Origin of the sequence: Polynucleobacter sp. UK-Kesae-W10, assembly GCF_018881575.1 — a bacterium.
Lineage (GTDB): Bacteria > Pseudomonadota > Gammaproteobacteria > Burkholderiales > Burkholderiaceae > Polynucleobacter.
Genome location: NZ_JACVQB010000002.1, coordinates 228,810 through 286,480 on the forward strand (window position 1 = coordinate 228,810; position 57,671 = coordinate 286,480).

Genomic DNA, 57,671 nt, shown 5'->3' on the forward strand with positions numbered 1-57,671 from the left:
TGGTAGGCGCTATGATTATTTGCGTGTCAACATTCTGCGTGCTCAAGCAGATGACTTCATTGCTAAAGGCCAAAACCATGAGGCCATTGCTACATTGTTGCAGGCACTGAAGTTAGAGCCGCAAAACCCGTGGTTGCGCTTCAAGTTAGCGGGCCTCTATGAGAGCGGGGGTGAAGTGGACAAAGGCCTAAGTCTCATGAAAGAGGGTCTCAGACAGGCCCCCAATGATCCAGAGATGATCAATGCCAATGTCTTATTTCTATTAAATGCCGATAAAACCGAAGAGGCGCTTAGCTTCATGCGTCAGGCACTGGCAAGGCCTGGTAATGCAAATGCGTCATTGCGCTTGAGTTATGCGGATGTATTAAATCGCTTGGATCGAGATGAAGAACTCAAGAGTGTTTTACTTGTTCTCCAAAAAAGTAAATTATCGGGTGATGACAAGATTAAATACCTGCGCATTCAACTGGATTACGATATTCGTCAGGCCCTGAAAAATGGTGACGATCAACAAGCGATTGCGTTAATAAAACGCGCGTTGGAATTAGATAAAGACGATGTCTGGTTGCGTCTGGATCTGGCTCGGCTATATGCCAAAACCAACCAGCCTAAGCTTGGTAGTGCCTTATTTACGCAGTATCTTCAAGCTCACCCAAAAAATATTGAAGCTTTGTACGCTGATGCGCTGTATTTGTCGGGTCTAGAACAAAACCAAGCCGCCTTAGAAGTGTTAGACCAGATTCCATCGGCTGAGCGAACCCCAAAGATTTCCCGTTTTCAAAGAAGCGTCTGGACAGATTTGCAGGTCACCCAGGTCAAAGCGCTTTATGGTCAGGGCAAGCAAGCAAAAGCCATTGCTAAGCTGGAGGATGTTCAAGCGGAGGTAAGTCCCAACCCTGATTTGCTGGCCTTGGTGGCTAGCACTTGGGCGACTATTGATCAACAAGCACGGGGCGATGCTTTATTTCAGAGTATTCAAGCGCAAAATCCAACCCTATCGATTGATTGGCATTTACGCTATGCCAATTACTTGTTAAATCATGATCAAGAGATAGCTTTTAAACAAGAGATGGCTTCTCTAGCTGGGCAGAAGTTAAGTCCAGCCCAAAAGCAGGATTATGCAGATCTTCAGCAGGCAGCGCAATTGCAAGCCATCGGTTTAACAATTCGTTCTGGTGATATTGCTCAAGCCAAAAAAATGCTGGCACCTCTAATGACTGCAGCGCCAGCGAATTACAAGATGATGTATTTGGATAGTCAAATCCTCAGAAGGGAAGGCTATTTGGACAAGGCGATCGATGTAGAGCAGCGCGCCTTATCTCAGGCGCCTGTGCCGCTTGCCAACAAACAAAGCCTTTCAACTTTGAAGTCCACCGACACCACAGCAGCGGTTTCTGTTTATCAAATTCAAGCGCCTGTCTTGCAGCCCTCAGCCGCCTCATCTGGAAGCGCCTATCAATACAAACAGATGGCCGATATGCTCGATATGCGAACGAACTGGGTTGATGGAGCGGTCGATTACCTATCCTTAAACGGAACCCGAGGGCAGTCTTACTATCGCGCTTCTGAAATTCCACTGGAATGGAAAATGCCACTGCGTTCAGATGAGCGAGTTACTTTCCGTGCTGACCAGGTCAATATCAATGCAGGCGCAATTGATGCTGGCAATGCTTATCAGGTAAGCACCTTTGGAACTTTGGCGACGGTATGTCAAAACAATAGCCCTGGAACTGGCAAATGCCCTGGGGGCTTTTCAAATCAATCTGCTGCAGGCACAGCATTGAATATTGGCTATGAGAAGCAAAACTTCAAAGCTGATGTGGGTACAACTCCAGTGGGTTTCTTAACCCAGAATTGGATTGGCGGACTAAAGCAAAAGTTTGATCTTGGGCCGGTTGGTCTTTCGGTAGAGCTCGCTCGTCGTCCAATGACCAGCACCTTACTCTCGTATGCCGGCACGCGCGATCCGGTCACTGGCTCTATTTGGGGCGGCATGGTGGCAACTGGAGGTACGCTAGGCCTCAGTCTTGATCAAGGTGGCACCCTAGGCGGATGGACTTATTACCGGGCCCGCAGTTTGACGGGGACTAATGTACAAAGTAATAGTGACAATCAGTTTATGGCTGGCTTGAATTGGCGCATCATTAATGAAACCGATCGCCAACTGTCGAGCGGTCTTACGGGAATGCTTTGGGGCTTTAAGCAAAATGCTGGCGAGTTTACGTATGGGCAGGGCGGTTATTACAGTCCACAAAGTTATCGCGCAGTTACTTTGCCCCTCAATTATTCTCAACGCTTTACTCGCTTCTCCTATGTTTTGGGTGGATCTGTTTCAAGCAACTGGTCTCGTACGGATGCAGCTCCATACTTCCCAACAAATAGCTCCTACCAGGCTGCTGCAGGCAATCCTTACTACTCAGCAAGCTCTGGTCCAGGTAGTGCGTATTCCCTGTTGGCTGCTTGGGAGTACCAGGTATCACCCTCTGTATTTGTAGGCAACCGCCTCAAGCTTGAGCGTTCACCGTACTACGCGCCTAATAGCTTTGTGCTCTACGTCCGGATTGCGTTAGATGATACTGCGCCACATCCTGTGCCGTTACAAACCCAACCCGTCATTCCGACATCTCACTTTTGATGAATGGACCGACCATGATCAAGCGCTTTTCTATCTTCAGTCTGTTGTGGATTTTTACTACCGCGATGAGTGTCGTATCTTTTGCACAAATACCGGAGCAAGCCCCACGTTTTGATCCTTACATGCCTGGCGAATTAAATGAGCGTGCACTCTATGCATTGCAGATGCAAGATACGAGTACAGCTTTGATTTTGCTAGAGAGGGCTTATCGTTTAAATCCCAATAGCCCAGATATCAAAGCCAATTTAGATATCGTTCGGCAGATCGCCAAAGAGAAAACAGCGGTTGAGGTCCGCGGTGAGGTGATTCACCTAGATGCTATTGGAAATCCAATTCAGGAGAACCAGGCAAGCAATGTTCCGGGAATCTGGCCGGAGCCTAGGCCTTAATTAAGGACTAGTTTTCGGTATCGAACAAGTTCCAGTTGATATCGTTCGAACGGAAGTAGTAAGACGCTCCAAATTTCATGATTACCGAATCTTCATTCTCGGCTACAAAGCGCGTACTCGGCAGATTTTTGGAATAAAACTCAGGGTCTATGCTGCCGGCAGTAAAAGGTGACTTAGCCACAAAGCGGGACAACATCTCTGAAGCGGCTAGATAGCTAGTGGGTTGCTCAATGATCTTGGTTTTGGCTGGAGCATCCGATTTGCCTGTAAATAGAACGCCAACAGGAATATTGGTGACATTTGGGCTTGGAATTTCTCGCATACCTACAATCTCATTCTTGTTGCGACGAATTGCTGCGCCATGCTCAGGAATAAACACAATCACGACTTGGCGACCAGAGCTATTCACCTTGCTATAAAAGCGATCCACATCCTCGAGTAATTTATGTAGGCGACGAGAATAGGTTTCCACGCTATTCTCCAAACGTCCATCTAAAGCGCGATTGCCATCATGCAAGCTAATGGTGTTGTAGAAGAGGGCAACCCGATCTTGGCGACTCTTCATGCGGGCATCCCACCAGTTTGATAGCACTGCATAGTCATCGTAGACTTGCGAGCCGTCAAAGCCTTTTAAATAAGGGGCAGATTTTGTATTGTCAAACAATGGGGCAGTCATGCCACCATCATGGCGAATTTCCTGGAGTAGATCGCCATACTTGCCATCGTGATTGAGCGCCAACTGCGTATCAAAGCCGGCAGCTTGTAAATTATTAAACAGTAGCGAGCCTTCTATAGGCCGCTTATAGAGATCTCGTTGATCTTGTTGACCATGACTAGCTCTTAGTAGCCGAATAATGGAGGGCCCACTGTAGGAGGATGCCGAGTTAAAGCTGGTAAAGAGGTAATGAAAGCGCTTAAAGAGAGGGTTCTCTTCCTCTTTGACATATTTCAGATCATCCCAGGCCAATGAGCAAACATTGATCACTAGAATATCGAAAGGAGCACCACTCGCTTTTTGCGAGCGATTAAATGTGGTGCGAGCAATTTCATCGATAAAAAAACCATCCAGGGATTCGGTAAGCTCATCATCGCTTGGGGCACCAATCACTTGACCTGAGGCATCGTAAGAATAGATATTGACATTCTGCTTGAAGGGAAGCAGCGTACTCATAATCGCAAGAACGGCAATCGTGCTCATGCGAATTTTTTTTGAAACCAGATAGTAAATAATAAAACTCAGAACCAGTGCGCCCACAACTTGAAGGTTTACGATCCGCGTAAAGAGTTCTAGATAGTAGTCAAAGCTAAAGTCAGCTAGCTGACTAATTTTGGGGATGACATTGCGTAGTGGGGGTAGCTGGCTGTCAAAGTAAAACAGCACCAAGCCAACTGGGATGGCTACCCAGCGACGAATTTTCAAGAGCGTGGGGTTGGCATTGGAAAAGATTAAGGCAATCGCAAAGGCGGCATTCACAAAGAAGTGAAAATTAATATAGCCTGTATAAAACAGGATTGCCTTGATGATGAAGTAAAAGCCCCATAAGCCCATATTATTTTTTCAGATCTTCTAAGGTAGATTGGGTAAATAGGGAGAGCATTGAGGAGTAATAGCCCTGATTTGGATCATATTCAGAAAGTGGAACTGACCCTAACTTGGGGAAGGAGATACTGAGATTGGCGATATCGTGAAAGCCCATGGATGCATTGTACGTTCCCATGCTGCCATTCTGAAGGTCTACCCATGATGGCATCACAGCTGCATCTTGAAATTGCTTCCAAAAGACTTGAAAGGGCTTCATGTTTTCGGTTGTAGCCTCTTGCCCCCAGATGAGATAGAGGGGAATGCGCACGGCATCGTAACCAAAGCGATCGTCATCGGTCAGAGAGAGGGCATTATCTTTCAGCAAAAGCCAGTTAGGTGGTAAATGCCATTGACCATATTGAGCCTCGGTGATTAACTGTAAGCCAGTAGCTTTTAGATCCGCCCACTCAGGAGCGGGATCCAAAATAGCGAGTTCATGAATGGCCGGAAAGACCCAATAAGAAAGATTGAGTTTTAATCCATCTGGCTTTTCAAAGCCCATCTCGCCGGGAAGAATCACGATACCTTTAGCAGTTTTACGTAATAGCTTTTGTCTAATCGATTGGCTAATGCGGATTGCCTCATACAAATAGCTTGGTTCATTCCAGCGCGTATAGGCTTTTGATAGGGCCCAGGCAATGAACAGATCGCCATCACTGGCGTTATTCCTATCCTTAACGCCAGTGTCTGGTGACCAGCTCCAAGCAAAGAGCTTGTCTTCGCGCACCTGTAGATTGTGCTGCGTCCAATTCCAGAGCCGTCGAAAAGTGTTGGGATCATTATTTTGTACTGCTAGCAGCATCGCCATGCCTTGACCTTCGGTATGGCTAATCCCATTTTGGGCTTGATCTACTAAACGACCTTCGCTGATAAAAGTGCTCTTAAACAGATCCCAATCTTGAGGCAAAGCAAAAGCACTGCGACTGGTGAGAATGAGTGCAATAGAGAAAACCCAGAAAGCGGGTCGGATGCGGAGAGGGTAGAACCAAGTCATAAATTAGGGTAAATAAGGAGGGTTCACTAAACACTGGACTTGGGTTATTGAGTGGATATCCCGATAAGCTTATTATGTAGTATTCGCCATTAAATAGCTTACCTTTTTCGATGATGGAATGCAGTTAGCCAATCAAACCTTCTACTTAGCAATATTCATTGTCCTGGTCGGGCTGATGGCCCGTTTTTTAGCCACCAAGGATGATGATCGCACTCAGTTTAAGGTGCTGTACTGGCCAGTTGGCCTGAGTTTCTTGGCCTTATCCATGCTGTCATTCTTCCTAGTTCCATGGGGGGGTAAATTTGTCTTGGCGGCTGCCAATATCCTATTGATCGCAGGAATGATCAATATTTCTTTGCTCTTTAGCTTTTGGAATCAATCCAATACCAAAACGACGGTTGTGCTGGCTTGCGTGACATTACTAGCCACTGCGTTTGGCTATATTCATCTTCAACATTTCGGCACCACGATAGAGCGCATTCATTTAATGAATAGCGTCTTAGGCGCATTATGTATTTGGCAAATAGTTTCACTGGCGCAATTATTAAAAAAAGATAATGCTTATCAAATCAAGTTGCTGCTTGGCGTAGTCATCTTTCAGCTGGGAACACGGATTGTTAGATCCGCTTTTTTATTTTCTGATCCAACTGTCACTTTACAAACCCTATATCAAGAAGATGGCATCGGTTTTGCGTTGAGAGTGGCTTCGATTCTTGCAATGGTCACCATCTGCATTCTGATAACCAACTACTATCTGGAAAAGCTCTGGCACGAATACCGCAAAAGCTCTTACGCCATTCAGGATGGGATGCTCAATAGCTTAAATGCGCTATCAATGGTGCGGGATAACGAAACTGGCAACCATATTCTGCGTACGAAAAACTATGTTCGGGCCTTGGCTGAGAGACTAAGGCATAGCGGGGTCTACCGAGAGGTACTTAGCGAAAAGGCGATTGAGGATCTTGTCAAAGCGGCGCCCTTGCATGACATTGGCAAAGTGGGCATACCCGATACGATTCTCAGAAAACCAGGCCCATTGACTGAAGAAGAGTGGCACATCATGAAAACCCATGCATCGCTGGGTAAAGATGTGCTTAATGCTGCCAAGCTCAAGGATGCCAAGCATACTCACGTATTGGATGTTGCCATTAGCATCGCTGGTTGCCATCATGAAAATTGGGATGGCAGTGGTTATCCACTGGGTCTGAAGGGCGAAGAGATTCCCTTGGCGGCACAACTCATGTCTTTAGCCGATACCTACGATGCACTGGTAACAGAACGGGTCTATAAGAAGCAGTGGACACATGAAGAAGCGTGTGACGAAATTTGCCGTCTAAAAGGCAAGCGTTTTGATCCTCGAATTGTTGAAGCTTTTTTGCAGGAAAAAGATCATTTCTTGCAGATTTCAGAAATGTACGGTGATTAAATGCCTATCAGTTTTGAGCCCAGCTCTAATGTCAGGCGAAATTCGCGCATCATTATTGGTGCTTCGATTGTTCTGGCCTTTATTTTCGTCATAAATGCAGTAATTTCGGGTTACTTGCTGCGACGAAATACGATCGAAGATCGCGCTGATCAGCTTGCCACCTTGACATTGATATTGGCTGAGCACACTTCACAGGTAATTTTGTCTGCTAATACAGTTTTAAATAGTATTGATGATTTGGTGTATGCGGCAAAAATTGAGGATGAAAAAAGTTATCGCAAGTTCACCTCTAATAAAAATCAATTTGAGTTACTAGAGGAAAAAACAAAATCCAACTCCATCTTGGACGTCACTACTTTTGTCGCTAATGATGGCAAAGTACTTAACTTTTCTCGCTCTTATCCAGCTCCTGAAATTAATCTAGCAGATCGCGATTATTTTATCTATCTTAAAAGTCACAATAGCCTAGAAACTTACTATAGCGCCCCCGTCCAAAACAAAGGAAATGGAAAGTGGGTTTTTTATTTAGCCCGGCGCGTGAATGGCGCGCATGATGAGTTTCTCGGTTTAATTTTGGTGGGCGTTTCGGTTGAGGTCTTTTCCTCTTTATATGAAAGGCTAGGGTCAAGCTTGGGCGATGGATCAGCGATTACGCTATACCGTGAGGATAAAACGCTCTTAACTCGCTGGCCACTAGTGGAGAAACTCATTGGCCGAGTGAATAACAATAATCTCATAGAGGAATCGCTGGCCGCTGCAAGCAAGGGCAATGGGGTGATCTTTGCTTCCCGCACTGGTTTTACCCGTCAAAATACTGAGCCTGTTGAAAGGATGATCTCTTACAGAAAGGTAGCGGGTTATCCATTTATCGTTGGAGCGGTAGTCCCCGAGACTTTGTACTTGGCCAATTGGCATAAAAATGCGACTGGTGGCTTAATTGCCACCATCTTGAGCATCATCATTCTCTTTGTGGGCACCTACTTCTTGCTCAAGACGTATCGACGAAATGCTGAAAACCAATATCGTGCTCACCATGATGTTTTAACAAAGCTTCCCAATAGAACACTCTTTTCAGACCGACTGTCGCATGCTCTGGCTGCATGCAAACGCAATCAATCACAATTGGCTCTCCTGTTTATAGATTTGGATAATCTGAAAACCATTAATGATGTCAACGGACATCATGCCGGCGATGCTGTACTAACAGAGGTTGCTTCTAGAATGCGGGCGTGCTTGCGTGACACCGACACTGTTGCTCGACTTGGCGGTGATGAATTTATTGTCTTGCTGCCCGGTGTTGGTGAGGAGAAGACGGCCATGATGATCGCAGAGAAAATTCGTAGTGCCTTGGCAGCGCCTATCATGGCGGATGGTGGGTTGGTATCTACCAGCGCCAGTATTGGTGTTGCTATTTATCCAGATCATGGTTTAAATGAATCTGATCTCATGAATAATGCCGATGTTGCGATGTATGAAGCAAAATCGAATGGACGTAATGCGATCCAAATCTTCGGTGAAGGCGTGGTCAAGTCTATTTTTAAGGATATTAGCTAAAACAAGCTTTTATTACAAAAGCCTGTGGTCATGAAACAATAGGGGTATGAATAGCCCCTCAGTAGCGCAAACCCCTGAAATTGAAATTACGTCCGATTACCAGGAGGTCATTGAGGCCATTGAGCGCCATGATCCCTATATCTTCGTCAGTGGAAAAGCGGGTACCGGTAAAACTACCCTGATTGGCTATTTGCGCGAAACCATTCCCGGTAATGTGGTCGTAGTTGCCCCAACCGGTGTTGCTGCGCTCCAGGTAAAGGGTGTCACCATCCACTCTTTCTTCAGGCTGCCGCCACGCTTGATCTTCCCTGAGGAGGACATCAAGCCGCTGCGGGATAAGCGACTGTATAAAGATATTCGTCTGCTCATCATTGATGAAATCTCTATGGTTCGCGCAGATGTGGTTGATGCCATGGATCTATTCTTGCGTGAGAATGGCCCTCAAAAAGGCAAGCCCTTTGGTGGTATTCAGGTGATGTTTGTGGGGGATCTCTTTCAATTGCCCCCAGTTGTTTCTAGTGGCGATATGCAAGTGCTTGCAGATCGCGGTTACGAAGGGCCTTATTTTTTCTGCGCAATGGCATTACATCGCAAAGATGTCACGATGGTAGAGCTTTCTAAGATCTTTCGTCAAAAAGATGCGCATTTCGCAAGCCTGCTAAACCGCATTCGCATCAATCAGGATGTAGACGAAGCCATCGACACCCTTAATGCTGAGTGCTATCGTAAGGATGAACAAGTTGATGAACAAACTATTACATTGACTACAACCAATGCGCGCGCTGATCAGATTAATGGTGCAGGGCTGCGCGCTATTACAGCAGAAGGTAAGGTCTACTCAGGAAAAACTACGGGCAAGTTCAATATCGATGAGCGAAATTTGCCATCTCCTAATAACTTGGTATTAAAAGTCGGCGCAAAGGTCATGTTTACTGCGACTGATCCTGGCTTTCCCAAGCGCTGGGTCAATGGCACGATTGGCGTTGTCCGAGAAATGCTCCCAGATAAGATCAAAGTCATGGTGCAAGACGGGCCTTACTCCAATACAGTGGAAGTCACTGAGCATCAGTGGGAGTCGTATCGCTACGACCATGACATGATGTCTGGAAAAATTTCCCCCAGCATTATTGGCACCTATGTCCAGATTCCATTGATGCTTGCCTGGGCCGTCACCATTCATAAGAGTCAGGGCAAAACACTCGACAAGGTCAAGGTAGACCTATCATCTGGTGCGTTTGCTTCAGGGCAAGTTTATGTTGCGCTAAGTCGCTGCAAAACGATTGAAGGCATTTCTCTTCAAAGGCCGATTGAACCCAGAGATGTTAGCTGTGATCAAGAGATCAAGCGCTTCTATTTAAATTGCTTGCCAAACTCAAAGTAATCTAAAAACCAGCCGCCAATCCATCGCGACGATGATCACTTCCAGCGATGTAAGCAGAGCCAGCATTTTCAGTGAGTCTTGCAATTGCCTGCGCGCTACCAAAGTCAAGGCTATTAGCAGGTTGGACAACCACTTCATGACCCATAGCCCTTAGGCCATCCACTACGCTTTGAGGCATCGCTGCTTCAACAGTAAGCTTGCCCAGATCATCAATACGCCAACGTGGAGCATCAGAACAGGCTTGTGGATTGAGATACTCATCAACAAAGCGCATCACAAACTGAATATGACCTTGAGGTTGCATATTGCCACCCATGACGCCAAATGCCATAGCAGGCTTGCCATCCTTGGTTAAGAAAGCTGGCAGGATGGTATGGAAAGGGCGTTTACCGGGTGCTACTTCATTGGGGTGTCCAGCACTAAGACTGAAGCTCATGCCGCGATTGTGGAAAGCAATGCCACCGGGAGCGACTACCCCAGATCCAAAGCCCTTGAAGTTCGATTGAATGTAGGAAATCATCATGCCCGATTCATCGGCCGCACATAAATAGACAGTGCCGCCTGAATGAGGATCGCCAGGGCCATAGCTACCTGCCTTCGCGTGATCAATCAATGCAGCGCGGCCCGCTAAGTAATCCCGGTCGAGTAGGTTCGATGCAGGAACTTGCATGGAGTGCGCATCCGAGACGTAAGCATAGGCATCCGCAAAGGCTAAACGCATCGCTTCAATCTGTAAGTGAATTCGCTGCGCTGAATTGGCTGGATATTGTTTGACATTGGCAGCTTGCAAAATACCTAGCGCCATCTGTGCAGCAATGCCAGAGCCATTTGGGGGAATCTCTAAAAGAGAGTAATCACCATAATCAAATGCCAAAGGCTCAACCCAATCTGGTTGATTATCGGCAAAGTCTTGCATCGTAAAACAGCCGCCTGTGGCTTGAGCAAAGTCGACCATACTTTGGGCGAGGGCGCCTTTATAAAAAGACTCACCTTTAGTAGCAGCGATTTCTTGTAAGGTTTTTGCTTGTGCAGGATAGCGCCAAATTTGACCGGCTTGAGGTGCTTTCCCATCCATTAAAAATGACTCACTAAATCCTGGTTGATTTTTAAGAATCGGGATGGCCTCACGCCATTGACGTGCAATGACTGGAGAAACCGGGAAGCCATTTTCCGCATAGTCGATAGCACGCTTAAATAGTTGAGCAAATGGCAACTTACCAAACTTGCGAGAGAGCTCAATCCAACCCGCCACCATGCCTGGCACAGTCACAGTATTCCAGCCAATCAGATCCATCGCTTTTTTGCCTGCGAAGTATTCAGGCGTCCAGGCTGCGGGTGCACGACCAGAGGCATTGAGCCCATGAATTTTTTTACCATCCCACAATATCGCAAAGCCGTCACCACCAAGTCCATTCATGGTGGGCTCAACGACCGTCAACGTAATCGCAGTGGCCAGTGCAGCATCAACGGCATTGCCACCATTTTGCAGGGCCTCGATACCAGCTTGTGTCGCTAAGGGTTGGGAGCTCGCTACGGTATTTCTAGCAAGAACAGGCGCGCGGCCACCACCAAATGGGGGAGAAATTAACATGGCTTAAATAAGATAATGTGTTTAATCGACTTTGACATTGGCAGACTTTACTACCTTCTCCCATTTGCTCGCTTCGCTAGCGGTAATCTCTGCTAATTTCTCGGAGTTCGCAAATTGCGGGTGAATACCTTGCGCAGCCATCCGAGCCTTAAAGTCTGGATTAGTCAAAATCTTGCGAATCTCATGCTCTAACTTACTCACAATGGCTGGGGAAGTTCCCTTGGGCGCATAAACCGCATAGAAGTTCTCAACATCAAATTGCTTCATACCATCTTGTCCGAGTGTAGGCACATTGGGCATCAGTGGTGAGCGTTCAGCTGCCGCAATAGCAATTGGGCGCAGTTTGCTGCTTTGAATGTGGGGTAGAGAAGCGGTCACGCTATCGAACATCATTAGGGTATTGCCTGCAATTAAATCTGGCAGGGCAAAGCTACTGCCTTTATAGGGAATATGGGTGCCAGTAGCACCGATTCGTTGCATGAACAGGGTCGACTCTAGATGAGAAAGGCTGCCATTGCCTTGTGAGGCGTAATTAAAGTCACCCTTTTTGGATTTGATGAAGGCAATGAGCTCTGGCAGGTTTTTTGCTGGAACACTTGGGTTCACCACAATTAAATGCGGAATGGTGCCAATCAGAGCGACAGGTACAAAATCTTTTTGTAAGTCAGCGGGGGGATTCTTAAACAAAGCAGAAGAAATGGATTGATTGGTGAGTGCGCTAATGTGAATGGTGTAGCCATCTGGTGCAGCTTTAGCAGCTGCTTGCAGACCAATCATGCCGCCAGCACCGGGTTTGTTTTCTACCACGATAGACTGGCCAAGTAACTCTGCAAGGGGAGCAGTCACGCTACGGGCAAAGATGTCGGTAGAGCCGCCTGCCGGAAAGGAGACTATTGCCACCAGTGGTTTCTTGGGCCAATCCCCCTCGGGGGCTGCAAAAGCCGATCCAATCATACTAAGGAGGGTGCAAATACTGAGAAATAAGGATTTTTGAATAGTCATCTCAAGGTCTGTCCGGTCAACAAGGTCAATGGGTTATATAGTATTGGATATTACAAAAGCAGTTCATAAAACAAATTGAGAGACAGATGACAGCTTCGAATCAGACGCCAGCCGCTATTGATATGTCAGCCTATTGGTTGCCATTCACACCAAATCGCTATTTTCATCAACACCCGAAGATCATGCAGTCTGCTAAGGGAGCTTACTACTATGATGACCATGGTCGTAAGTTGTTTGATGGTCTTTCTGGTCTTTGGTGCTCACCCTTGGGGCATGCTGATCCACGTATTGGTGCAGCCATCTCCAAACAGTTTGAAACAATGGATTATTGCCCGGCTTTTCAGATGGCAAGCGAGGCTACATTTAGTTTGGCAACGCGCATTGCCAAGATGGCGCCAGCAGGATTGGGCAAAGTATTTTTTACCAACTCTGGATCAGAGGCGGTGGATACTGCACTAAAGATGGCGATTGCTTATCACCGGGTGATGGGCAACGCTTCGCGCATCCGAATGATTGGTCGTGATCGCGCCTATCACGGTGTCGGTATGGGCGGTATTTCGGTTGGCGGCATGGTGGCCAATCGCAAAGCCTTTACCAGCATGATGATGCCTGGTGTTGATCATTTACCGCACACCTTAAATCTTTCTCAAATGGCTTTTTCAAAAGGGCAGCCTACTTGGGGTGCGCACTTAGCAGATGAGCTAGAGAAGATTGTTGCTTTACATGATGCCAACACGATTGCCGCAGTCATTCTCGAGCCGGTACAAGGATCTACCGGTGTGATCGTTCCGCCACAAGGTTATTTGCAAAAAATTCGTGAGATCTGCACTAAGCACGGCATCTTATTGATCTTTGATGAGGTCATTACCGGCTTTGGTCGCTTAGGCGCTAATTTTGGGGCCGATCGATTTGGCGTAGTACCCGACATGATTACCTTTGCAAAAGCGATTACCAATGGGGTCATTCCTTTGGGCGGCGTGATTGTGCGAGACGATATCTATGACAGCATCATTTCGAATGGCGGCCAAGAGCAGGCGATTGAATTCTTTCACGGCTATACCTATTCGGGCCACCCCATTCCTACCGCTGCAGGTCATGCCGTACTCGATATTTTTGAGTCCGATGATTTAGTGAACCGGGCTAGAGCGCTTGAGCCTGTTCTCGCAGATGGTCTGCATGCCTTAAAGGGCAAATCTGGAATATTGGATATTCGTAACTTTGGCTTATCCGGCGCTGTAGAGCTCGAGCCTGTTGCTGGTAAACCTGGCCTCAGGGCGTTGAAGGTCTTGGAGGCGTGTATCGAGAGAGGCGCCTTAGTGCGTGTGGCAGGAGATGTGATTGCAGTAGGGCCTCCATTTATCTCTGAGCCAAAAGAAGTGGAATTCCTGTGCAGCGTGTTGGGTGATGCAGTTGACGCTGCAATGAAAATCCACGCATAAGACATCTCTATTGAACCCAATACAAAATTAATCATCCATTGGAAGAAACATGACTTCACAAAGAACCGTATTTAATCAGCGCCTTATACAACCCGGACTGATTGTTGCTCCTGGTGTTTATGAAATGGTTTCATTGCGCTTGGCTGATCGCATGAACTTTGATGCACTCTATATGACAGGCTATGGCACCGTTGCTTCTTTGTTAGGCCTGCCTGATGCTGGCTTGGCAACCTATACCGAGATGGTAGGCAGGGTGACACAAATGGCTGGTATGGCAAAGACTCCCTTGATCGCTGATGGTGATACTGGCTACGGTGGCTTATTAAATGTACGCCATACGATCCGAGGCTACGAAGCCGCCGGCGCGGTAGCTATTCAGCTAGAAGATCAAGAGTTTCCTAAGAAATGCGGTCACACGCCTGGGCGAAGAGTGATTCCGTTGGAGGATATGGTCAAAAAAATTGAGGTAGCAGTGGCATCACGCACTGACCCGAATTTCAAGATCATCGCCAGAACCGATGCGCGAACTACTTTGGGGTTAGATGAGGCGCTACGACGTGGTGAAGCCTATGCCAAGGCGGGCGCGGACATCCTCTTTATTGAATCCCCTGAAAATGAAGCGGAGATGAAACGGATTGGCGAAGCCTTCCCCAATCATCCGCTGATTGCCAATATGGTAGAGAAGGGGAGAACGCCGGTATTGTCTAAGCTTGAGCTAGAGCAGTTGGGCTACAAGATTGCGATCTTCCCAGTAACTGCATTGTTGGCTTCGGTTCAAGCGATGACCAAAGTGTATGAACACTTTAAAGAATCGGGTTCATCGATTCAAAACCCAGTCGATTTATATGACTTTGGTGATCTATCTAAGTTAATGGGTTTTGAAGATGTGTGGGAATTTGAAAAGCGTTTTGTTGAAACGAAGTAAAGCTAGAACAACTCTATCTACTAAATCAAGGTTCGCTATGAAATTGCAACGTTACCTATCCTCAGCTGCCTTTGTATTGGCAGCCTGCGTTCCATTGTTGGGATTTGCGCAATCCAATTATCCTAATCGCCCAATACGTTTAATCATCCCCTTTACGCCTGGTGGCGTTACAGATACATCGGGTCGATTTATTGCTGAACAACTTTCCTTAAAGTTGGGGCAACAAGTCGTTGCGGAAAACAAGCCGGGCGCCTCTGGAAATATTGGCACTCAAATGGTGGCTACTGCTGAGCCCGACGGATACACCTTGTTGTTAGGTTATGCGGGTACCTTATCGATTAACCCATCTTTATTTGATAAGGTCCCCTTCGATAGTGTGAAAGACTTTGCACCCATCGGAAAAATTGGTGACGCTATTTTGATCTTGGTGGCAAACAATGATTTTCAAGGGAAGACCTTGGCAGAGGTGATTGCAATTTCTAAAAAAGATCCCAACGGATTGTCTTATGGCACATCGGGTTCTGGTGGAACACCTCATATTGCGGGTGAATTGTTTAAGCAAAAAGCAGGCGCAAATTTAGTTCATGTTCCCTATAAAGGTGGTGGCCAAGCTTTGCTGGATCTCTTGGGTGGCAATGTACCCCTCGTCTATACCGCTGTTGCGGGTGCGAATCAGTATGTCGCTACAGGACGGATACGCGCCATAGCAGTGTCTAGCGCTAGAAGGAGTCCCAGCATGCCAGACGTGCCAACTTTTATTGAAAGTGGCGTGAAAGATTTTGTGATTGATGATTGGGTCGGTTTGTTGGCGCCAGCAAAAACCCCTAAGCCCATTATCGACAAACTCAATAAAGCCTTAAATGAGATTTTGAATTCTCCGGAAGGTAAAGCCAAGCTGTTAGCGATGGGTATTTTTCCATCACCTGGCACTCCAGAAAAATTTGGCGAGCAAATTAAATCTGATTTGGTACGCTTTGCCCCAATTGTGAAATCAGTCCAAACGAAATCAGAATAACGGGGCACCTGCGTATCAGGCAACTAATTGAATAAGTGGTAGATGATCGGAATTGCAACTGCGCTAATCACGCCGTTCATTCCCATGGCTAAGCTGGCGTAGGTGCCGGCTTCAGGGTGGATGCTAAACGCACGTGACGTGCCGATACCATGCGCGCCAATACCAATGGCAAAGCCGCGTTGCCACCACGCTTTCATTCCTAAAGCATTGAGGACAAAGGGGGCCAAAATCGCTCCCAAAATGCCGGTGCTCACTGCAAAGATAGCGGTAAGGGTGGGCGAGACGCCAATGCGTTCTGCAATACCCATTGCAATCGGTGCGGTGACCGATTTCGGGTACATCGCTCCAGTGATGCTGTTATCGGCACCTAGCAGCTTGGCAATTTCCACCGCGCTCACAATCGACACGAGGCCGCCAGTGCAAAGCGAGGCTAGCAAAGGAAGCGATCTGCCTTTGAGGCTGCTAAGACCGCGATAAATCGGAATGGCCAAGGAAACAGTGGCCGAACCCAGCAAGAAGTGGATGAACTGAGCGCCTTCGAAGTAGCTTGAGTAAGGCATATCAATACCCTGAATGGTCGTTGCCACAATTAAGATGGCAATGGCTACTGGGTTGGCCAGGGGATTTTGCTTGGAGTGCTTATAAATCGTGAGGCCAATTTGATAGGCCGCCAAAGTGATGAAGAGCGCAAATAGTGGGCTGCCCGAGAGATAGACCCAAATCTCGACGATGGAATGTTTTTCACTCATCGCGGACCTCCTTGCTCAGGAAGCGCACCACCAATGCGCTTGAGCCAATTGTCAGAATGACGCTGGCTACCAGTGCAGAGATGATCGCCAAGGCATTGGCTTTAAGTTGGGGTAAAAACAGCACCACCCCTACTGCCGCCGGGACAAACAGTAGGCCAAAGTATTGACTGAACCCATCGGCTACTGCAGCTAGCTCAGCATTAATTCCTTTGCGAATAACAAGCCATAGCACCAAAAGTACTAGCCCAATCACTGGGCCAGGAAGGGTCGGTAAGAGGAACTTGGAGATGATTTCCCCAAGACTCTGAAATAAAAGGATTTGAACAAGGCCGAAAATCATGTTCCGATCTTACAGGCTCTCATTTATGCTGCATAGCAATAATTCATTTCTTCAGTAAGATAAACACACGAAAACCAAAGGGTTTTTAGAGCAGACCTTTTGGAATATAAAAATACGCGAATGCGTTGCAACTAGAACAGAGACGAATAGGAGACCACTCATGGCTGAGTTAAATGTCAATGGTAAGAAATACAAAGTAGATGTTGATCCTGATACCCCATTGTTGTGGGTGATTCGTGAACAAATCGGCTTAACAGGTACCAAGTATGGTTGTGGCGTAGGTCAGTGTGGCGCCTGTACGGTGCTCTTCGAGGGCCAAGCAATGCGCAGTTGTTCATTGCCAGTTGCAGCTGCTGAAGGTAAAAAAATTGAAACCATTGAGAGCTTAGAAAAGAGTGGTCAACTCTCTAAGGTACAAAAAGCATGGGTCGACAATCAAGTGCCCCAGTGTGGCTATTGCCAATCTGGCATGGTGATGGCAACAACCGCTTTGTTGCGCAACAATCCAAAGCCAACGGATGCTCAGATCGATGAATCGATCACCAATATTTGCCGTTGCGGCACATTCCAACAAGTGCGTGCAGCGATTCATGCTGCTGCCAAGGCTTAAGGAGGAAACGATGACTACTACTACTATTAACACCTCCCGCCGTCATTTTGTTGTTGGCTCCACAGCGATCGCTACCGGCTTAGCGATTGGCTTTGATTTTGTCTTCATGGCCGAAGCCAATGCAGCCATGGGTACTGGCACTACTTCAATGACCCCTTTGTCCACACCTGAAATCGGTGTGTGGGTTGTAGTAAAGCCCAATGATGATGTCGTTGTTCGTATCGTGCGCTCCGAAATGGGCCAAGGCACGATTACCGGTTTAGCACAAATGGTTGCCGAAGAATTAGAGTGCGACTGGAAAAAAGTAAGCTATGAGTATCCATCTCCAGCAGAAAGCTTGAAGCGTAAGCAAGCTTGGGGAAGTTATTCCACTGGCGGCAGTCGCGGTATTCGTACGTCAGAACAATATGTTCGTAAAGGTGGCGCAGCTGCGCGCATGATGTTGATTCAGGCAGCGGCCGATCAATGGAATGTGCCAGCCGCAGAGTGCGTTGCAGCCAATAGCGTCATTACCCACACACCTTCTGGTCGCAAAACTACATTCGGTAAGGTTTCTGTAGCGGCATCACAGTTAGCGGTTCCAACGGAAGTGCCATTAAAGGATCCAAAAGCATGGAAATTGATCGGTAAGCCAGTCAATCGCATTGATGGTGTTTCAGACAAGGTTACTGGCCGTCAGGTGTATGCAATTGATTTAAAGATGCCCGGCATGTTGGTAGCTAACATCAAAGAGTCCCCGGTCTTTGGTGGCAAAGTGAAAAGCTATGACGCTGCTAAAGCGCAAAGTATGAAGGGTGTGAAGAAAGTTGTTCAAGTGGGCGACTCTGCAGTTGCAGTTGTAGCAGAAACGTTCTGGCAAGCGAAGACTGCCTTAGATCAAGTTAACATCGTTTGGGATAACGGTGCAAATGGCAATGTATCTAGTGCATCGATCAAGAAAATGTTAGAAGAGGGCCTCACTGCAAATGATGCTTTCGTGCACAACACCAATGGTGATGTGAATTCCGCTCTTTCTAGCGCTTCTAAGAAAATTGAAGCTACTTACTTCTATCCATTCTTGAATCACGCAACTCTAGAACCACAAACGGCTACTGCAAAGTGGACTGCCGATTCTTGTGAGGCTTGGGTTCCTACTCAAGACGGTGAGGCGTCATTGGCAGCTGTGATTGCAGCCTCTGGTTTACCTGCTGAAAAATGTAATGTGTACAAGGTTAATCTCGGTGGCGGCTTCGGTCGTCGTGGTGCATTCCAGGATTACACAACGCAAGCGGTCAATATTGCTAAGCAAATGCCTGGTACTCCGATCAAATTGATCTGGACTCGCGAAGAGGATATGACTCAGGGCCGCTATCACCCCGTCATGATGTGTAAGATGACTGCTGCAATTGATGACAAGAAGAACGTAACCGGCATCAATATGCGTTTATCTGGTCAGTCTATTTTGGCTGCGGTGCGTCCAGCGGTTGTAGCAGCGAATAAAGGTAAGGATCCTCTGACTTTCCAAGGTCTTGAATCAAGTGGTGAGCATGGCATTACTTACAGCTTCCCGAATTTGACGATTGATCATGCGATGCGTAATACGCATGTCCCGCCAGGATTCTGGCGCGGCGTAAACGTAAACCAAAACGCGATCTTTATTGAAACTTTTATGGATGAGCTGGCAGAGGCAACTGGCATGGATGCTGTGGAGTTCCGTCGCAAGCATATGCAAGAGTATCCACGTGCTGTAGCGGTCTTAAATGCTGTCGCGGATGGTATCGGTTGGACTAAGCCTGCAGCACCAGGCGTTTATCGTGGTGTAGCACAGATGCGTTCATTTGGCAGTTATGTTGCTGCTGCTTGTGAGTTATCAGTTACCAATGGTACTGATGTGAAGATTCATCGTATTGTTGCTGCCACTGATCCAGGCTACGCCGTGAATCCAGCGCAAATTAATCGCCAAGTATCTGGTTCGTTTGTGTATGGTTTATCTGCTCTCTTCGAGGAAGAAATTACCCTTGAAAATGGTGCAGTTGTGCAGAAGAACTTTGATACCTTCAACTCTATTCGCTTGGCGCAAATGCCTAAGGTGGAGACCATCATTATTGAGGGTGGTGGCAAAGAGTGGGGTGGTGTTGGTGAGCCAACGATTGCTGTAGCAGCGCCAGCGGTGCTCAATGCAATCTATCGCGCCACTGGCAAACGCTACCGCACAGTACCTTTGAAGAATAGCGGCATTAAGCTGGTCTAAACATCAAAGTATTGTGAAGCGTCGATGATGAAAAAGGGGTGCGTACTAGCAAGCGTCTTGCTAGTCGCCCTCAATTTCAATTTAGTGTTTGCGCAAACGATTGTTGGTGGCGTTATCAATGAGCCGTTAACGGCAACCCCTGGGGATCCAGTGCGCGGTCGTTCTATCGTTGCCAGTCGTCAAACCGGTTTATGCCTTCTCTGTCATAGCGGGCCATTTCCGGAGGAGCGCTTTCAAGGAAATTTGGCTCCTGAGCTCAGCGCAAGTGTTGCCCAGTATTCGGCTCCACAATTGCGCGCCAGAATAGTCGATGCCAGCTACTTTAATCCGAATACCATCATGCCAGCGTATTACCGTACCGATCATTTGCAGCGAGTGGCACCAAAGTTTGCGGGCCAAACAATTTTGACTGGTCAAGAAATTGAAGATGTGGTGTCCTTCTTGTTAACTTTAAAAAAACAGGCTCAATAATGAATTTAGACTTTTCTTTTCAGCCTAATCGTCGACGTTGGCTCGGACGCTTACAAAAGCTAAGCCTCTTAGTAATTGGTACATGGTTTAGCCCTCTGACGGTATTTGCTAAAAAAGAAGATGCGACTAAAGCAATTCAAGACATCTCTGGTGGTAAAGCAGTGCAAGAGGGTAGGGTTTCTATAGTGATTCCCCCGTTAGTGGAGAACGGTAATCTCGTGGTGTTAAAGGTGAGTGTTGAGAGCCCGATGACGGTCACTAACTACGTCAAAGCAATCCACGTCATTGCAGAAGGCAATCCACTGCCTAATATTTTTACCGCCTATCTCACTCCTCGCTCTGGGACCTCCAGTATTACTACGCGTGTTCGTTTGGCTGATAGTCAGACTGTCTGGGCTATTGCGCAAATGAATGATGGTAGTTTTTGGAGTGGCCATGCTGAAACCTTGGTAACCCTTTCTGCCTGCACGGAGTTGGTATGAGTAAAACGTCGCGAACCTCGATTACGATGCCCGCCAGCGCAAAGAAGGGCGCTATTATTGAAATTCGTGCGATTGCTCAGCACGATATGGAGTCTGGATTTCGCTACACAGAGAGTGGTAAGCCCATTGCCCGTGACATCATTCGCACCTTTGCCTGTACCTATAACGATATTGAAGTGTTTAAGATGGATTTCTACCCGGGTATGGGTGCCAATCCTTTAGTCATTTTCACAACTATCGCCACAGAAACGGGCACGCTCGAATTTAAGTGGTCAGGGGATGATGGTTATGAGGCCATCAATCAGGCACACATCACCGTTTCATGAAAAGGGTGTTGATTCCTTTGCTGATTAGCGCTGCCGGCTTTGTAATGGCAGCCGATAACCCAGCTAAACAAAAGCTTCAATCGAGTTACGAGCTGATGACTCTGGAAAATAAGGCGATGCAAGATGATTCTAGTCTTAATCCAGCCATGTTCTGGGTGGTAGATGGTGAAGCTGCCTGGAATGAAAAAACGGGAACGCAGAATCAATCGTGCGCCGGATGCCATGGAGATGTTCAAAAATCCATGCGTGGGGTAGCCAGCCAATTTCCCAAAATTATCCACGGCAAGTTGCAAACCCTGGAAGGGCAAATCAATCAATGTCGTACCAAGGCCCAGGGTGCCAATGCACTTGCTTATGAAAGTAAGCTACTGTTATCTTTAACGGCCTTAGTAGCTAATCAGTCGAAGGGAATGCCTATTGCTGTTAAAGAAACTGCTAGCAATAAGGTAGATCTACAAAAAGGGCGGCAATCTTTTTATGAGCGTATGGGTCAACTCAATTTATCTTGCGCTCAGTGTCATGAAGATCGTGCTGGTCTTAAGTTGGGGGGCAGCCCCATCCCGCAGGGGCATCCCAATGCCTACCCCATCTATCGACTGGAATGGCAAACTCTTGGCTCACTGCAGCGACGTTTGCGCAACTGCATGAGTGGCGTCAGGGCGCAGCAGTATGAATATGGTTCGCCAGAGATGGCGCAACTTGAACTATTTTTGGCTTGGAGAGCGCGCGGTCTGCCCCTGGAGTCCCCAGGGGTCAGGCCTTAGAAAACAATCGCTTAGTCAGAGAAGACGACTGAGGTCGTGCCGTTAATTAAGACACGGTCATGCAGGTAATAACGGAGTGCGCGAGATAAGACGGTGCGCTCTAAATCACGCCCTTTGCGTACAAGATCTTCCGGTGTATCGCCATGAGTTACGCGGGTAACGTCTTGCTCAATAATTGGACCTTCATCCAAGTCGCTAGTGACAAAGTGGGAAGTGGCGCCAATCAATTTAATACCGCGAGCATGGGCTTGATGGTATGGCTTAGCACCCTTAAAGCTTGGCAGGAAAGAGTGATGTACGTTAATGCAGCGGCCCGATAACTTGGTGGATAGATCATCCGACAAGATTTGCATATAGCGCGCCAAGATCACCATATCGACTTTAGAGTCAGCAATAATTTCCAGCAACTTGGATTCCTGTGCAGGCTTGGTTTCTGGAGTAACCGGTAAATGATAGAAAGGAATGTCAGCAAAATCGATGCTGGCATAAACCTCACGTGGATGATTTGAAACAATACCGCAAATAATCATTGGCAATTCACCGATACGCCAGCGGTAGAGTAGGTCAACCAGGCAGTGATCAAGCTTAGATGCCATGATCAAGACGCGCTTCAAATCTTTTACTGCGCGCAGATTCCAGGTCAACTCAAAACGTTTAGCAATTTCGGTAAAGCCTGAGCGCAATGTATTGCCATCGGTAGGGCAGCTAAAACTCACACGCATAAAAAAGCGCTTAGACGCTTTGTCGTCAAATTGCTGAGCTTCTTCAATATCGCCACCAGCCTGAAAAATATAAGTGGATACGGCAGCCACAATTCCAGGTTTGTTAGGGCAGGTTAGGGTGAGGTAATAGTTTTCTGTTGTCATTGCTCAATTCATCTCAAGATTGCTAATAGAGGCTAATTTTAGTCCTAGCCCACCAAAATGTATGACATTGCCTAGTTCTATTGCTTGGCAGACTCTTGTTTTGTATCCAAAGGGCCTGGCAAAGGAGTGCTGTAATCGGTTACTGGCGGCAAGGTGATCTCCTCACAAATTGGTTTAGGTCCGACCACATTTAAGAAACTGCATTCCTTTTTAGTAGCCGCAGATGCCGCATGCTCAAGAGGAGATTTTCCGGTGGTAGCAGTTGATGCAATGCTCGTGGCAGTAATCGGGTTGGCCACTGCCGCTGCCGCCACAGTACTGCCTGCCGTGCTGGCTGCTGCAGAGGTGGAACTCCCAATCGCTACAAGTGGTGCCGCGCAGCCCTGAAATAGTAGGGCGCTAGCGATCAAGCAATAAGACACTAAGGTTTGTAGGCGCGCTAGCTTCACAGGATGGCTGAGAGGGATCACTTGTTATGAAGCTCTAAGGAACGCTCAACCTTTTCTGATTTCATCTGCAGCGGTAAATATTCATTGTTTGCCCACAGTGGATTCATATTGCGATAGAGCTTACTTTGTACCCAGCCAGATTGACCAGCTTGATAAATAAACAAAGACTTTTCTAAATCAGATAAGTCGTAGATGGTGCGTAAGCTGGGTGCTTGTAAAGTTTCATAGGGATTCTTAGAGCGCAACAGCTCTAGTCTGCCTACATTGATCGTATTGCTGTCACCAGGGAACGGTGTTTGAATATTAAAGAAGTTACCTAGTACAGGGATTTTGCTTAAGGGGCGATGCTCAGAAATCGCAGTATGCGCTTCACCCCAGGACCATTTTTTAGGGTCTTTGCCGTATTCCGTACTGAGATAATCCAAAGCCTTGTTGAGGGCATCATTAGCAGATTCTTGACAGTTCTCTACTTGCTCTGTTTTGGGGTTGTCACACCAGGGGCTATTTGGATTTTGTACTTGATGAATCAAGGCGCCCCGGTAATTGCGGTCACCATAATTGAGTGAGAACAAATAGCTTAAGCGCGAAAATAAATTACGCGTTAATTGGTCTGCCCAAGCATTAAAGATCAGAGCACCTGCGCTATCAACCTTCATATCGCCATTAAAGCTCTGAATAATTTCTTGCGCCTGAGCGGCCACGGGGTGATTCGATGTGCTGGATTTAAAAAGTGCTAGCAGCGGGACGGCGGTTAGAGAGTAGGTGTCTGCTTGCATCGTTTTCATGAAACCTAAATCATGCGTATTTTTAGATTTGATCAAATCGACGATGCGGTCATAGCGTGCTGATAAATCCCAATCACCAGTCAAGGGGTTGGGATCATTGCTAGCAATAATTCTTTGGTTAGCGGTAGCAATCCAACCTTGCTCTGGATTATTGCTGGCCGGTAATTGTTCAAATGGGACGTATCCATTCCAGTCATATTGCTTTTCCCAGCCAGGGGCTGGGGCAACCCCATATAAACCTTGATGCAGCACGCGCTTGGGGGCAACGCCAGCTGCTTGATAGCTAATATTCCCATCGACATCAGCCATCACGACGTTTTGCATGGGAGCATAATTTTTTCGCAAGGCTGTCTTAAATGAATCTATATCTTTAGCGCGGTTCATTTCGAGTAGACCTGCGACGGATTGATTTTCAAGATCAAGCGCAGTCCAGCGAAGTGCTAGCGCAAAACGACTAGTGTCAATTGCACGTTTTGCGCGAGCATAGGAATCCGACATCACGGGGCCATGACGCGTCTCTTTCACAATAAATTGGAGTGGTGGCGCATCTTTAATATCGATGATTTCTTGGCGCACCTTAAAGGGCAGCATGCCATCAGGACCGCGGTACATACCTGGATTTTTGGGATCCAATTGTTCGATGTAGACGTCTTGAACATCTGGATTGGTGTTTGTAAAACTCCATGCGTATTTATCGGTTCTTCCTAAAACGACTGCCGGTATTCCGGGGAGGGTGCCACCGATAACGTTGAGTCCAGGCGCATCCAAGTGGGCGAAATACCAAATCGCTGGCGCAGAGAGGCCTAGATGAGGATCGTTTGCAAGGAGGGGTTTGCCGCTTACTGTTAATTTGCCGCTCAGAGCCCAGTTATTGGAGCCAATACCGTCTTTGCCGCCTGGCAGATCGATACTGGAAAGCTCGGTAGCTGGAAGATTTTTGGATTTACCGTCTTTGCTAGATGGGTTGGGATTGAAAATATTGAGCTCTTTATAGAGCTTGGCAAAATCGACTCTAGTGACCGGTTCACCGACCTCAAAGGGCGGCATCACTTCCCAGACTTGCTCAGTGGTCAGATACTGTGAGAGCTCAAGTCTTTGCAATTCTTTTTGCCAGTTACCACCAAGATCGTAGGCCATCATCAACATCCAAGCTACGCTATCTGTTGGTGACCAATGCCCTGGTTTTGAGCCTGTTAAAAGGTACTCAACTGGTAGCGCCCAGCCGAGTTGTGCATTACCGGCATTGACACCATCTGCATATGCTTGGAGTAAACGTTTAGCAGCAACTGGGTAACGATCAAATTGACGTTCAGCTGCGCGCTTGACCCCAAGCGTGCGAATGAAGCGATCAATACTGACAGTTTCGCTGCCGAGAATTTCAGAGAGGCGACCGCTGGCAAGACGACGATTAATCTCCATTTGCCAAGAGCGCTCAGAAGCATGTAGATAACCTAAGGCAAATAGAGCATCCGTTTGGCTATTGGCTTTAATGTGGGGGACGTCAGCTTCATCAAATGTGATGACAACCGTGTCACCCAAACTTTTGATGGTGTGCTTTCCAGAAGGATTGGATTTGGCGCAATAGAGGTAAACCAAAACAACAGTCAGTATGAGCACTAAGATAATGCCGCTCACCCACGAAAGAGGGCGTAAGAACTTACGCAGTCCTGCTGATTTACCAATGGGCTTCATGAATAATATTTTAGTATTGTTGCCTCTGAAAGCCCAAGCACTCCGGAATGGGTCTTCCAGGCCGCTTTTTACGCTTGCATGCTAAAATTTGCCTTGTCTTGATTTATTTAGCGCGGCAGTTCCTGCTTGTGCGGGCCCGAGTGGTGAAATCGGTAGACACAGCAGATTTAAAATCTGCCGACTCAAAAAAGTCGTGCCGGTTCGATTCCGGCCTCGGGCACCACCATCCACTCTCTATTTGCACCTAAAACAGGCATTTTCTGTGGGTTTTAGGGCCTATTTATATGATTTTTAAGGGAATTCCTCGTAAAATCTAGTACTAATCTACTAGATCAATACGGCTTGAGTAATTCCCCGGGGGTGTTGCCCCATCATCTTCTTGTTAAACGCTTTGATTCTTTTTCTTTAGGGGCGAAGAAGGCCTTTGCCTTTTCCATTTTTCTGGTTTGCTCATCCAGTGCACTGAATGCCGCTGCTGCAACACTAGCCCCCAAGACTTTGCCGACCAACGGCCAAGTGGTTTCCGGTAGCGCCACCATCTCTCAATCGCAAACCGCTAGTACAGCAACGATGAATGTGAATCAAACTTCACAGCGCGCCGTGATCAATTGGGATAACTTTAACGTCGGTAAAAATGCCACGGTGAACTTTAATCAGCCCAATGCCAGTGCGGTGACCTTAAATCGCGTGACCGGTGGCAATGCTTCGGTGATTGAGGGGGCTGTCAGAGCTAATGGTCAAGTAGTGTTCGTTAATGAAAACGGGGTGACCTTTACCAAGGGAGCAACCGTCAATGCTGCGGGTGTCGTAGCCACCACCATGAACATTGCTGATAAAGATTTCATGGAAGGTAAATCTACTTATCAAGGCAATGGCGCTGGCACGGTGATTAACGAAGGTAAGATTAAAACCAATGTCGATGGTGGCTACATTGCCTTATTGGCACCAGAAGTGCGCAATGATGGGTATCTGATTGCCAAAAAAGGTGCCGGCACTGTTGCGCTAGGTTCTGGCGAGCAAATCACGCTGGACTTTAAGGGCAACTCCCTTATTTCCCTAAAAGTGGATAAAGCTGCTTACCAGGCTTTAATCGAAAACAAGCGTGTCGTTGAAGTCAACGGTGGTTTGGTGGTTATTGCCGCAGGTTCGGCTAATCAGCTGATGGCAACCGTAATCAAAAACACTGGCAAGATCTCAGCGTCTTCAATGGTGAACAACGGCGGTGTAATCGAGTTAGTTGCCAACACTGTGACCCAAGCGGGCAAGGCAGTGGCCAATAGCCAAACTGCTCAAGGTGGTCAGATCAACATCGCGGGCAACGACATCACCGTAGCCCAAAGCTCGAAAACCACTGCTACCGGTGCAACTGGTGGTGGTCAGGTAAATATCGGCTTGGCAACTACGAAGGTGAGTGGCGGTAGTCAAGTGAATGCCGTGACCCCACCAACGCCAGCTATCATTGCCGCCAATTCAAGCCAAGCAGCCCAAAGCAATCAAATGGCCAAAACAGTTACCGTAGAACAAAACGCCGTAATCGACGCATCAGCCACCAAAACGGGTAATGGCGGAACGATTGCCATTTGGTCTCAAGTGCAAACGACGATTGCCGGCATCCTCCAATCGATGGGTGGCGCACTATCGGGTAATGGTGGCTTTATTGAAACCAGCTCTAAAGGCCAAGTCAGCATCGCCCCAACCATGAGCATCAATACCAGCGCCAATAATCAAAGCGGTAAATCAGGCACTTGGCTTCTAGACCCCATTGATCTGACGATTGATCGGGCAGCAGCGAACCTGATTTCCCAAGTGTTGGCTAATAGCAATGTCACTATTGCGGTGACGAATAGTACGATCGCATGCCCCATTGGTGCATGTACGCAAAACGGCACTGCTAGCCTGACCATTGCTAGTGGGGCAGATATTCTTAAAGCCGGAACAAATTACACAACCCTGACCCTTAGTTCTGCCGGTATCTTTAACCTCAATGCAAATATTAGTGGTCAGAACTTAGATGTCATCATCAGCTCTTCGATCGCCTATCTCAATGTTGGCACTACCATCGCTGCCTCTAAAGTAACCGTTCAGGCCCAAACGATATACAGCGCTGGCACGATCCAAACAAGTAACTACCTGAGCAACACCAATCCAGGTTCGCTTGGTAATGTCATCCAATTATTAGCCCAGGCCATTTATGTCTCGGGACGTTTATCGGCTAACGCACCTCAAGGGGTGGCGGGATCAATCAAGCTCGATGCCAATACCATCTTCTTGCAAAACGGTGCTGTACTGGAGGCTAGCGCAGAAGAGGGTGGCCAGATTACAGTTGCTGCCAATGACTCTACTTGGAGCGGTGCTGCTATTCAGGCAAATGGCGGCAATGGCAGGGGAGGTACGCTAGCCATTAGTGCAGCAAACGACCAGCATTTCGACCAAGCATTACTGCAATCCAATGGCACTACTGATGGCGGCGCCATCACTATCACCACAGCCAGTGGTGACCTCATCATCCAAAACTCCACAATCCAAACCAACGGCAGTAATGGCCGTGGCGGAAGCATTGGTGCATCTGCAAGTAATTACGTCACCTTCCAAAATACCGCGATCAATGCAAACGGCAATACCCAAGGTGGCACGATCAAGATAGGCAATGATGCGGACCACGGCACATTGCCTTTTGCTTTATTAACCTCCCTAGATCAATACACCAGCATTAGCGCTGCTCAAACTGACTCCAATGCGACTAATAAAAATGGTGGATTTATCGAGACCTCAGGACAGACCCTGAATCTTCTAGCCTCAATTAATGCTGGTAGAGGGGGTATGTGGTTGTTAGACCCATATTTGCTGACTATTACAGGCGCCCAAAACGTCAATGGTTCTTCTGCCACTAATACCTATATAGGTTCTGTAGGTTTAACAACAATCTCCAACTCGACTCTCAATGCTGCGCTGAATATTGCTGCAGTCACCATAACGGATAGTTCTGGGGATATCACTATTAATGGACCGATTCTCGGGACTAACTCCTTAACCATTGTTGCGAGCTCCGGCAACATTCAGGTAAATGCTGGAATTACGCTGACTGGGGTAGGCTCTTCAATCACTCTTAAAGCGAGTGGATATATTTCTACTAATGGCGCTAACACCTTCCAAACGAATGGTGGAGATGTCATTTTCTGGTCTAACTCCGGAAATGTATCTAGTACTAGTGCGACAAGCGCCAACTTCATCTATGTGGATTCAGGCACTCAAATGCTTACCCATGGCGGCGCCATTTATCTTGCTGGTGGAGCATCATCCCCGGTTGGCACAACTACTGCCAATGGAAATCAGTATCCAACTGGCTATGCATTTACGGGAACTCAAACCACGGTTTCAAGTGCTGCTGGACTAGTAGGAGTTGGTTCTGGGGTTTTGTTGGGACCCTACGCAGGCCGCTCTGACCCGATCATTCTGAAATCAGCCGGTGGAAATGTTGTGATCGCGGGCGCAGAGACCAAAGCAACCAGCGATGGATTGCCAGGGTTTTCTAGTCAGTCCTCATTCTTGATTGATTCTGGCACTGGCAATATTTCCATCTCAGGCAAAGCGCACAGTGGCCATGGTATTGAGCTTGGTTATGGCTCTGCTTACAGCAATATTGTCATTACATCAGCCTCAACATCGCCTAATGCTATTCAAATTAGCGGCACCTCCGAGGTTGGCTATGGGTATGAGGGTTTTTGGGCTGTGCATCTTGCCGATTCAAATACTCCAGGTGTGTTGATTCAGGGTACTGGCCTCGGTGGTGGCGTGAGCGTCACGGGAATTAATGCTACCTCAGGAGTTGGTCTTTATTTAAGTGATATCGCCATTCTTTCAAGCGGGGGACCCGTTCGACTCAATGCAACAACTTTTGTGATGCAAGGTACAACAGCATTTTTGGGTGCCTGCTCTGGCAGCAGTTACCCTTGCTCCAGTTACACAATTGGTTCGGATACTTATACGCCGGTTACTAATTCCTCGGGTAGCGTCACGATCAATGTCGACTCAAGAAGTGTAGGTGCTTATGTATGGAATGGTGTTTTAACAGTTAACACCACCGCAGGCCTGACCATTGCTCCTTATACGAGCAATGGTTGGTCTGGCACTGCCTTTAACTGGTCTGGAACAAATTCTGTATCTAGTGGCGGAATTAATACCTTTACGGCAGATGCCAACAGTTTTATTGGCGCAGCAAATATGTTGGTCGTACGGGGTATTAATACGCTCACCATTGGTGCTGCAAACAACACCAATGATGTCAATATTTCGCAGGACGTCAGTCCATTTGGAGCAGTCACTGTCTATGGCGGCAATATTAATGTTAATGCGACCATTAATAATCTATTGGGCAATATGTTGCTGCAGAGTACTAGTGGTGACATCACTATCAACTCTGGCATTAATTGGGGTGCTGGAACAACATTAACTTTGAGCGCCTACGCCAATATCTATATCAACTCGCATCTCTCATCCACTGCGGGAACGATGAATGTGATCTATGGTAGACAGTATTCCAATGGATGCACTGCATCGCTTAACCCAGTTTGCAGCGCTTTCTTAGTCAAAGGTAGTGTTGGCATGGATTCCGGCTCAACCTTATCTATTCAGCAAGGTTCATCATCGTTCTACAACCATCTCTACACCATCATTAATACCTTGGGTGTCCAGGGCGACACCAGCGGTACGACATTGCAAGGCATTAACACTAGCTCTTCCGCAGGTTATTACGCAATTGGGAATGACATCGATGCTAATGCCACCGCGAGCTGGAATAGCGGTACGGGTTTCACCCCAATTGGTAGTGCTGCCACCAGCGGCATTTTTGGGAATACTAGCGATGGTTATATACAGGGATTGGGTAATCGCATTATCCATCTGACCATTAACGCAACTGCTGGCCAATATATCGGACTAGTGACACAGTTGGGCCCTAATGGACAAATTTCGAATCTTGGTTTAGATGGCGGCATGATTAAGACGAGAACGAATACCACAGTGGGCATAGGTTCTTTTGTGGGTTATGTGGGCTCTTGGTCAACGGTTGGCCTTGTTGGAAATTATTCTTCAGCTTCAGTGGTGTATGAGCCAACCAACAATCCTACAAGCTATGTTTTTATTGGCGGTTTAGCAGCCGATACAAATCAGGCTCTCAAGCCTCAGCTAAAAGATAATGCATTCACAGGAACTATCAATGTCACTATTCCTGGAAATGCGACATCAGCCATCGTCTATGTTGGCGGCCTTCTGGGTAGGTTAGTACAAAACCCTCTATCCAATAGCTTTAGCTCTGGCACCATTACAGTAGACAATTTTGCCGGTGCTGGAATGTTTGTCGGCGGTTTAGTAGGTGAGTGGTGGGGTGCAGGCGCCTCACAAATTAGCAATAGCTATTCCAGCACAACCATCAATCTTGGTAACCACACTGGCGCAAGAGCAGCAGCGGTTGGTGGTTTGGTTGGAGAGGGTAGCAATGCTAACTGCACTGCAAATACAAACTTATGCGGAACTATTGCTAATAGTTATGCGGTAGGCAATATCACAACGGGTACAAACTGGTATAGCGGTGGTATTTTGGGTTATTTCAATTCAACGGCCAGTGTCAATCCTTACAAATACAACAACGTCTATTCTTCGGTCAATATTAATAATCCTACTGCTGCAAACATAGGCGGCATTATTGGTTATATCAATGCAACGCCCGGATCGGGTTGGGCCTCTGAAGGGCAGCCTATTTTTACCAATACCTATTGGAATACCGATCTTGAGCCAAATGCAATTGGCCAAAATATTAGCAATGCCTCGACTACAGGCGCAACCGGTCTTACCGCAGTCCTCTTCGGTACCCGATCTTCATTTCCGAGTTTTGATTTTGCCAATACCTGGACTTATTCTGGTTCCATAAACTCAGGATTGCCTTCCTTGATGATTTATAGCCCTCTCAAGGTGGCTCCAACCTATTTATATGTATTGCTTGTGCCGGGTAGTAGTGTATACGGACAAACGCCGACTTTCACATACGGAATTTATAACTCTGCGGACGGCACAAGCATTGTGTCACCAGCATTGTCTAATCTAGTTTCAGGTAGTGTGGTGTGGGGCGGCACTGTTCCTGATGCTAGCTCTTCAGTTGGGTCATATGTTGTTCGCTACCTTTCTGGACTGAATATCTCCAATTCTTCCTACAGCTTGCTCGCAGGTAACGGTAAAAGCTGGACTATTACACCTGCACCATTGGGAATTCAGGTGAATGCCACTTATAACGGCGGTAATGTATTTACGCCAAGCAACAGCACAATTACTACCTCTGGCTTGGTATCGGGGCAGTCTATTACTAGTGTGTCAGCAAGCTCTAATCTAGTAGGCCCTGGAAACTATGTGACCAGTCTTAGCGGTACTGGCGGATTTGTTGCAAGCAACTACATGATCTATAACGCAAACGAAGTAGGTAACGCTGGTATACAAAACGGTGCCGTCTATTCCGGAATCCCGAGTGGTTCGAGCAATCTTGGCGGAACCAATTTAGTGGCCTTAGCTCCTAAACCAATCACGATTACCAACAATGTTGTCTCGGCAACCTACGATGCGAACACTTCTTATGCAGCTTTAGTAGCTTCTGCTGGATATAGTCTCAGCGCACCATTGGTTGGAGGTGATGCTATTGGCGCCCTGAACCAGACGGTTACTATTAGCGGCGCTTTAGCTAGCGGTATTGCTCAGGCCGGCACATTCGTGAGTACTCCGGGCGCTGCTGTTTTATCTACCGGAAATGCGAATAACTATCTATTTAGTTACGCTCCAACAAGCAATACAGTAGCTAAGGCCAATCTTCGTATTACTGCGACACCAAGCTTGCTAGGCAATACCTACACTGGCGCAACGTATACCAGTACTTACACCACTACATTCTTATCAGCAACAGATGCCAATAACGCTACTATTACTGGTACGGTATCTGAATCAAATGCGGGGACTTATTCATCGCACTTGGCTGTGACGGGTTCATCATTGGTGAACTACAACACGCCAATCATTTCTGATGCAAACTTCGTGATTGCCAAAGCGCCATTAATTGTTAAGGCAATTAGTGCGAAGCGTGAAGCAGGCGCGGTATTCTCAGGTGGTAATGGGGTTGCGTATATTGGTTTGCAAAATGGCGATACCCCATCCGTTCTTTCTGGTACCTTGACGTATTCTGGTTCATCTCAAGGGGCAAGCACCGCCGGTACTTATGCGATTGTGCCTAGTGGTCTAACTAGTCAAAACTATGCCATTAGCTATGCGTCTGGAGATTTGGTCCTAACCCCTCAACCAGTGGTTTTAGTCCCAGTCTTTATTCCACCACCTGTCGTTGTGCCCGTTGTTGCCCCACCTCCGCCGCCAGCTGCCCCTCCAGTAATGGTAGTTGTCGCTCCACCGCCTAGTGTTGGTAGTGAAGGCGCTGCTCCGCCGCCCGGTCAAGTCATGCCACCTCCTCGTGCCACGATGACCGTAGTTGCTCCAGATGGCACGGTCAGCTTGGGTGCGGCCGCTCCAGCTGCGCCACCAGCTGCACCACCAAGTTCTCCTCCTGCTGCCGCATCGGCTCCTGCTACTGCATCCGCTCCTCCCGCAGCTCCGCCTGGTGCCGGCAGTTCAAGCTCAAACAGTAGTTCTAGCGCTTCATCTTCTGCTGATGGCAAATCTTCAAGTAGCAAAGATGGTAACGGCAAGTCTGAGCGAGTCGGTAAATACGATGCTAGGAAATTGGCTGCTTTGAAAGAGGCTGATAAAACAGATGCCAAGAAATCGGGCACTGGAACAGCAGCAAAATACGCTGGTAAGTATGCCAATGGCTTCCGAGCAGCAGAGAAGGTTGCCACCAAAGAAGCTGCTAAAGAGGGGGCTAAAGAGGGCGTTGCTAAACCTGGCACCAATACCGCCAAGGCAGCACCGCCAAGAGAAGGTAAGTACAGTAACCGCCTGAATGCCCTGGCGAATTCTGGGGCAGTCAATATGCCGCTGGCGCAAAACCAGCTAACGGCAACTGGCTTACCTCCTTTACCTGGTGCTCCGGTTGAGGTTGCGGTACCTACTGTTTTACGGGGCGGGGATAGCCTTTCCCAGTCCTATGATGATGTACCATCGATACGTAATTCAGGGGTTGCAAACGTAGGCCGTTCCCGTAATACAGAGAATTATCACGAAAGCTTAGAGTCGGTAAATCTGATGTCAACACTGAATTTATTTATTGTTCACTAATCATTGCAAATTGAATTGAAAGATGCCGCTTGGCAATAGGAATGTAAATACATGATTAACTTTTTTCACTCATTGCCAAATGAAGCAATTGGTCTGAGCATTATGTTTTTTGGTTTGCTATTTTCAACAGCGATTCCTTTTTACATTCGCTGGAAATATAAGCTCAATCCAGATGAGCATTTAGCAAAGGGCGCGGAAGAGGGTTTCAAATTATTTACCTCGATTACGCTTTTGCTGATTGCTTTTTCTTTAGTGCGCGTACAGGGCGATCATCGCAATGTAGAAGACTTAGTATCTAGGGAAGCAGCATTAATGCTTAAACTCAACCGCTCGCTGGCCGCCTTTGGCGGTGCCCAGGCTACTGAGTTGCAGGGCGATCTTAAAGATTATGCTAATGCGATCGTGAATGATGAATGGCCACTAATGGCTAAGGGTCAACGCAGCGAAGAGGCATCTAACGTGCTAACGGATTTGACACAAGGCATTCGTCTACTGGATCCCAGAAATCCCGTGCAGCAAATGGCTCGTGCAGAGATTGTGACTACACTCAATCAACTCTCAGACGTGCGAGAGGCGCGGCTATCGGCTGCAAGGCTTCAGTTACCAGCTTACCTTTGGGAGGCGCTGACAGTATCGGTTACCTTGCTGATTGTCTTTGGGTGGCTCCAAAATCCGCTGCCCAAAATGGTTGCCTACGTGGGCGGTGTCACGATCGGCGTGGCACTCCTGCTCACTTTGGTGATTGCCCTAGAAGGATTATTCGTGGGCGAGAGCCAAGTCAAGCCTGAAGCAATCCTGCATATATTGCCAAACCTAGGAGCATAGCTCGATGCCTCAAGCGCCAGCACCTAGCGATAACGTGCAATATATTCAGTTGCGGGGCTCATCTACCGTGCTGCGCATCATGCAAAGTATTGGCTCGCAATATATGGATGAGCATCCGGATGTTCGTTTGCCATTGGTCGGCGGCGGCACCTCGGTCGGATATAAGTCTGTATTAGATGGTAGCTGTGATATCGGTATGGCTTCCGGACAATGCTCGCCAGAAATCGACGTTTGGGCAGAGAAAAATAAATATGCCTATGAAGCGGTCACCATCGCAGTAGACGGCATAGCGGCGATTGTGAATCCAGCAAACCCCATTGCTGATTTGAGTTTGGATCAATTGCACGATATTTTTACCGGCAAGGTGACTGCCTGGTCGCAGGTAGGGAAGTATTCCGGCCTGATTAATGTGGTGAGTCATAACCCACAGCTAGGCACTTATGATCCCTGGAAGAGGCAGGTTGCTGGCAAGGATTACATTACCTTGCAAGCGACGGTGGTGAGCGGCCATCAAGAACTATTTCGCTTGATTAGCGCCGATAAAAATGCCATCGGCTATGTAAATGCTACTTTCTTAAAAAATGCCACCGTCAAAGCAATAGCCATTAATGGATATTTGCCTACCTACCAAAATATTAAGAGCGAAAGTTACCCTGTGCGCAACCCCTTACAGTTGCTCACAAGACCTTCACCAAGCGCAGAGGTTAAGAGTTACCTGGCGTACTGCTTGGATGCGAGCAAAGGCCAAGCGCTCATCAAAAATGCGGGCTTAGTACCCGTAAACGGAGATTAAGATGGATCGTCGTCAATTACTCCGCAACATTGGAATAGCATCACTTGCTACAGTCTGCGTTGGTGCTGGTGGTTGGATGGCTTACCCGCTGTTATTTCCAAAGATTCAAAAAGAGCTGATGATTTCTGGTTCCTTATCGGTTTCGCGATTCATTGCATTGCTCATTGGTCCGTTTATTGAAAAGTTTCCCAATGCCAGAGTAGCCATTCAGGGTGGAGGTTCTTATGCGGGTCTAGTGGCCCTACAAAACGGCGGCATTGATGTTGCCATGATGTCTAGGGATCTCAATTTTGATGAGTTCAACTTAGAACTGCGCTCTCATTTGATTGGCATCGAAGGCGTAGCTATTGTGGTGCACCCAGAATTAGGCGTTCAAAACATTACATTAGAGAAATTGAGTGAAATTTTTGAAGGTAATATCACCAATTGGAGTGAATTGGGTGGCCCCAATAAACGCATTCATTTGTATGGCAGGGCGGAAGGTTCCACTACAAGAGGCTTTGTCGAAGATGTCGTCATGCGCGGCGCAGCTTTTGATCGAAAACTAACGGTGTGTGATAGTGCCGTGCACCTTGCCAATGCAGTTTTGGGTGATCCGCATGGCATTGGCTATCTCACTATGCGTAATTTGACCGATCAATTAAAAGCAGTTGCTATTAATGGCATTGAAATTAGTGATAAGACGCTCTTGCTCAAAATGTACCCCTTAGCGAGAGATATGTTTTTGGTGAGCAAGAATACCGCCAATGATGTGGCTAAGGATTTTGTTCGCTATAGCTTGAGCGCACCTGCTCAAGATATTTTCGTTAAGCATGGCTTAACTCAGGTTTCTAAATAGAGGTTTAGCTTCATGGCTGGTATAGAAAACGAAATAGAAAAGCACTTATTTGCCGCATTAGATTGGCTCAGAAGCAAGCACCACATTCGTAAGGGCTTGGCCCTGGTGGTGATTGGTTTATTACTCGGCTTGGCAGGCAAATTTGCGTACGATCTCTATCCTCAGCATTACACCCTGAGTATTAGCGGTGGTGGCATGCTCACCAAGACACATTACCTCACGAAGGTCTTGCAGGATGAGGCGGCCCATCACAACATTACCCTCAATATTATCCCTACTACAGGCTCTTTTCAGTCACTCAATGAGCTCAATGATGGCCGTTTAGATTTAGCCTTTGTGCAGGGCGGTATTGCGCCAACAGGTTATGCAGATGTTACCCAGGTGGCTTCACTTGCTCCCGAGCTGATTCAGTATTTAGTCAGGCCTGATGTGAAGTCTATTCGGGATATTCGTGGCAAGACCGTGAATGTGGGTGAGAAAAACGGCGGCACGAGTATTGTTTCGAATCAAATCTTGCGCTTCTCGGGCTTGGTTCCTGAGGTTGATTACGTAGAAAAGAACTACTCGGACGAAGAGCTTTTGACAATGAAGACAGAGAAGTTGCCAGATGTTATTGTCCAAGTATCTTATGCGCCATCCGCTACTGTGGACTTCTTAGTCCAAAAGCGGAACTACCATTTGCTGGAAATGCCATTTCCACCTTCGCTTGCCATGCGTATGGGTTGGGTATCTGATGCCAAAATCTTGGCTTATATGTATCGGATTGCGCCAGCCGTACCAGAGACCGATATTCGGGTGGTTGGGGTCAATTTAAATTTACTCGCTAATAAAGATGTCAGTCCACGCGCTATCTCGCGCTTGCTCTATGTTTTATATAGCCCCCAAGTGAGCTCGCGCTTTGGCGTGCCACTCTCACAAGACAAGATGCTGAACCCATCTGGCTTCCCAATTTCTGAAGGCACTAGCAAGTTCATTGCAAGCCAACAGCCATTGATTACCAATCAAATGATTGATCAGATCAAAGGCGTCTTTGGCCTGATCATGACCTTGCTGTCTATTTCTCTGGTGATCTTCAAGTGGTTTAAAACGCCAGAGGATGATGAGCCCGAACATGAAGACGAGGAGGGTGGTGGCAAGCCGGGCCTTGGCGATCACTTCAATAGCATTACTGGAAACTTGTCTAAATTTGATTAGTGAGTTTGGATTGATGCGCTGTCTATTTCTGTATGTACTACTGCTTGTTGCCTATCCCATGACTGCCTTCGGTGCCGACGCATTGTTATTTGAGTGCAAGCGCACCGAAAAAGATTATGTCGAAGAGTATGAGATGAAAGTGCTGCCTGCAAGCGCAACTCAGAAAGCCAAAATCTTTTTAGATGATCGGGATCTTGATCAGTCCGATAGCAATGGCACGCAAACCGTCAAAAGCATTGTGGTTGCTCCAGGAGCAATATTGATGACGATCGAAGCGCGTTTTGATCCAGAAGTGGTGCAGGGCGCTCCCTATTCTGCTGGTACGGTGATGACGCAAATGACCTTGAGCCGCAATACTGGCGTGATGAAGAAGGTTGAGACGATTAACGGCGGTATCTTGGGTGCCACCCTTGGGAACGGTACTCGGGTCAGCGAAGAACTCTGTCGACCTGTTTCTGGGCGCTGAGCCCAGCATCGGTAATTGCTAATTGGGTTCGGTAACAAAGCCCAGTTTAGTGAGGCCAGCGCGACGTGATGCAGCCAAGACTTGAGCCACGTATTCATATTGAACCGACTTGTCCGCACGCAAGTTAATTTCTGGTTGTGGGTCTTTTTGAGCAGCTTTTTCAGCATAGCCGTCAAAGGTTTTGAGATCGATCGGGGTGCTGTTCCAAAAAATCTGCCCTTTAGCGTCGATCGAGAGCTGAACTGATTCAGGCTTCACTTCATTGCGAACGCTATTCGCTTTAGGCAGCTCGACCTTTACTGCTTGCTGAATGACAGGCAGGGTGATGATGAAAATAATCAAGAGCACCAGCATCACGTCAACCATCGGCGTCATATTGATTTCCGCCATGATGGCGTCTTCATTCTGATCATCTTGCATATGAAAAGACATGCTTATTCTCCAGACTTCACACGTGCACCAGTTACAAAGTAGGCAAGCAAGTCATTACCAAAACGATTAAGTTCGGCTACCAGTAGTTTGTTCGCACGGTTAATGGCGTTAAATCCGAGCACCGCTGGAATCGCCACCGCAAGGCCAAGGGCTGTCATGATCAAGGCCTCACCAATCGGGCCGGCAACCTGATCAATCTGCGCACTTCCGGAGCTGCTGATCGAAATCAAAGCATGGTAGATGCCCCACACCGTACCAAAAAGACCGATAAAGGGGGCCACTGCACCGGTAGAGCCTAAGAAGGTTAAGCCTTTTTGCAAGCTAGCAGCCACACTATCAATACCGTTTTTGATACTGCGCGCCATCCATTCCGAATAATTCAAAGTCTGCAGTAATTCGCGGTGATTATTGGATTGGCTTTGGTGATGCACGGAGGCGGAGCTAGCCGATTTAGCAATTTGAAAATAAGGATTGAGCTGGTGATTGCTAAATGCCTGCAATCCTTGCTCATAGGAAGTCGCGCGCCAGAAGTTGTCGAGCTCGGGTTTGAGCTTACGCAGATTGCGCAGTTCCCAAAAGCGGCTGAGCAAAATCACCCAAGTCACGATAGAGCAGGTCAATAGAGCCAGCGCCACAAAGCGGGTAATGGCATCGCCTTCAAGCCAAAGATTTGCTATTCCAAAGGGTGTGTTCATAGTGATTAATTCTTCAGATTAAATTTAATTAAAAGATTAGTGGAAATTCTTTGGGGTGAACCATTTACCGTAAAAGGTTTAAAGCGATACCGTTTACCAATTTCGAACGCTGCGCGATCGAGTCTTGGGAAGCTGCTCGATTGCAAAAGTGCCACATCTTCAACATCGCCAGATTCAGAAATGATTAGCCGCACAACCGCTGTTCCTTGTTCCCCCGACCTCTTAGAAAACGAAGGGTAGTAGGCATCCGCATCTGGCTGATAGAGCACTACGAGTTTACCAATGTCTGTTTGAATCGGGGTGCCGCTAGCCCCACCGCTAGTAGAGGGCGCAACCGCTGCATTTTGGGTTTGCGCTTCACTCTTGCTTTGTTGGCTTTGCTGGCTGGTATTTTCTTGATTTTGCTTAGGAACCGGCTTTTGTGAGGACTTTTCCTCTACTGTTTTCTTCTTCGGCTCTTCTTTGGGTTTTGGGGGCGGGGCAGCTGGCGCTTGCTGGCTCTTATTAGCCGCTTCTGGACTCACTAAATTGGCCATTACCCGTGCATCGTCCATTTGCGGCGGCTTTGCGGTCCAATGCAAAAATTCTAGGGCGGGTAATGCATGTAATAACAGCACGATACCAATGATGATGCGTTCCGTTTTATTAAACGGCAGATGTGTGTCTAAGCGTTTTAGGAAAGTGCTCATGACACCTTGCCTAAAAGAACGGCTTGAATAGCATGAGCATCCAAATCGCTGCGCATCAAATCTTGAGCCATCGCCAATAAAACTGTTTCATCCTTACTGCTGATCAATTGCACTGTGCCGTTTGAGCGATCAGTGTTTACCTCTTGGGGGTAAAGTGATTCAAGCTGGCGTTTCAATTGCTTCACAACGGCTTCGCTTGTGTCGATCAGGGCAATGCTATCGCCTAACAATTTGCGAATGGCTTTTCTAAGGAAAGGGTAGTGGGTACAACCCAAAACAATGGTGTCGGCGCCGGCATCCTGAATCGGCTCTAAATGACTGGCCAATAAATCCAATGTTTCTTCGCTGTCAGCTTTGCCGGCCTCAATCAGCGGGACAAGGCCTGCGCCCGCTTGTTTGATGAAGCGGCAATCGCTTGGCAGGGTGGCCAATAAAGCGTTGAATTTATCGCTTTTAAGGGTGGCCTCTGTGGCGAGCACGCCCACAATGCCATTTTGTGTCTGCATCGAGGCGGGCTTGATCCCCGGCTCAACCCCAATGACGGGCACATCCAGGCTGGCGCGTATTTGCGCAATAGCCTGGGCGGTAGCGGTGTTGCAGGCTACAACAATGGCATCGCAACCAGCATTCGCTAGATAAGTACATAGGCTTAGGCTGCGCTGCGCAATCCAGTCACTCGACTTTTCGCCGTAAGGGGCGTTTGCGGAATCGGCTAGATAGATATAGTCGTGCTGTGGAAGCTGGCGTAGAGCTTCATCCAAGATGGATAAACCTCCTACGCCAGAATCAAAGACGCCAATTAGGGACAATTCAGTGCCAATGTGATCGATTAGGCAATCTTGACTGGAATATTGCCAATTTTTGCCTGCCACTCTTTAGGGCCAGTCTCATGCATGGAGATACCTTCTGAGTTCACTGCTACTGTAACTGGCATGTCTTTAACATCAAACTCATAAATTGCTTCCATGCCAAGATCTGCAAAGCCAACCACTTTAGAGTGCTGAATTGCTTTAGATACTAAGTACGCAGCACCACCAACAGCCATGAGGTAAGCAGACTTATGTTTCTTAATGGCTTCAATGGCTACTGGGCCACGCTCGGCTTTGCCGATCATAGAAATCAAACCTGTGTTAGCCAACATCATTTCAGTGAACTTATCCATGCGGGTAGAGGTTGTGGGACCTGCTGGACCAACCACTTCATCGCGCACTGGATCTACTGGGCCAACATAGTAGATCACTCGATTTTTGAAGCTCACTGGTAATTCTTCGCCTTTGGCCAACATGTCTTGAATGCGCTTGTGAGCTGCATCGCGACCGGTCAAAATCTTGCCATTCAATAATAAAGTCTGGCCTGGCTTCCAGCTGGCGACTTCTTCAGCAGTCAATGTATCTAAATTAATGCGCTTAGATTTTTGAACATCTGGTGTCCAGGTGACATCTGGCCAATCAGACAAAGAAGGCGCTTCTAATTTCGCAGGACCATCACCGTGGAGATGGAAGTGCACGTGGCGGGTCGCCGCACAGTTTGGAATCATCGCTACAGGTAATGACGCGGCGTGGGTTGGGTAATCGAGGATCTTGATATCCAATACAGTAGCCAAGCCACCTAAGCCCTGAGCACCAATGCCCAGTTTGTTTACTTTATCGTAGAGCTCGAGACGCAACTCTTCAACACGATTCTTTGGGCCACGCTCAATAAGTTCTTGAATATCTACTGGGCCCATCAAAGCCTCTTTAGCCATCAGCATGGCTTTTTCTGGTGTACCACCAATGCCGATGCCCAAGATGCCAGGAGGGCACCAGCCAGCGCCCATCGTAGGAACGGTTTTCAAAACCCAATCGACGATAGAGTCTGAGGGGTTGAGCATGACCATCTTGGCCTTGTTCTCTGAGCCACCACCTTTGGCGGCGCAAATGACTTCAACATCATCGCCAGGAACAATTTCATAATGAACAACAGCAGGGGTGTTATCGCCAGTATTTTTACGCTTTCCCGCAGGATCAGTTAATACAGAAGCACGAAGCATATTTTCTGGGTTGAGGTAAGCGCGACGCACGCCTTCGTTCACCATCTCAGTAACGCTCATCGTGGCATCTGCCCACTGCACATTCATACCAATCTTGAGAAACACCACGGCAATACCGGTATCTTGGCAAAGCGGGCGATGACCTTCGGCGCACATACGGCTATTGGTCAAAATCTGAGCAATCGCATCCTTAGCAGCTTCGCCTTTTTCCAAGGAATAGGCCTTACCCATGGCATCGATAAAGTCCTTGGGGTGGTAGTAGGAGATGAATTGGAAGGCGTCTGCAACGCTTTGAATGAGGTCGTTTTGTTTAATTTGTGTCATGGTTATTGGTTAATTTCCACATAATTAGTAAGGTTTCCCCTATTTTAAGGGTTTGCCATAGAGCAAATCCCCGGTGTTTTCACTTATCTTCATATCTCTTGGTGGGTGAACCCCATCATTTTGCGGCATTTTCGCAAAAAGACTACTGATTATTAGATAGAGGGCTGTGAAGCATGGAACCGTTAATGCAAGAAAATCGCGTTTTTAACCCACCTGCAGACTTTGTTAAGGGTGCCGCTATTCCAGGCATGGATGCCTATAAAAAGCTATGTGCCGAAGCAGAAAAAGATTATGACGGTTTCTGGGGTCGTCTTGCTAAAGAAAACATCTATTGGAAGAAGCCATTTACCAAGGTATTGGATGAGTCCAAAGCACCTTTCTACAAGTGGTTTGAAGATGGCACAACCAATGCCTCTTATAACTGTTTAGATCGTCAGGTTGAAGCTGGCTTGGGTGACAAGACTGCCATCATCTTTGAAGCAGATGATGGCACAGTAACCAAAGTTACCTATAAAGAAATGCTCGAGCGTGTTTGCAAGATGGCAAATGCGTTGCGCAAGATGGGCGTTAAGTCTGGTGATAGCGTCATCATTTACATGGCCATGACTATCGAAGGCATTGTTGCAATGCAAGCCTGTGCTCGTATTGGTGCAATTCACTCTGTGGTGTTTGGTGGATTCTCTGCTCAAGCATTGCGCGATCGCATCATGGACGTTGGTGCAGTAGCAGTGATTACTGCTGATGGTCAGTTCCGTGGCGGCAAAGCATTGCCACTCAAAGCCATTTGCGATGAAGCACTTTCTACCGGCGAGTGCCCTAAGGTAAAGCATGTCATCGTCAGCAAGCGTACTGGTACAGATGTTGCGATGCAGGCAGGTCGCGATGTCTGGATGCAAGAGATCGTAGCGAACGAGTCAACTACTTGCGAGCCAGAGTGGGTCAGCGCAGAGCACCCACTCTTTATTCTCTATACCTCGGGTTCTACTGGTAAGCCAAAGGGTGTGCAGCACTCTACTGGTGGCTACCTCTTGTGGGCCATTCTCACAATGAAGTGGACTTTTGACATTAAGCCAAACGATGTGTTCTGGTGTACTGCCGACATTGGTTGGGTCACTGGCCACTCTTACATTACTTATGGCCCGCTCGCAGTGGGCGCTACTGAGATCGTATTTGAAGGCGTACCAACTTATCCAAATGCCGGTCGTTTCTGGGACATGATTCAGAAACACAAAGCATCTATCTTCTACACAGCACCAACCGCGATTCGTTCTTTGATCAAAGCATCTAGCAATGACGAAGCAGTGCATCCAAAGAGCTATGACTTGTCCTCACTGCGTCTCTTGGGTTCAGTAGGCGAGCCAATCAATCCAGAAGCGTGGATGTGGTACTACGAACATGTTGGAAATTCCAAATGCCCAATCGCAGACACCTTCTGGCAAACCGAAACGGGTGGTCATATGATCTCCCCATTGCCAGGTGCAACTCCGATGATTCCAGGTTCATGCACCTTGCCATTGCCTGGTATTCAGGCGGCGATTGTGGATGAGGCAGGCGTGGATGTACCCAATGGCCAAGGCGGTATTTTGGTTGTGAAGCGTCCATGGCCATCCATGATTCGTACGATTTGGAATGATCCAGACCGCTTCGTGAAGTCTTATTTCCCAGAAGAATTGGGAGGCACTCTCTATCTGGCTGGTGACGGCGCGATCCGCAATAAGGACACTGGCTATTTCACTATTACTGGTCGTATCGATGACGTCCTGAACGTTTCTGGTCACCGCATGGGCACGATGGAAATCGAGTCTTGCTTGGTTGCTAATCCATTGGTTGCTGAGGCAGCTGTGGTGGGTCGTCCAGACGAGCTCACTGGCGAGGCTATTTGCGTATTCGTGGTTCTCAAAGGCGGTCGTCCAACCGGTGAAGAGGCTAAAAAGGTTGCAACAGAGTTGCGCAACTGGGTTGGTAAAGAGATTGGCCCAATCGCTAAACCAAAAGATGTTCGTTTTGGCGATAACTTGCCTAAAACCCGTTCTGGCAAGATCATGCGTCGTCTCTTGCGTGTGATTGCTAAGGGCGAGGAAGTCACTCAAGACACCTCCACCTTGGAAAATCCACATATCTTGGATCAGCTCAAAGAGTCCTTATAAGCCGTCTTTATCAGGATTTGGGGTAAAGCCCTTTCGGCAATCGTATAATCATCGGTTCCGGAAGGGTGGATGAGCGGTTTAAGTCACACGCCTGGAAAGCGTGCGTAGGTTAATAGCCTACCGCGGGTTCGAATCCCGCCCCTTCCGCCAAGTAATACCTAAACCACCTTCGGGTGGTTTTTCTTTAGGGCTTTACAGAATAGGTAGAGCATTCCATTTAGGCTAAGCTTTGGCTTTCCACTTCGTTTTCACAATAGGGCTTCATCTATGAAACGGTTTATTCAGGCTGCACTGATTTCAGCGGGTTTAATAGCGATCCATCAATCGGCTTTTGCGGCTCAAGCGGCAGACACCATTTTTTATGGCGGCCCGATTTTGACAGTCAACGCCAAAAATGAAGAAGTGCAGGCGCTTGCGGTCCAGAATGGCAAAATCGTCGCGGTTGGAAAAAAAGAAGCTGTGACTAAAGAATGGAAGGGTGACGCTACCAAGGTGATTGACCTCAATGGCCAAACACTGATGCCGGGTTTTGTGGAGCCACATATTCATATTTTGATGACTGCAATGACTGAGGTCTTGTGGCTCAATCTGTCAAACTTCACAACACAGTACGACACCTTAGATAGCCTAAGTCAAAAACTGAAAACTGCACTGAAGACCTTGCCAAAAGGGCAATGGTTGGCGGCATTTGGTGTTGATCCGTCGCGCACTGTGCCATTTATGGCCGAGCTGAATGCAGATATCTTGGATAAGGTCTCTACAGAAGTGCCTATTCTGGTGATGAATCAGTCTGGTCATATTGCCTATGTGAACCATAAGGCATTGGAGATCGCGGGAATCACCGATAAGACACCCAATCCAGGTGAGGGTGGTATTTACATGAAAGATGCCCAAGGGCGACTGACTGGCGTAGTGGTTGAAGCATCGGCAATTCTGTCGATCGTAAAAAATATGCCGCCACCAACTGACGCTGAGCTCGCAGGAGCCATGCAAAAAACAGCGAAGTATATTGCCTCAAAAGGCGTTACGACTTCTGCTGAAATTACTCTGGGACTTATGCTGGGTCTTGATAATGAGTTGAAGTTATTCAATGCAGTTACTCATAGTGAAGACTTTCCAATTCGGGTTAGAGCCTATCTTTATGGTCCTCTCTTAGCAAACGGCAAGAATACGATCAAGCCGAATCAAGGGGATGATCGTTTGCGTTTTGTTGGCGTGAAATTTGTATCAGATGGTTCCACACAAGGTATCACCGCAGCTTTAAATGAGCCATATACATACCCTAAGGGCAGTACATTCCGAGGTAATCTAGATTACCAAGATGAAGAAATCTACAAGCAAATTAAGCCGATCTATGACCAAGGCTGGCAGTTGGCCATCCATGCCAATGGTGATCGCACTGTTGAGCAAACCCTTAATAATTACGCCAAATTATTAGAAGGCAATCCAGATCCTAAATCACGCCGTTTACGCATAGAGCATTTCACCATTAATACCCCGGATCAAGTGAAGCGCGCGGCTAAGCTGGGCGTTATTCCTGGCTTCACTATTGGGCATGTCGATTATTGGGGTGAAGCTTTCCATAATCACATCGTCGGCCCAGAGCGTGCGGACCGAATTGATCCATCTGCCTCATTCAAAAAAGAGGGCGCACGCTTTGCTTACCATAGCGATTCCCCTGTATCGAATGTTGGCCCATTAAATTACATCTCTGAAGGTGCAGGACGTTTATGGCAAAAAGCACCTCGTAAGGTATTGGGTCCTGATGAGCGCGTCACTGTAGATGATGCGATTCGTGCAGTGACGATTAATCCTGCTTATGAAATGTTTTCTGACGATAAGGTTGGCAGTCTTGAAGTGGGCAAGCAAGCTGACTTAGTAGTATTGTCGGCAAACCCTAAAAAGACTCCTGTTGATGAAATTCGGAGTATTCAGGTTAAAGAAACCTGGATTGATGGCAAGAAGCAGGTTTGGTAAGACGTTCATGGCGTAAGATTTCCTTACGACAACAATAAACACGGAGAAAACATGATTTTTGCAATTTTATTAATGGATCGCCCTGGTACTGCTGAGTTGCGTGTACAAGTTCGTCCTGAGCACCGCGCATACTTGGCTCAGCAAGCGCATCGCATGGCCTTTGCAGGCCCGCTGACCTCCGAAGACGGCAAGACAACAGTGGGTAGTTTGTTGGCGATGGATTTTGCAAGCCGGGCAGAGGTAGATGCTTGGTTAAAAGATGAGCCTTTTACTAAAGCTGGCGTTTATGAAAAGCCGGTGATTCACGTCTTTACCAATATGTGGGCGCAAAAGGTAGGATTCCCTCCGGCTCAATAAACTTTACCCAGACTCTTTGTGAGGATGATACTTTTGGTATATCATTAGTTGATATAGTTAGGGGATGGCGAATTCAGGCATCTCCACCTTATCTTTATGGATTTGGATAAGTCTTTAAAGGCGGATAAAGAAAAATGAAAGTGATCAAAATTGGCATTGCGCCCCAGGAGGAAATTCGTAAACGTATGCTTGCGATTGCAAGTGGCAAGTTAAAGACAAAAAGTGGTGATCCAAAGATTTGGTTTACTTCAATGAGATCCCTTGCGCAAGTTTTGAGCGATGAAAATCGTGCGCTTTTGGATGTCATCCGCTCTTCGAAGCCAGTATCCATATCTGAATTGGCTGATTTGACTGGACGTAAGCAGGGGAATTTATCCAGAACCCTCAAAACGATGTCAAATTACGGTCTTGTCAAAATGAAAAAACAGGATCGTGCTTTGATGCCTATTGCCTGTGGCGATCGATTCGAGATTTTCGTATAGAGGTCTAAAGCTCTTTAACCTGCACTTTCTTAAACTTGACTACGCCTCCAGCTGACTGAAGTGCGATGGGTCCTTTGGCAAATTTACTGTCTTGTCCATCAGCAACACTCACTTCGCCATTTAAGCTGACCTTAAAGTGTGAGCCATTTGCGACGATTTCCATGGTGTTCCAACGGCCACCTGCTTTGGGAACGGGATCGACTTTAGCCACATCAACGATTGCACCAGTGGCATATGCCTGCTCTGGGCGGGTATCCCAGATGTTGACTTCATAGCAATTGGCAGCACTAATTTTATTTGGATCTTGGCAGCGTATAAAAATGCCGCTATTAGTATTGGATTCAGCCCAGAACTCAGCCCTAATAATGAAATTCTGATAAGACTTGATGCTGACCAAAAACCCATTGGGTTTATTGCCTTCAACCAGACCGTTGCCAATAACCCAACTGGCATTGCCAACGATATTCCAGCCATTGAGGCTAACCCCATCAATTAGATCAACAAAGCCATCTGAATTTTGAGCGTGCGTTAGATTACTAAAAACCAGGGCCTGCAGGCATAAGAGTGCACTTGCAATGTGCTTAAGGGCTAATTTCATCGGGGTCTCCACCAGGGTTATATTGATTGTTCTGTGATAATTTTCATTGTTACTGATATTGATCCCTTAAGACAAGCCCATGTTTTCCCTCAAAAACCCTCGAATACCAGTTTGGAGTCTGCGGATTGCAGCCGCGCTTGTTACATTAACCATCTTATTTTGGGGTGGTTGTCATCTATTTGTGCCGGGCTTTCTGAAAAAATCTGCGGCAGAGTTTGGTGAAAAGATTGGCTACGACATTGCCTACCGTGATGTGAGCCTTTCCCCTTTACGTTTAAGACTAGAGATTGATGGCTTGCATTTGGCCAAAGAGGGCGGTAATAAATTATTAGACTTTAAAAAGCTCATCATCACTTTGAAGTGGAGCAAATTGGTACTCGGTGAAATCGGCTTTGATGAAATCATCCTAGAGGAACCCAAACTCTTGGTGGAGAGAAGGGCGACTAAATCTCATAGTGCTCAAGCAGTATGGAATTGGCAAGAGTTTATTCATGCGGTTGAGAAAAGCCTTCCACCTAAAGATCCCAATACAAGTAAAAAACCTCAAAAGATTTCTATCGACGAGTTTTTAGTCACCGATGGCGCTTTAGCACTGGTGGATGAATCTAGCAAACTCAAAGAAGAGCTCAAGCCGTTTTCGATCAAGCTATTAGAGGTAGCCAATTACGATCAGAATGGCGTGGTCTCCGGGGTACGCGGTCAATATGACTTCAATCTAGGCTCTTTGCAATTATTGATCCCGGGCCTAAACAAATCCGTGGCATTTGCGCATGTGGCAATCAGTGGCGGTCTTGATAACCCCAGCCCCAATCAGTTGGGTGCTCAGCTAGATCTTCAGTTAGATGATGGCAGCATTCGCTCTCATTGGGATTTAAATACGGCGTCCAAGGCAATAGAAGGAAAAATCACCCTGGCGAATATTGCTACTGCACCACTGATCGCTTTATTGCCTGCTAATAAAGAACTGCTTGGCACTAGTGGGTCATTGAATGCAGATCTGCTCTTAAAGCTGGGCAACGACGGGGAGGTGCTTTCAGGAAATGCACAGCTTGCGCATCTAGCGGTATTGGAGAAGGGTGAGAAGACGCCGTTGATCATGTGGGATGCAGCAGATATTCACCAATTTGAATACAAGTCGAGCAAAACCCCGCGGGCTAAAGCCACTACTTTAGCGATTGATGAAGTGGTTGTTGATCATCCAGTCTTACGTTTTGAAATTAATAATCAAGGCTTATCCAACTTCCGCCGTTTATTTTCTAAGCCACAGGCTGAGGAAAAAGCAGTTGATGCGCCAGTAGCAACAGGCGCCAAATCAAAAGCAGCAGATGGTGTTGGTTTGGATATTCGCTCAGTCAACCTCAAGGGTGGCGAAGTATTTTTTACGGACTTGGCTATGCGCCCCAACTTTAAGGTGGATGTGAAAAAGTTCAATGCCACTTTTTTGGGGGTGAGCAACATTCCTGGGCGTTTTGCCACGGTGGCCATGGATGGCGTAGTTGCTAACTCGGGTAGCTTGCGCGCTAAAGGCCAGGCATCCTTTGATGATCCAAGGCGTAATCACGACATCTTGATGAGCTTTAAAAATTTGCCACTATCCACTTTTAACCCGGCAGTCATGACGTATGCGGGCTATCAAATTACCGGTGGCAATTTAAATCTGAATCTCACCTATCGTGCTAAAGATGGTCAGCTCAATGGCAGCAACCAAATCATCATTAAGAACGTGCAGCTTGGCGATGAGGTTCCCGATTTTCAGGGTAAGAAATTACCTCTTGGCCTTGCAATCGCTTTGCTAGAGGATTCGGACGACACCATTGATGTCACGATTCGCATTGCAGGTAATGTGGATTCACCACAATTTAGTGCCAGTGGTCTCGTATGGCAGGCTATTAGCAATGTACTGACGAACGTAGCTACAGCCCCTTTTAGGGCGCTAGCTTCTATCCTAGGCATGGGCGGAGATGAAGGGGTTAATGCCGTTCCGGGCGAAGCAGTCTTTTTGCCAGCCGATCAAGACCGTCTTGAACAATTTGGCGAGTATCTGGTCAAGCGTCCCAACTCCAGTATGGAAATTATTGGGACTTACGATCCTGTGCAAGATAAGCAGGAAATGGCAAGAGCAAAAGCCGATGGCGCTATTTTGAAAGATGCTGGATTTAAGATTGAAGCAGGTGAGCCAATTCCTATCCCAAGTTTTTCTGATCCTCGGGTGCAGTCTGGTTTGAAGACTGCCTATGCGCAATACATTGGTCGAATCAAACTAGGTCAACGCCTTTTGATGCTTCCGGATGGTGAAGCGCGCAATGAGCAATTGCACTCTGAATTGATTGCTGGGATTGAGGTTACGAATGCCGAATTACAGTCTTTAGCCAAAAATCGAGCCCAAGCTGCCTATGCCTTCATGGTGAAAGAAAATCCTGGTCTGAAGGATCGCATCACGATTGGCGATGTGAAGGCTGTAGAGGCTGGTAAAGAGGGGATTCCCCTCGATGTTGAGCTCAGAATCAAGTAGACTTGAGGCATGAATTCATCAAAAATGCGTCTCCCACTCATATCTGTCATTTTGGCTGCAGCATCCCTTGTGGGCTGTGGCTCCGTTGAGCAAGCTGCTCAAGACGATTGCACCTCCATTGGCTGGGAAATCGGCAGCAAAGGTTATCAAGATTGCTACAAAGCCCGACTGTATGAGCGTAAGCTGGACTACTCATTACCGCCTGGTGATAGGCCTTCTCCTTCGGTCATCTAATATCAGGGTTTACCCTTAGAATAAGTCCTTGAGCGCCGTCAAGGACTTAGAGGGTGAAATAACCCAAAATCAAGCGATATTTGCATGCTAGACAGTGTGTCTGGGATATTTGCATGCGATCAAAACGAATAAAAAATTAGAGACTACAGACTATGAATCACCCAAAGCCTTCTGGAGAAGTCAAAGCAGTTGCAGTTGCTACTGCAGATGATTTGAGGGAGACCATTCGCCGTAAGAGCAAATTGAAAGGTCGTCAAGCAGATGACGTTTCCATAGCGGAAGTGCGACAGCTTATTGGTGACGCGCCACATCGTCGTGATTTATTAATTGAAAATCTTCATAAATTAAATGACGCCTATCGCGCATTGCATGATCGTCATTTAGTTGCGCTAGCAAAAGAAATGAATTTGCCGATGGCAGAAGTGTATGAGGTTGCTACCTTCTATCATCACTTTGAAGTCGTGCGCGGTAACGATCCTGTTGCCGATATAACTGTGCGTGTATGTGATGGCATTGCTTGCGAGCTAGCGGGTGCGCAAAGCTTGCTTTCGAAGTTGCCTACAATATTGGGCAATCCAAACGTCAAGGTCATTGCTGCTCCTTGTGTAGGCCGTTGCGAGCAGGCTCCAGTCGCAGTGGTGCATCAATACCCAGTGTTGTTTGCCACCACCGACAAGGTAAAAGCCGCTGTCAATAACAAGCTGACGACTCAGCCATTAGCCAAAGATGATGGTAGCTTTGAGCCGGCCGCTTTGGCAGAGCAGGGCGTATCTCCTCAGGGTGAGAATCAAGCGGTCTCTCCAGATTATGTGGGTTATGAAGCTTATCGCGCGAAGGGTGGATATAGCCTTGCTGCTGAAATCCAATCCGGTAAGCGCGATGCAGAGAGCATCATCAAGGCGATGGAAAATTCAGGGCTCCGTGGTCTAGGTGGCGCTGGTTTCCCAGCGGGTCGGAAGTGGCGTATCGTAAAAGATCAGCTTGCGCCAAAACTCATGGCCGTCAATATCGACGAAGGTGAGCCTGGTACATTTAAAGACCGCACTTATCTCGAGCGCGATCCCCATCGCTTCTTAGAGGGATTGCTAATCGCTGCCAATGTGGTTGGTATTGATGCTTGCTATATTTACTTGCGTGATGAATATCACGGTTGCCGTGAGTTGCTCGAAAAGGAATTGGCAAAACTCAAAGCAAATCCACCATTCCCGATTCCCAATATTGAATTGCGTCGTGGTGCTGGTGCCTATATTTGTGGTGAAGAATCCGCCATGATTGAGAGTATCGAGGGCAAACGTGGTGAGCCGCGTATGCGTCCTCCTTATATTGCCCAGGTTGGTCTATTTGGTAGACCTACTTTGGAACACAACTTTGAAACCCTCTATTGGGTGCGTGACATTGTTCAGCGTGGGCCAGAGTGGTTTAGCTCCTATGGTCGCCACGATCGTAAAGGTTTGCGTAGCTACAGTGTCAGTGGACGCGTTAAGCAACCTGGCGTGAAGTTGGCGCCAGCAGGTATCACCATTCAAGAGTTGATCGATGAATATTGCGGCGGAATGCAAGACGGTCATCGCTTCTACGGCTATTTACCGGGTGGCGCATCCGGCGGCATCTTGCCGGCAACGATGAATGATATCCCTCTGGACTTCGATACCTTGCAACCCTATGGTTGTTTCATTGGCTCTGCAGCCGTGATGGTGTTTAGTGATCACGACAAAGCGCGCGATATGGCTTTGAATGTCATGCACTTCTTCGAACATGAGAGCTGTGGTCAGTGCACGCCGTGTCGCGTTGGTACTGGTAAGGCAGCACAATTGATGCAAGCGAAGTCTTGGGATCAAGAAACTTTGGAAGACTTGGCTACTGTGATGGTAGATGCCTCCATTTGTGGTCTAGGCCAAGCAGCACCTAACCCCATTCGTTGTATTCATAAATATTTCCCGCAAGAAGTTGCGTAATACCAGAACAGGGAAGAACGAGACTATATGAACGCACCAACCAATCCAAAAGAGCTTGAACTCCAAACTGTAGAGTTCAAGTTAGACGGCAAGACCATCGTGTCCTACGAAGGTGAAACTATTTTGAAGGCGGCAAAACGCCACGGTATTGACATCCCACATCTTTGTTTTAAAGATGGCTATCGCCCTGACGGTAATTGCCGCGCTTGCGTTGTCGAAATTAATGGCGAACGTACTTTGGCGCCAAGCTGCTGCAGAAGTGCTACGCCAGGCATGGAAGTCAAGGCCAATAGTGAGCGCGCTCTCAAGAGTCAAAAGTTGGTATTGGAGATGTTGCTCTCTGATATGCCAGATGAAGGCTTTAAGTGGGTAGGCGATAGCAAAGAAGAAGAGCTCAAGAATCAGCACGGTGAACTCAGTACCTGGGCAGCCCGCATGGACGTGACTGTTCGCCCAGAGCTCAAGGCATTACGCCGTGAAAAAGTAAGTAGCGATATTTCTCATCCGGCGATGGCAGTCAATCTCGATGCCTGTATTCAATGTAATCGTTGCGTACGCGCTTGTCGTGAAGAGCAGGTCAATGATGTGATTGGCTACGCAATGCGTGGCGCCCATAGCGAAATCGTATTTGATTTAAATGATCCGATGGGAGATAGCACTTGTGTAGCTTGTGGCGAATGTGTTCAAGCTTGCCCAACGGGTGCATTAATGCCTAAGGGACTAATTGGTTCTCAAACAGTAGATCGTAAAGTCGATTCTGTATGCCCATTCTGTGGAGTAGGTTGTCAAATTACTTACAATGTGAAGGACGAGAAAATTGTTAGCGTAGAGGGTCGTGATGGCCCGGCTAACCATAACCGTCTATGCGTTAAAGGTCGCTTTGGTATGGACTATATCCATAACCCACAGCGTTTGACTAAGCCGCTCATCCGTAAGGCCGGTGTGCCCAAAGATGAGTCGATTCTTGAAGGCAAGCAGGACTGGTCTGACATCTTCCGTGAAGCAAGTTGGGAAGAGGCGCTGGACTTTGCTGGCGGTGGTCTCAAAAAACTCAAAGACCAATATGGATTAAAAGTATTGGCTGGCTTTGGTTCTGCTAAAGGCAGCAACGAAGAGGCATATTTATTCCAAAAACTAGTGCGTACTGGTTTTGGTAGCAATAATGTGGACCACTGTACGCGTCTTTGCCATGCTTCTTCTGTAGCCGCTTTACTTGAAGGTGTCGGATCTGGTGCGGTCAGCAATCAAGTGAATGATGTTGAGCACTCTAGCTTGATTATGTTGATTGGCTCAAACCCCACTGCAAACCATCCTGTTGCCGCTACCTGGTTTAAGAATGCAGCCAAGCGTGGCGCCAAGATTGTCTTGTGCGATCCTCGTAAAACAGAAATCAGCAAGCACGCCTGGCGTACGATGCAGTTCAAGCCTGATACTGACGTTGCAATGCTCAATGCTATGATCTATACGATCATCGAAGAAGGCTTGGCAGATAAAGACTTTATTGCCCATCGTGCGAATAATTTTGAAGCCTTAAAAGAGAATATCAAGGGCTATAGCCCTGAAGCGATGGCTCCAATCTGCGGTATTCCTGCAGAGACTTTGCGTGAAGTGGCTAGAGAGTTTGCAACTACGAAATCAGCGATGATTTTGTGGGGCATGGGGGTTAGCCAGCACGTTCATGGTACGGATAATGCGCGTTGCTTAATTGCATTGGTCAGTATTACCGGTCAAATTGGTAAGCCAGGATCTGGTCTACATCCATTGCGTGGACAAAATAACGTGCAGGGCGCCAGTGATGCTGGTTTGATTCCCATGATGTTCCCGAATTACCAACGTGTAGACAATCCGGAAGCCCATGCTTGGTTTGAAAACTTCTGGGGTACTCCGCTTGATAAGAAGCCAGGTTATACAGTGGTGGAGATCATGCATAAGATCACAGCGCCGGATAGTGATCCAGACAAAATTCGTGGTATGTACGTTGAGGGTGAAAATCCAGCCATGAGTGATCCGGATTTGAATCACGCTCGTCATGCATTAGCTTCCTTAGAGCATTTGGTTGTGCAAGATATCTTCATGACCGAAACAGCGCTCTTGGCTGACGTCGTCTTGCCCGCTAGCGCTTGGCCAGAGAAGGTCGGAACTGCAAGCAATACTGACCGGATGGTACAGATGGGCAAGAAGGCCATCGAGCCTCCAGGTGAAGCCAAGGCTGATCTCTGGATAATTCAAGAAATCGCTAAGCGAATGGGTCTCAATTGGAACTACCAAGGCCCCGATGCGGGTGTTGCGGCAGTCTATGAAGAAATGCGTCAAGCAATGCATGGCGCTATCAAAGGGATCACTTGGGAACGTCTTGAGAAAGAATCTAGCGTTACCTATCCTTGTCTCTCCGCTGAAGACCCAGGTCGCCCCATCGTTTTTGATGATCAATTTGCTACTCCAGATGGGAAAGTGAAGCTGGTTCCAGCCGATATTATTCCGGCGAACGAGCGTCCAGATGCCGACTATCCATTTGTATTGATTACAGGGCGTCAGTTAGAGCATTGGCACACTGGCAGTATGACGCGTCGTGCAACTATTCTGGATGCGATTGAGCCTATGGCGACTGTATCTATGAATGGTGAAGACATGGCTCAGTTAGGTGTATCTGCCGGTGACGTGATTACCGTCCAGTCGCGTCGTGGTGAGGTCGGTATTCATGTGCGTCGCGATGACGGCACGCCAAGAGGAGTAGTCTTCATTCCGTTTGCTTACTATGAAGCAGCAGCTAATTTGATTACTAACCCTGCGCTGGATCCATTTGGCAAGATTCCGGAGTTTAAGTACTGCGCTGTCAAACTTGCCAAGGGTGGAGAAGCAGCCAAGATCATGGGTTATGGCACCAATGATGCCGGTGGCGCGAAGTTAACTGCTAATGCCTAATACTCAATAGGCTTAGTTAGCTGTAAAAAGGCTCCTAATGGGAGCCTTTTTACATCGGCATCATGGATTTGCATTGCCCGTTAGAATGATCCTTCTATGGCCAGTTCAACACCTTCCCCCTCTCAAGCTCAAGTCGAGCTCCCAGTCCTCATTATTGGAGCTGGGTTAGCCGGTCTTACGGTTGCTTTGCATATGGCAGAAACCCAGCCAGTCATCTTGATGGCCAAACGGGGTTTAGGTGAAGCAGCTACTGCCTGGGCCCAGGGCGGCATTGTGGGCGTGGTCGATAAAGAACATGACAGCATTGATTCTCATGTTGCCGATACCTTGGATGCTGGCGCAGGCCTCGTCGTGGAATCTACTGCCCGTTATATTGCTGAAGAAAGCGCTCAGGCAATTGAGTGGTTGGTAGAGCAGGGCGTGCCGTTTACTACGGATAAATCTGGTCCGATGGGTTTGCATTTAACGCGTGAAGGTGGTCATAGCCATCGTCGTATTGCTCATGCTGCTGATGCTACTGGTAAGGCGATTCATGAGGTCTTGCTGGATAAAGCCAAGGCCCATCAAAATATTCGGATTCTGGAGCATTGGATTGCGCTTGATCTCATCACCAACCGTCAGTTGGATGCCAAAACTCAGCGTAGCCAGCCCAATCGTTGTTACGGAGTCTACGCTTTAGATATTAAAAATAACCGCGTTGAAACCATTCAGGCTAAATCAGTAGTATTGGCTACCGGCGGTGTTGGTAAGGTATATCGCTACACCAGCAACCCCGATACTGCGACCGGTGACGGGATTGCGATGGCTTGGCGTGCAGGCTGTCGGGTCGGCAATATGGAATTTATTCAGTTCCACCCTACTTGTCTTTATCACCCGAGTGATCGCACCTTCTTAATTACCGAAGCAATGCGCGGTGAGGGTGGCTTATTAAAGTTGCCTGATGGCACACGCTTTATGCCAAACCATGACGAGCGTAATGAATTAGCGCCGCGCGATATTGTTGCCCGTGCAATTGACTTTGAGATGAAAAAGCATGGCTTGGATTACGTACATCTAGATGCAACCCATCTCGGCGAAGATTTCATCAAAGAACATTTTCCGATGATTTACGCGCGCTGCTTAAGTCTGGGATTGGATATTACTAAAGAGCCTATTCCGGTGGTGCCAGCGGCACATTACACCTGCGGTGGTGTGGTTACCGACCTTAAGGGCAGAACCGATTTGCCAGGTTTGTATGCGGTTGGTGAAGCAACCTATACCGGCTTGCATGGCGCAAATCGCTTAGCAAGTAACTCGCTCTTAGAGTGCGTGGTGATCGGTAAGGCAGCCGCTGAAGATATCTCCTCATTAAAAACTCCGATGATGCCCAAACTCCCGCTCTGGGATGAAAGTCAGGTAGAGGATGCGGATGAGCAGGTGGTCATCGCGCACAACTGGGATGAATTACGTTCATTAATGTGGAACTACGTTGGTATTGTGCGCACTAATCGACGTTTAGAGCGTGCTCTGCACCGCATTAAGCTATTGAGATACGAAGTGCAGGAGTACTACGCGAACTTTAAGGTCACGCGTGACCTCATTGAGTTGCGGAATTTGCTGGAGTGCGCCGAGCTGATCGTGCGTTCAGCATTAATGCGCCGCGAGAGCAGGGGATTGCATTACAGTCGTGATTACCCGGGTACCTGGGCAGTTTCTTATCCAACGATTCTGACTCCTCAAGCCGAGGGCGGTGAAAGTCCACCAGAAGCCTGAACCCCATGTATTTGAGGGCTTAGTGTAAGCTTGAATCATCTAAGCGGAGACTGGCATGAGTGGTTTTAAAGAAGATCTGTTCGAGCATATTTCAGCGGTCTATCAAACTATTGCTGATGAAGTAAAAGGCTGGTTCAGTCTTCTCAAAGAAATCTGGCCGTTACTACTGCTCTTGGTTTTAGGTCTTACCCTCTTGGTGTGGCTTGCTAAACCTGCACCCCCTAAAAAAGTTCTGATGGCAACCGGGACCGGGGGCTCTTATAAGTTATTGGGCGAAAAGTACCGCAACTTTTTTGAGAAAAAAGGCATCACCATTGAGTTGATTCCCACTCAAGGATCTCAAGAAAATATTCAGCATCTCATTGACCGTAAAGATCCTATTCAGGCAGCCTTAGTACAAGGCGGCATGATTGCATCAGATTCACTGACTGGCGTAGAGTCTCTCGGCACAGTCGACTATGAACCAGTATGGGTTTTTTACCGCAGCAAGT

The 57,671-nt window shown here is 47.5% G+C and carries 45 protein-coding genes and 2 tRNA genes (2 of these 47 cut by a window edge); 32 read left to right on the forward strand and 15 right to left on the reverse strand.

Going from position 1 to position 57,671, the window contains the following annotated elements:
- Nucleotides 1-2,635 carry the 3' portion of a cellulose synthase subunit BcsC-related outer membrane protein gene (locus ICN24_RS07495; RefSeq protein WP_216222599.1) on the forward strand. 1,196 nt of this gene lie to the left of the window's left edge, so only the last 2,635 of its 3,831 coding nucleotides appear in the window; its start codon lies off the left edge, out of view; it ends in the stop codon at nt 2,633-2,635.
- Nucleotides 2,636-2,649: 14 nt separating this feature from the next.
- Nucleotides 2,650-3,024 carry a tetratricopeptide repeat protein gene (locus ICN24_RS07500; protein WP_216222600.1) on the forward strand — a complete coding sequence of 125 codons (375 nt, stop codon included), beginning with the start codon at nt 2,650-2,652 and terminating at the stop codon, nt 3,022-3,024.
- A gap of 7 nt (nt 3,025-3,031) precedes the next feature.
- On the opposite strand, the gene bcsG is transcribed toward ICN24_RS07500, so the two are convergent.
- Both bcsG and ICN24_RS07510 read right to left on the reverse strand, forming a co-directional pair.
- Complete coding sequence (gene bcsG / locus ICN24_RS07505) at nt 3,032-4,573, reverse strand: cellulose biosynthesis protein BcsG (protein ID WP_216222601.1); 1,542 nt, start codon at nt 4,571-4,573, stop codon at nt 3,032-3,034.
- 1 nt (nt 4,574) lies between these two features.
- Entirely contained in the window at nt 4,575-5,600 is a 1,026-nt protein-coding gene (locus ICN24_RS07510) for a glycosyl hydrolase family 8 (protein WP_216222605.1), read from the reverse strand.
- 175 nt (nt 5,601-5,775) lie between these two features.
- Here ICN24_RS07510 and ICN24_RS07515 point away from each other — a divergent pair, with 175 nt between their 5' ends.
- The 3 genes from ICN24_RS07515 to ICN24_RS10395 are packed head-to-tail and all read left to right on the forward strand — an operon-like array spanning nt 5,776 to nt 9,961.
- Nucleotides 5,776-7,026, forward strand: coding sequence for an HD-GYP domain-containing protein (locus ICN24_RS07515; protein ID WP_216222608.1), 1,251 nt, complete (start codon nt 5,776-5,778; stop codon nt 7,024-7,026).
- Nucleotides 7,027-8,580, forward strand: coding sequence for a sensor domain-containing diguanylate cyclase (locus tag ICN24_RS07520; RefSeq protein ID WP_216222611.1), 1,554 nt, complete (start codon nt 7,027-7,029; stop codon nt 8,578-8,580).
- Nucleotides 8,581-8,626: 46 nt separating this feature from the next.
- The gene (locus tag ICN24_RS10395; protein WP_216222614.1) at nt 8,627-9,961 is read left to right on the forward strand and encodes an ATP-dependent RecD-like DNA helicase; all 1,335 of its coding nucleotides are present in this window, start codon (nt 8,627-8,629) and stop codon (nt 9,959-9,961) included.
- A gap of 1 nt (nt 9,962) precedes the next feature.
- Here the strand turns inward: ICN24_RS10395 and ICN24_RS07530 are convergent, their stop codons facing one another.
- The gene (locus ICN24_RS07530; protein ID WP_216222616.1) at nt 9,963-11,552 is read right to left on the reverse strand and encodes a gamma-glutamyltransferase family protein; all 1,590 of its coding nucleotides are present in this window, start codon (nt 11,550-11,552) and stop codon (nt 9,963-9,965) included.
- A gap of 21 nt (nt 11,553-11,573) precedes the next feature.
- Entirely contained in the window at nt 11,574-12,452 is an 879-nt protein-coding gene (locus ICN24_RS07535; RefSeq protein ID WP_370623116.1) for a Bug family tripartite tricarboxylate transporter substrate binding protein, read from the reverse strand.
- Nucleotides 12,453-12,640: 188 nt separating this feature from the next.
- On the opposite strand from ICN24_RS07535, the gene ICN24_RS07540 reads away from it, so the two are divergent.
- Genes ICN24_RS07540 through ICN24_RS07550 form a run of 3 tightly spaced genes read left to right on the forward strand, consistent with a single transcriptional unit; the run spans nt 12,641 to nt 15,933 of the window.
- Nucleotides 12,641-13,993 (forward strand): aspartate aminotransferase family protein, encoded by a 1,353-nt coding sequence (locus tag ICN24_RS07540; RefSeq protein WP_216222619.1) that lies wholly within the window; start codon nt 12,641-12,643, stop codon nt 13,991-13,993.
- A 49-nt stretch (nt 13,994-14,042) separates the two neighbouring features.
- Nucleotides 14,043-14,918, forward strand: coding sequence for an oxaloacetate decarboxylase (locus ICN24_RS07545; protein ID WP_216222621.1), 876 nt, complete (start codon nt 14,043-14,045; stop codon nt 14,916-14,918).
- Nucleotides 14,919-14,955: 37 nt separating this feature from the next.
- On the forward strand, nt 14,956-15,933 hold the full coding sequence (locus ICN24_RS07550) for a tripartite tricarboxylate transporter substrate binding protein (protein WP_216222623.1): 978 nt from the start codon (nt 14,956-14,958) through the stop codon (nt 15,931-15,933).
- Nucleotides 15,934-15,956: 23 nt separating this feature from the next.
- Here ICN24_RS07550 and ICN24_RS07555 read toward each other — a convergent pair whose 3' ends face one another.
- Both ICN24_RS07555 and ICN24_RS07560 read right to left on the reverse strand, forming a co-directional pair.
- Nucleotides 15,957-16,682, reverse strand: a complete 726-nt coding sequence (locus ICN24_RS07555) for an LrgB family protein (RefSeq protein WP_216222625.1) — start codon at nt 16,680-16,682, stop codon at nt 15,957-15,959.
- Complete coding sequence (locus tag ICN24_RS07560; protein WP_216222633.1) at nt 16,675-17,022, reverse strand: CidA/LrgA family protein; 348 nt, start codon at nt 17,020-17,022, stop codon at nt 16,675-16,677. The genes ICN24_RS07555 and ICN24_RS07560 overlap by 8 nt, the downstream gene beginning before the upstream one ends.
- 160 nt (nt 17,023-17,182) lie before the next feature.
- On the opposite strand from ICN24_RS07560, the gene ICN24_RS07565 reads away from it, so the two are divergent.
- Genes ICN24_RS07565 through soxA form a run of 6 tightly spaced genes read left to right on the forward strand, consistent with a single transcriptional unit; the run spans nt 17,183 to nt 21,905 of the window.
- A complete protein-coding gene (locus ICN24_RS07565; protein ID WP_216222635.1) occupies nt 17,183-17,632 on the forward strand; it encodes a (2Fe-2S)-binding protein in 450 nt (149 codons plus the stop codon).
- 10 nt (nt 17,633-17,642) lie between these two features.
- On the forward strand, nt 17,643-19,862 hold the full coding sequence (locus tag ICN24_RS07570) for a xanthine dehydrogenase family protein molybdopterin-binding subunit (RefSeq protein WP_216222639.1): 2,220 nt from the start codon (nt 17,643-17,645) through the stop codon (nt 19,860-19,862).
- 24 nt (nt 19,863-19,886) lie between these two features.
- Entirely contained in the window at nt 19,887-20,333 is a 447-nt protein-coding gene (gene soxX / locus ICN24_RS07575; protein ID WP_255532604.1) for a sulfur oxidation c-type cytochrome SoxX, read from the forward strand.
- Entirely contained in the window at nt 20,333-20,815 is a 483-nt protein-coding gene (locus tag ICN24_RS07580) for a SoxY-related AACIE arm protein (RefSeq protein WP_216222640.1), read from the forward strand. The genes soxX and ICN24_RS07580 overlap by 1 nt, the downstream gene beginning before the upstream one ends.
- Nucleotides 20,812-21,141 (forward strand): thiosulfate oxidation carrier complex protein SoxZ, encoded by a 330-nt coding sequence (locus ICN24_RS07585; protein WP_216222641.1) that lies wholly within the window; start codon nt 20,812-20,814, stop codon nt 21,139-21,141. Before ICN24_RS07580 ends, ICN24_RS07585 begins: the two co-directional genes overlap by 4 nt.
- The gene (gene soxA, locus ICN24_RS07590) at nt 21,138-21,905 is read left to right on the forward strand and encodes a sulfur oxidation c-type cytochrome SoxA (protein WP_216222642.1); all 768 of its coding nucleotides are present in this window, start codon (nt 21,138-21,140) and stop codon (nt 21,903-21,905) included. Before ICN24_RS07585 ends, soxA begins: the two co-directional genes overlap by 4 nt.
- Before the next feature lie 11 nt (nt 21,906-21,916).
- Here soxA and purU read toward each other — a convergent pair whose 3' ends face one another.
- The 3 genes from purU to ICN24_RS07605 all read right to left on the reverse strand — a co-directional run bounded on the left by purU (nt 21,917) and on the right by ICN24_RS07605 (nt 25,697).
- Nucleotides 21,917-22,771, reverse strand: a complete 855-nt coding sequence (gene purU, locus ICN24_RS07595) for a formyltetrahydrofolate deformylase (RefSeq protein WP_216222643.1) — start codon at nt 22,769-22,771, stop codon at nt 21,917-21,919.
- Nucleotides 22,772-22,848: 77 nt separating this feature from the next.
- The gene (locus ICN24_RS07600; protein WP_216222644.1) at nt 22,849-23,241 is read right to left on the reverse strand and encodes a hypothetical protein; all 393 of its coding nucleotides are present in this window, start codon (nt 23,239-23,241) and stop codon (nt 22,849-22,851) included.
- Nucleotides 23,238-25,697, reverse strand: a complete 2,460-nt coding sequence (locus ICN24_RS07605) for a penicillin acylase family protein (protein ID WP_216222646.1) — start codon at nt 25,695-25,697, stop codon at nt 23,238-23,240. Before ICN24_RS07605 ends, ICN24_RS07600 begins: the two co-directional genes overlap by 4 nt.
- A gap of 134 nt (nt 25,698-25,831) precedes the next feature.
- Between ICN24_RS07605 and ICN24_RS07610 the strand changes: the two genes are divergently transcribed.
- From ICN24_RS07610 to ICN24_RS07640, 7 genes are all read left to right on the forward strand, one after another.
- Nucleotides 25,832-25,920: transfer RNA gene (locus ICN24_RS07610), tRNA-Leu, on the forward strand.
- Nucleotides 25,921-26,039: 119 nt separating this feature from the next.
- Nucleotides 26,040-33,959 (forward strand): filamentous hemagglutinin N-terminal domain-containing protein, encoded by a 7,920-nt coding sequence (locus ICN24_RS07615; protein WP_216222648.1) that lies wholly within the window; start codon nt 26,040-26,042, stop codon nt 33,957-33,959.
- Nucleotides 33,960-34,010: 51 nt separating this feature from the next.
- Nucleotides 34,011-34,784 carry a DUF4239 domain-containing protein gene (locus ICN24_RS07620; RefSeq protein ID WP_216222652.1) on the forward strand — a complete coding sequence of 258 codons (774 nt, stop codon included), beginning with the start codon at nt 34,011-34,013 and terminating at the stop codon, nt 34,782-34,784.
- A 4-nt stretch (nt 34,785-34,788) separates the two neighbouring features.
- The gene (locus ICN24_RS07625) at nt 34,789-35,577 is read left to right on the forward strand and encodes a phosphate ABC transporter substrate-binding protein (protein WP_216222654.1); all 789 of its coding nucleotides are present in this window, start codon (nt 34,789-34,791) and stop codon (nt 35,575-35,577) included.
- Nucleotide 35,578: 1 nt separating this feature from the next.
- Entirely contained in the window at nt 35,579-36,415 is an 837-nt protein-coding gene (locus ICN24_RS07630) for a phosphate ABC transporter substrate-binding protein (RefSeq protein ID WP_216222655.1), read from the forward strand.
- A 12-nt stretch (nt 36,416-36,427) separates the two neighbouring features.
- On the forward strand, nt 36,428-37,609 hold the full coding sequence (locus ICN24_RS07635) for a TAXI family TRAP transporter solute-binding subunit (RefSeq protein ID WP_216222657.1): 1,182 nt from the start codon (nt 36,428-36,430) through the stop codon (nt 37,607-37,609).
- A gap of 13 nt (nt 37,610-37,622) precedes the next feature.
- Nucleotides 37,623-38,075 (forward strand): hypothetical protein, encoded by a 453-nt coding sequence (locus ICN24_RS07640; RefSeq protein ID WP_255532612.1) that lies wholly within the window; start codon nt 37,623-37,625, stop codon nt 38,073-38,075.
- 18 nt (nt 38,076-38,093) lie between these two features.
- On the opposite strand, the gene ICN24_RS07645 is transcribed toward ICN24_RS07640, so the two are convergent.
- From ICN24_RS07645 to ICN24_RS07665, 5 genes are read right to left on the reverse strand one after another with little or no spacing between them, the layout of a single operon-like run.
- The gene (locus tag ICN24_RS07645) at nt 38,094-38,507 is read right to left on the reverse strand and encodes a biopolymer transporter ExbD (protein ID WP_216222659.1); all 414 of its coding nucleotides are present in this window, start codon (nt 38,505-38,507) and stop codon (nt 38,094-38,096) included.
- Nucleotides 38,508-38,509: 2 nt separating this feature from the next.
- Nucleotides 38,510-39,202 (reverse strand): MotA/TolQ/ExbB proton channel family protein, encoded by a 693-nt coding sequence (locus ICN24_RS07650; RefSeq protein ID WP_216222661.1) that lies wholly within the window; start codon nt 39,200-39,202, stop codon nt 38,510-38,512.
- 5 nt (nt 39,203-39,207) lie between these two features.
- On the reverse strand, nt 39,208-39,891 hold the full coding sequence (locus ICN24_RS07655; RefSeq protein ID WP_216222665.1) for an energy transducer TonB: 684 nt from the start codon (nt 39,889-39,891) through the stop codon (nt 39,208-39,210).
- Nucleotides 39,888-40,763 (reverse strand): glutamate racemase, encoded by an 876-nt coding sequence (gene murI / locus ICN24_RS07660; RefSeq protein ID WP_370623117.1) that lies wholly within the window; start codon nt 40,761-40,763, stop codon nt 39,888-39,890. Before murI ends, ICN24_RS07655 begins: the two co-directional genes overlap by 4 nt.
- Nucleotides 40,721-42,244: a fumarate hydratase gene (locus tag ICN24_RS07665; protein WP_216222668.1), complete on the reverse strand. Its 1,524-nt coding sequence runs from the start codon at nt 42,242-42,244 to the stop codon at nt 40,721-40,723. The genes murI and ICN24_RS07665 overlap by 43 nt, the downstream gene beginning before the upstream one ends.
- A gap of 173 nt (nt 42,245-42,417) precedes the next feature.
- Here ICN24_RS07665 and acs point away from each other — a divergent pair, with 173 nt between their 5' ends.
- The 5 genes from acs to ICN24_RS07690 all read left to right on the forward strand — a co-directional run bounded on the left by acs (nt 42,418) and on the right by ICN24_RS07690 (nt 47,207).
- On the forward strand, nt 42,418-44,391 hold the full coding sequence (gene acs / locus ICN24_RS07670; protein WP_216222669.1) for an acetate--CoA ligase: 1,974 nt from the start codon (nt 42,418-42,420) through the stop codon (nt 44,389-44,391).
- Nucleotides 44,392-44,450: 59 nt separating this feature from the next.
- Nucleotides 44,451-44,541: transfer RNA gene (locus ICN24_RS07675), tRNA-Ser, on the forward strand.
- Between the two features lie 117 nt (nt 44,542-44,658).
- A complete protein-coding gene (locus tag ICN24_RS07680; RefSeq protein ID WP_216222671.1) occupies nt 44,659-46,368 on the forward strand; it encodes an amidohydrolase in 1,710 nt (569 codons plus the stop codon).
- A gap of 51 nt (nt 46,369-46,419) precedes the next feature.
- A complete protein-coding gene (locus ICN24_RS07685; RefSeq protein ID WP_216222673.1) occupies nt 46,420-46,725 on the forward strand; it encodes a YciI family protein in 306 nt (101 codons plus the stop codon).
- 134 nt (nt 46,726-46,859) lie between these two features.
- On the forward strand, nt 46,860-47,207 hold the full coding sequence (locus ICN24_RS07690; protein ID WP_216222675.1) for a helix-turn-helix domain-containing protein: 348 nt from the start codon (nt 46,860-46,862) through the stop codon (nt 47,205-47,207).
- Between the two features lie 4 nt (nt 47,208-47,211).
- On the opposite strand, the gene ICN24_RS07695 is transcribed toward ICN24_RS07690, so the two are convergent.
- On the reverse strand, nt 47,212-47,805 hold the full coding sequence (locus tag ICN24_RS07695) for a DUF1080 domain-containing protein (RefSeq protein WP_216222676.1): 594 nt from the start codon (nt 47,803-47,805) through the stop codon (nt 47,212-47,214).
- 79 nt (nt 47,806-47,884) lie between these two features.
- Here ICN24_RS07695 and ICN24_RS07700 point away from each other — a divergent pair, with 79 nt between their 5' ends.
- From ICN24_RS07700 to ICN24_RS07725, 6 genes are all read left to right on the forward strand, one after another.
- A complete protein-coding gene (locus tag ICN24_RS07700) occupies nt 47,885-50,317 on the forward strand; it encodes a DUF748 domain-containing protein (RefSeq protein WP_216222677.1) in 2,433 nt (810 codons plus the stop codon).
- A gap of 9 nt (nt 50,318-50,326) precedes the next feature.
- Nucleotides 50,327-50,551 carry a hypothetical protein gene (locus ICN24_RS07705; protein WP_216222678.1) on the forward strand — a complete coding sequence of 75 codons (225 nt, stop codon included), beginning with the start codon at nt 50,327-50,329 and terminating at the stop codon, nt 50,549-50,551.
- A gap of 152 nt (nt 50,552-50,703) precedes the next feature.
- Complete coding sequence (locus tag ICN24_RS07710) at nt 50,704-52,506, forward strand: NAD(P)H-dependent oxidoreductase subunit E (protein ID WP_216222682.1); 1,803 nt, start codon at nt 50,704-50,706, stop codon at nt 52,504-52,506.
- A 27-nt stretch (nt 52,507-52,533) separates the two neighbouring features.
- Entirely contained in the window at nt 52,534-55,428 is a 2,895-nt protein-coding gene (gene fdhF / locus ICN24_RS07715) for a formate dehydrogenase subunit alpha (RefSeq protein WP_216222684.1), read from the forward strand.
- Nucleotides 55,429-55,524: 96 nt separating this feature from the next.
- Nucleotides 55,525-57,180, forward strand: coding sequence for an L-aspartate oxidase (nadB, locus tag ICN24_RS07720; protein ID WP_216222685.1), 1,656 nt, complete (start codon nt 55,525-55,527; stop codon nt 57,178-57,180).
- A 55-nt stretch (nt 57,181-57,235) separates the two neighbouring features.
- Nucleotides 57,236-57,671 carry the 5' end (the start) of a TAXI family TRAP transporter solute-binding subunit gene (locus ICN24_RS07725; RefSeq protein WP_216222687.1) on the forward strand. 938 nt of this gene lie beyond the right edge of the window, so the window shows 436 of its 1,374 coding nt (coding positions 1-436); it begins with the start codon at nt 57,236-57,238; its stop codon lies beyond the right edge, outside the window.

What these genes read in the sequence shown, in the direction of transcription:
- ICN24_RS07555 (WP_216222625.1), bottom strand. Translation starts at nt 16,682, where the DNA reads ATGAGTGAAAAACATTCCATCGTCGAGATTTGGGTCTATCTCTCGGGC.
- ICN24_RS07680 (WP_216222671.1), top strand. Translation starts at nt 44,659, where the DNA reads ATGAAACGGTTTATTCAGGCTGCACTGATTTCAGCGGGTTTAATAGCG.
- ICN24_RS07530 (WP_216222616.1), bottom strand. Translation starts at nt 11,552, where the DNA reads ATGTTAATTTCTCCCCCATTTGGTGGTGGCCGCGCGCCTGTTCTTGCT.
- ICN24_RS07620 (WP_216222652.1), top strand. Translation starts at nt 34,011, where the DNA reads ATGATTAACTTTTTTCACTCATTGCCAAATGAAGCAATTGGTCTGAGC.
- ICN24_RS07685 (WP_216222673.1), top strand. Translation starts at nt 46,420, where the DNA reads ATGATTTTTGCAATTTTATTAATGGATCGCCCTGGTACTGCTGAGTTG.
- ICN24_RS07625 (WP_216222654.1), top strand. Translation starts at nt 34,789, where the DNA reads ATGCCTCAAGCGCCAGCACCTAGCGATAACGTGCAATATATTCAGTTG.
- nadB (WP_216222685.1), top strand. Translation starts at nt 55,525, where the DNA reads ATGGCCAGTTCAACACCTTCCCCCTCTCAAGCTCAAGTCGAGCTCCCA.
- ICN24_RS07650 (WP_216222661.1), bottom strand. Translation starts at nt 39,202, where the DNA reads ATGAACACACCCTTTGGAATAGCAAATCTTTGGCTTGAAGGCGATGCC.
- ICN24_RS07580 (WP_216222640.1), top strand. Translation starts at nt 20,333, where the DNA reads ATGAATTTAGACTTTTCTTTTCAGCCTAATCGTCGACGTTGGCTCGGA.
- soxA (WP_216222642.1), top strand. Translation starts at nt 21,138, where the DNA reads ATGAAAAGGGTGTTGATTCCTTTGCTGATTAGCGCTGCCGGCTTTGTA.
- ICN24_RS07695 (WP_216222676.1), bottom strand. Translation starts at nt 47,805, where the DNA reads ATGAAATTAGCCCTTAAGCACATTGCAAGTGCACTCTTATGCCTGCAG.
- ICN24_RS07520 (WP_216222611.1), top strand. Translation starts at nt 7,027, where the DNA reads ATGCCTATCAGTTTTGAGCCCAGCTCTAATGTCAGGCGAAATTCGCGC.
- ICN24_RS07635 (WP_216222657.1), top strand. Translation starts at nt 36,428, where the DNA reads ATGGCTGGTATAGAAAACGAAATAGAAAAGCACTTATTTGCCGCATTA.
- ICN24_RS07510 (WP_216222605.1), bottom strand. Translation starts at nt 5,600, where the DNA reads ATGACTTGGTTCTACCCTCTCCGCATCCGACCCGCTTTCTGGGTTTTC.
- ICN24_RS07710 (WP_216222682.1), top strand. Translation starts at nt 50,704, where the DNA reads ATGAATCACCCAAAGCCTTCTGGAGAAGTCAAAGCAGTTGCAGTTGCT.
- ICN24_RS07605 (WP_216222646.1), bottom strand. Translation starts at nt 25,697, where the DNA reads ATGAAGCCCATTGGTAAATCAGCAGGACTGCGTAAGTTCTTACGCCCT.
- ICN24_RS07640 (WP_255532612.1), top strand. Translation starts at nt 37,623, where the DNA reads ATGCGCTGTCTATTTCTGTATGTACTACTGCTTGTTGCCTATCCCATG.
- acs (WP_216222669.1), top strand. Translation starts at nt 42,418, where the DNA reads ATGGAACCGTTAATGCAAGAAAATCGCGTTTTTAACCCACCTGCAGAC.
- bcsG (WP_216222601.1), bottom strand. Translation starts at nt 4,573, where the DNA reads ATGGGCTTATGGGGCTTTTACTTCATCATCAAGGCAATCCTGTTTTAT.
- purU (WP_216222643.1), bottom strand. Translation starts at nt 22,771, where the DNA reads ATGACAACAGAAAACTATTACCTCACCCTAACCTGCCCTAACAAACCT.
- ICN24_RS07655 (WP_216222665.1), bottom strand. Translation starts at nt 39,891, where the DNA reads ATGAGCACTTTCCTAAAACGCTTAGACACACATCTGCCGTTTAATAAA.
- fdhF (WP_216222684.1), top strand. Translation starts at nt 52,534, where the DNA reads ATGAACGCACCAACCAATCCAAAAGAGCTTGAACTCCAAACTGTAGAG.
- ICN24_RS07690 (WP_216222675.1), top strand. Translation starts at nt 46,860, where the DNA reads ATGAAAGTGATCAAAATTGGCATTGCGCCCCAGGAGGAAATTCGTAAA.
- ICN24_RS07645 (WP_216222659.1), bottom strand. Translation starts at nt 38,507, where the DNA reads ATGTCTTTTCATATGCAAGATGATCAGAATGAAGACGCCATCATGGCG.
- soxX (WP_255532604.1), top strand. Translation starts at nt 19,887, where the DNA reads ATGATGAAAAAGGGGTGCGTACTAGCAAGCGTCTTGCTAGTCGCCCTC.
- ICN24_RS07545 (WP_216222621.1), top strand. Translation starts at nt 14,043, where the DNA reads ATGACTTCACAAAGAACCGTATTTAATCAGCGCCTTATACAACCCGGA.
- ICN24_RS07665 (WP_216222668.1), bottom strand. Translation starts at nt 42,244, where the DNA reads ATGACACAAATTAAACAAAACGACCTCATTCAAAGCGTTGCAGACGCC.
- ICN24_RS07565 (WP_216222635.1), top strand. Translation starts at nt 17,183, where the DNA reads ATGGCTGAGTTAAATGTCAATGGTAAGAAATACAAAGTAGATGTTGAT.
- ICN24_RS07570 (WP_216222639.1), top strand. Translation starts at nt 17,643, where the DNA reads ATGACTACTACTACTATTAACACCTCCCGCCGTCATTTTGTTGTTGGC.
- ICN24_RS07500 (WP_216222600.1), top strand. Translation starts at nt 2,650, where the DNA reads ATGATCAAGCGCTTTTCTATCTTCAGTCTGTTGTGGATTTTTACTACC.
- ICN24_RS07540 (WP_216222619.1), top strand. Translation starts at nt 12,641, where the DNA reads ATGACAGCTTCGAATCAGACGCCAGCCGCTATTGATATGTCAGCCTAT.
- ICN24_RS07560 (WP_216222633.1), bottom strand. Translation starts at nt 17,022, where the DNA reads ATGATTTTCGGCCTTGTTCAAATCCTTTTATTTCAGAGTCTTGGGGAA.
- ICN24_RS07705 (WP_216222678.1), top strand. Translation starts at nt 50,327, where the DNA reads ATGAATTCATCAAAAATGCGTCTCCCACTCATATCTGTCATTTTGGCT.
- ICN24_RS07515 (WP_216222608.1), top strand. Translation starts at nt 5,776, where the DNA reads ATGGCCCGTTTTTTAGCCACCAAGGATGATGATCGCACTCAGTTTAAG.
- ICN24_RS07585 (WP_216222641.1), top strand. Translation starts at nt 20,812, where the DNA reads ATGAGTAAAACGTCGCGAACCTCGATTACGATGCCCGCCAGCGCAAAG.
- ICN24_RS10395 (WP_216222614.1), top strand. Translation starts at nt 8,627, where the DNA reads ATGAATAGCCCCTCAGTAGCGCAAACCCCTGAAATTGAAATTACGTCC.
- ICN24_RS07630 (WP_216222655.1), top strand. Translation starts at nt 35,579, where the DNA reads ATGGATCGTCGTCAATTACTCCGCAACATTGGAATAGCATCACTTGCT.
- ICN24_RS07550 (WP_216222623.1), top strand. Translation starts at nt 14,956, where the DNA reads ATGAAATTGCAACGTTACCTATCCTCAGCTGCCTTTGTATTGGCAGCC.
- ICN24_RS07700 (WP_216222677.1), top strand. Translation starts at nt 47,885, where the DNA reads ATGTTTTCCCTCAAAAACCCTCGAATACCAGTTTGGAGTCTGCGGATT.